This window comes from Pseudomonas sp. GV071, assembly GCF_003050835.1.
In the GTDB taxonomy this organism is placed as follows: domain Bacteria; phylum Pseudomonadota; class Gammaproteobacteria; order Pseudomonadales; family Pseudomonadaceae; genus Aquipseudomonas.
The window spans coordinates 1-57544 of sequence record NZ_QAOJ01000014.1 but is presented as its reverse complement, the minus strand read 5'-3'; the positions used below and the strand labels follow the sequence as shown (position 1 = coordinate 57544).

Genomic DNA, 57544 nt, shown 5'->3' with positions numbered 1-57544 from the left:
CTGTGCACCAGGTCGCGCAGCTCGTGCTGCAGTTCGCCACGCAGCAGCGGTGCACCCTGTATGATTTCCAGGCAGAACAGCCGCGAGGCCGCCGGCTCGTCCCGCGACAGTTCCAGCTTCAGGCGCAGGTATTCGCTGATCGCTGCCAATGGCTCCATCTCGACACTCAGCGCCCGCAGCGGCGCCAGCCACACGCTCATCAACTGATGCAGCACCGCCAGGTACAGGTCTTCCTTGCTGCCGAAGTAGTACAGCAGGTTGGTTTTGGACACATCGGCGCGGGCCGCCACCTGATCCAGGCTGGTGCCATGCAGACCAAACTGGGAAAACAACTCGATGGCGGCCGCACTGATGGCGGCTCGCTTGCTTTCCATTTGCCGCTCACGCCGCGCCAGCGTCGCCGCGCTGGGGGTACGCACAGCCTTGGCAGCGCTCGGTGGATGTTGCTCGGCCATACAGCCTCCTCAATAAGCCCGCGCCACGATAGCCAAAACAGCTGAGGCTGTCAGTGCACACGCCTCTTTTGCGGGCAGCGTGCACAAACCAGGCGCTCTAAAGCAGACCACTTGGTCTGTGCTAAGCCCCTGAGAAATTCCAAGCGGCTGTTTTCCCTACGGTTTTCATTTTTGGCACAGTCCGTGCTCAATCCCCTGCGACCTGTCGCCGCACGAACGTGCGGCGATCATGCTGGCATTGACCAGAAAAAAGCATAATCAGGGGGTTATATCCATGAAAGTTGGTGTATTCATTCCCATCGGCAACAACGGCTGGCTGATCTCCGAGACCGCTCCGCAATACATGCCGACCTTCGAATTGAACAAACAGATCGTGCAGCGCGCAGAGCACTATGGTTTCGACTTTGCCCTGTCGATGATCAAGCTGCGCGGCTTCGGCGGCAAAACCGAATTCTGGGAACACAACCTGGAATCCTTCACCTTGATGGCCGGCCTGGCGGCGGTCACCAGCAAGATCCAGCTGTTCGCCACCGCCGCCACCCTGACCCTGCCGCCGGCGATCGTCGCGCGCATGGCCTCGACCATCGACTCGATCTCCAATGGCCGTTTCGGCATCAACCTGGTCACCGGCTGGCAGCGCCCCGAGTACTCGCAAATGGGCCTGTGGCCGGGCGACGATTTTTTCGCCACCCGCTATGCCTACCTCGCCGAGTACGCCCAGGTGCTGCGCGACCTGTGGAGCACCGGCCACAGCGATCTGAAAGGTGAGTACTTCACCATGGACGATTGCCGCGTCAGCCCCAAACCACAGGCTGACATGAAGATTATCTGCGCCGGTTCCAGTGACGCCGGCATGGCCTTTTCGGCGCAATACGCCGACTACAACTTCTGCTTCGGCAAGGGTGTGAACACCCCGGCCGCCTTCGCTCCAACCACCGAGCGCCTGCGCCTGGCTACGGAAAAAACCGGCCGCGACGTGAATTCCTGCGTGCTGTTTATGGTGATTGCCGAAGAAACCGAAGCCGCCGCCCGCGCCAAGTGGGAGCTCTACAAAGACGGCGCCGACCAGGCCGCCCTGCAATGGCTCGGCGACCAGGCGGCGGTAGACACCCGCTCGGGCAGCGATACCAACGTGCGGCAGATGTCCGACCCGACCTCGGCGGTGAATATCAACATGGGCACCCTGGTGGGCTCGTTCGAGCAGGTGGCCGCCATGCTCGATGAAGTGGCCCAGGTGCCGGGCACGGAGGGCGTGATGCTGACCTTCGACGACTTTGTCGAAGGCATCGAAAAATTCGGCCAGCGCATCCAGCCGCTGATGAACAGCCGCGCCGCCGCCCTGCAGGAGATCGCGTAATGACCGTTCAACAGGTGTCCAGCTACGCGCTGGCCGTCGACAGCAGCACACCGCTGACCCTGCCGGCACGCCCCGAACCTCTGCAACTGCGCGCCAGCCAGACCGCCCTGATTGTGGTGGATATGCAGAACGCTTATTCCACCCTCGGCGGTTACCTGGACCTGGCCGGTTTCGATGTGTCGTCCACGGGCCCGGTGATCGAAAAGATTCAGGTGGCCATCGCCGCCGCCCGCAAAGCCGGCGTGCAGGTGATCTTTTTCCAGAATGGCTGGGACGCGGACTACGTGGAAGCCGGTGGCCCGGGCTCGCCGAACTGGCACAAGTCCAACGCCCTGAAAACCATGCGCAAGCGCCCCGAGCTGCAAGGCACGTTGTTATCCAAAGGCGGCTGGGATTACGCGCTGGTGGATGAACTGCAACCGTTGCCCGGCGACATCGTGATGCCCAAACCGCGCTACAGCGGCTTCTTCAACACCCCACTGGACAGCATCCTGCGCGCCCGTGGCATCAAGAACCTGGTGTTCACCGGTATCGCCACCAACGTGTGCGTGGAGTCGACCCTGCGCGATGGCTTTTTTCTCGAATATTTCGGCGTAGTGCTGGCCGACGCCACCCACCAGGCCGGTCCGCCCGCCGCCCAGGAGGCGGCGCTGTTCAATATCGAAACCTTCTTCGGCTGGGTGTCCTCGGTCGATGCCTTCTGCACCACCTTTCGCCCCACACAGGAAGCTTGAACATGCCAAAACAATCGATCATTCCGCCGGGCACCGGCAAACCGCTGGCCCCTTACGTACCCGGCTCGCTGGCCGATGGCGTGCTCTACGTCGCCGGCACCCTGCCATTGGATAAAGACGCCAACGTGGTGCATGTCGGCAACGCCACCGAGCAGACCCGCCATGTACTGGAAACCATCAAGGGCGTGGTCGAGGCCGCGGGCGGCACGATGGATGACGTCACCTTCAACATGATCATGCTCAAGGACTGGGCCGATTACGCCGCCATCAACACGGTGTACGCCGAGTACTTTGCCGGGGAAAAACCGGCGCGTTACTGCATCCAGTGCGGCCTGGTGAAGCCCGAAGCGCTGATCGAAATCGCCTCCATCGCCCACGTCGGCAAATGACCGGAGGCGTTGGCATGCACTACGAAATCCACGGCAACCCCGAGGCGACCCAGACCGTGGTGCTGTGTTCCGGCCTCGGGGGTGCGGCGGGCTATTGGGCGCCGCACCTGACGGCACTGAGCAAAACGCACCGAGTGATCAGCTATGACCAGCGCGGCACCGGGCGCAGTCCGGCGGCGCTGGCCGAGGGCTATTCGATTGCCGATATGGCCGATGAACTGCTGACCTTGCTCGACAGCCTGGCCGTTACCCACTGCGCCTTTGTCGGCCATGCCCTCGGTGGCCTGGTCGGGCTGCAGATCGCCCTGCACCGCCCCGCGCTGCTGGAGCGTCTGGTGCTGATCAACGCCTGGGCCGCGCCCAATGCCCACAGCGCGCGTTGTTTCGACACGCGCATTCAATTGCTCACCCACTGCGGTGCGGCAGCCTATGTCGCCGCGCAGCCGCTGTTCCTGTATCCGCCAACCTGGATCGTGGCCAACGGCGAACGCCTGGAAGCCGACCTCGCCCACGCCCTGGCGCACTTTCCTGGCGAGACCAACACCTTGCTGCGCATTGCCGCGCTGCGGGCCTTCGACATCAGCGCGCAGTTGGGCGCGATCAAGGTGCCGACGCTGGTGATGGCCAGCCGCGACGACAGCCTGGTGCCGTGGACGCAATCGGTGCAGTTGGCCGAAGGCCTGGCCAATGCCGAGCTGGACGTGCGCGACTTCGGTGGCCATGCCTGCAACCTGACCGAGCAAACCGACTTCGAAACCCGCCTGCTGGCTTTCCTCCAACCCCCTGTATGAACCACCCGGAGAACCCCATGCACCCGGCCCTGGAAACCCGCGAACCACCCTGCGTGCTCAAACACGATTACCGTGACGCCATGGCCCGCCTGGGTGCGGCCGTGAGCATCATTACCACCGACGGCCCCGGCGGGCGTGCCGGTTTCACCGCCTCAGCGGTGTGCAGCGTCACCGACGAACCGCCCACCCTGCTGGTGTGCCTGAACCGCAGCGCCTCGGTGTACGACAGCTTTCGCGCCAACGGCGTGGTGGCGGTCAATGTGCTTGGCCACGGCCAGCAAACGCTGTCCAACTTGTTCGGCGGCAAAACCCCGCTGGATGAACGCTTCGCCGCAGGCCACTGGCACCAGCAGGTGACCGGTGCGCCATTGCTGGATGGCGCGCTGGTGGCGTTCGACTGCCGGGTGGTGGCCACCAACCAGGTCGGCACCCACGCCATTCTGGTCTGTGAAGTGCTCGCTATCCGCTGCGGCGAGCACGGCCAAGGCTTGATGTATTTCGAGCGCGCCTATCACCCGCTGGGAGCCTGACGCTCAGGAGGAACCCAGCTTCTCTATCAGCTGTCTGGATAAAGGAGGCAGCCACCAACGCCTACTGCCACGAGCAAACGCGCACTCGTCGGCATAGCTGGCACTTTGCCACGTAACTAGGCATTCTTAGCCGCTTTTACCCGTAGCTCGTGCGCCTCTGCTAGCGTCGTAGTAGCTGCCCCTTTCTCTATATAAGCCGTCAGAGCAGGACTCTTGCCCGTGCCCCGATTGTTCACTCACCAGCGCGCTCCCGGCGATTCCCTCGCCACGACCCTGCCGAACTCGGTAAAGGGTGCCTTGGTGGTGCTTGTGGTGGTGATGCTCGGCCTGTTGTTCTGGCAGCTGTACCAGGAGCTCGAACACGGCGAAGAAACCCGCCAGAAGCGCGAACAGGAATATGGCCAGCAACTGGCTGAGCACATGAGCCTGAGCGTGCAGATGCGCGCCCAAGCGGCCCTCGCCCTGCTCAAGCAGACCGCTCAGCAGCCGTCCACCGCGGACAAGAACAACGAGGTGCTGACCAGCCTGCGCGGAATTTTCCCTGCATCCAGCAGCCTGGCCTGGCTCGATCACGACGGCCGGGTGATTGCCGACACGCAAACCGACGCCCACGACCAGGCGTATATCGCCGCGCTGTTCCAGCGCTACCAGGGCCAACCGTACCTGTATGTCTCCAACCCCGACGACGGCGGGCAGATCTATGCCCTTCTGCCTCAGGGCGAGGCAAAGGGTTTCTGGATGGTACGAATGAGCCTGGCCCACCTGCGCCAGAACATCCGCCAGTTCTACAGCAGCGACCATCGCTGGCAGCTGGAAGACCCTGACAGCCGTCATGTGTTTGCCACCCAACCCGCGCCAGCCAATGAACAGATGCGCGCGGCCACCACCTTCGAGCTGGACAACACCGCGCAAGTGGTAGCCGTGCCCGGCACCGACCTGATGGTGCGCAGCGTGTTGGACAAACAGCGCGCCTGGACTGAACAACTGTCGGCCGTCACCGGCAAGTTCCTGCTGTTCATGGCCTGCGCCCTGCTGACCCTGCTGGCCTTGCTGCGTCTACTGCGTGAACAGACTCGCCTGCGCGCCATGACCACAGCCTCGCGCCGCGAATTGCGCGACGCCGCCACGGCCCTCAGCGCCATCGAAGAACGGGTGGTGGTCACCGATGTCGGCGGCCATGTGCGGTACCTCAACCCCCAGGCGGCGCAGCTTTTCGGCCTGTCCAGCAGCGAAGCGCGTGGCCGTCACTTGCTCGACCTGCTGCCCAGCCTCGACCCGAGCCTGCTGCAGGACAGCGAACCCCACGACGACTTCAGCCCGGTGTGGATCGAACTCGATCAGCACCAGCAAACCCGCGTATTCAGTGTCACCCGCAGCCTGTTCAAGGACGGCAAGGAACACAGCCAGCCCGGCCACGTCTGGGTGCTGCGCGATGCCACCGAACAGCAACTGGCGCTGCATGTGCTCGAAGACACTCGGCGCCGTTATCAGGACATTTTCGAAGGCAGTGGCGTGGCCCACTGCGTGCTCGACCTGGCCGACCTGCGCACCTACCTGCATGTGCACAACATCGACACCCTCGGCCAGTTCGACCATTGGTTGCGCACCCACCCGCAGTTGCACGATGAACTGGTGCAGCACCTGCACATCACCGAAATCAATCAGGTGGCGCAGCAACTGCTGGGCGTCGAGTCCACCCAGGAGCTGTGGAGTCACCTGGTGGATGTCGGCCCGATCACCCCGGAGAACGTCCGCTATCAGTTGATCGGCGCGGTGCTGAGCAAGCAGCGGCAGATCGAGATGGAGAGCCAGATCGTTACCCCGCAGGGCAACGAGCGCCACCTGTGGCTGGTACTGCGTCTGCCGGAGCAGAACGACGATTTCCACGCCGTCACCGTGAGCATGAACGACATCACCAGCCGCAAGCGCATCGAGCTGTCGCTGATCGAGCGCGAACGCTTCTGGTCCGATGTCGCCCGCGCTGTGCCCGACACCCTGTACGTGCACGACATGACCGACCGCCGGGTGCTGTTCAGCAACAACCGCCTGGGCCAGCAACTGGGCTACAGCGGCAAAGAACTGCGGCAAATGGCCGGGCACTTCTGGGAAGTGGTTTTGCACCCGGACGACGCCGAGCAATACGCACGCATGCGCACCCTGCAGCAGGTGGTCAGCGACGGCCAATTGCTGCAATGCCACCTGCGCTGGCGCCACCGCGACGGCACCTGGCACTGGTTCGATATCCGCGAACAGGCCCTCAGCCGCACGCCGGAAGGCCGTGTGCACCGCCTGATCGGCGTGGCCAAAGATGTAACCGAACAGATCGAAGCCAGCGAGCTGATGCGCAAGAACGAGCGCCGCTACCGCCTGCTGGCCGAGAACATCAGCGACGTGATTTTCACCACCGACAGCAGCCTGCAACTGGACTACGTCAGCCCCTCGGCGCTGGCCATGTTCGGCTACGAGCCCGAGTGGATCATCGCCAACGGTTTCCATCCACTGGCGGCCAATCCCCGCCAACTGGCGGATGTCGACCAACTGCTGCTGCGGGTGCGCGCCGCCCTCAACGACCCGTCACGCCTGCGCGAGCTGCGCCAGCAGTTGGCGACGCGGCTGTTTATCGTCGATTGTGTGCGTGCCGACGGCCACAAGTTGCCCACCGAGATGCGCATGACGCTGATGTGGGACCAGGACGGCCGCTTCGAAGGCTTGCTCGGCGTTGGCCGCAATATCAGTCAGCAGCGCCGCGCAGAAAAAGACCTGCGCATGGCGGCCACGGTATTCGAGCACTCGACAGCGGCGATTCTGGTCACCGACCCGGCCGGCTATATCGTCCAGGTCAACGAGGCGTTCAGCCGGGTCAGCGGCTACTCCAGTGCCCAAGTGCTCGACCAGCAGCCGGGCATGCTGATGGCCGACCGGCAGCAGACCAGCCACCAGGCGTACATCCTTTCCCAGCTCGGGCAGAACGGCAGCTGGGAAGGCGAGGTGTGGCTCAAACGCCGCAATCAGGAGAACTTCCCGGCCTGGGTCGGTATTACCGCGGTGCAGGACGATGAAGGCGACCTGGTCAGCTATGTCAGTTTCTTCAGTGACATCAGCGAGCGCAAAGCCAGCGAACAGCGCATCCATCGCCTGGCCTATTACGACGCCCTGACCAACCTGCCCAACCGCACGCTGTTCCAGGACCGCCTGCACACCGCCTTGCAGCATGCCGAGCGGCATCTGGAATGGGTGGTGCTGATGTTCCTCGACCTCGACCGCTTCAAGCCGATCAACGACTCCCTCGGCCACGCCGCCGGCGACCGCATGCTCAAGGATGTGGCCCAGCGCCTGGCCGCCTGCGTGGAGGTGGAAGACACCGTGGCACGCATGGGCGGCGACGAATTCACCTTGCTGCTGCAAGCGCGCGACACCCGCGACGGCGCCCTGACCCGCGCCATTCATGTGGCCGAGCAGATTCTCGCCAGCCTCTCGCAGCCGTTCATTCTTGAAGGCCGCGAGTTCTTCGTCACCGCCAGTATCGGTATCGCCCTCAGCCCGCAGGACGGCGAAGAGCTGAGCCAGTTGATGAAGAACGCCGACACCGCCATGTACCACGCCAAAGAGCGCGGCAAGAACAACTTCCAGTTCTACCAGGCGGCAATGAACGCAACCGCTCTGGAGCGTCTGGAGCTGGAAAGCGACCTGCGCCACGCCCTCGATCAGCAGCAGTTCGTGCTCTATTACCAGCCGCAGTTCAGCGCCAACGGCCAGCGTCTGATCGGCGCCGAAGCGCTGCTGCGCTGGCAGCACCCGCGCCGCGGTTTAATCGCGCCGAACGAGTTCATTCCGGTACTGGAAGAGTTGGGCCTGGTGGTGGATGTCGGCGACTGGGTGCTGGTGGAAGCGTGCCGGCAGATGAACGCCTGGCAGGCTGCCGGTGTGCGGGTGCCCAAAGTCTCGGTCAACCTCTCCGCCCGACAATTCGCCGAAGGCCAGTTGGGCCAGCGCATTGCCAACATTCTGCACAGCAGCGGCCTGAGCCCGAGCAGCCTGGAGCTGGAGCTGACCGAAAGCATCCTGATGCACGACGTGGAAGAAACCATGCAAGTGCTGGCCGGTTTCAAACAACTGGGCCTGAGCATCGCGGTCGACGACTTCGGCACCGGCTACTCGTCGCTCAACTACCTCAAGCAATTCCCCATCGACGTGCTGAAGATCGACCGCAGCTTCGTCGACGGCCTGCCCAGCGGCGAACAGGACGCGCAGATTGCCCGCGCCATCATCGCCATGGCCCACAGCCTGAACCTGGCGGTGATCGCCGAGGGCGTGGAAACCCAGGAACAGCTCGACTTCCTGCGTGAACACGGCTGCGACGAAGTGCAGGGCTACCTGCTCGGCAAGCCGATGACCGCCCACCAACTGGCGGCGCAGTTCAGCGGCACCGCGTTGTTTATGCTGAGCTGAAGCGTCTACGCCGGTATTTTTCAACACAATGAGCGGCACTTGTCCGACACATGACCGACTGTCATGTGCCAGAAAACGACCTTTGGGGTAGAATCCGCGCCTTCTTCGGGTTCGCCTTTGTTGTTCTGGGCACGCCCACAAAGCGTTTGATCAAATCTTGCCCAGCTCACTCTTAGGAGACAGCCATGTTTAGTCGCTCGACCACTATCGCTAACTACGATGCCGAACTCTTTGCCGCCATGGAGCAAGAAGCTCAGCGCCAGGAAGAGCACATCGAGCTGATCGCCTCGGAGAACTACACCAGCCCAGCGGTGATGGAAGCCCAGGGTTCGGTACTGACCAACAAGTACGCCGAAGGCTACCCAGGCAAGCGTTACTACGGCGGCTGCGAATACGTCGACATCGTTGAGCAACTGGCCATCGACCGCGCCAAAGAGCTGTTCGGCGCCGACTACGCCAACGTCCAGCCGCACGCAGGCTCGCAAGCCAACAGCGCGGTGTACCTGGCCCTGCTGAACGCCGGCGACACCATCCTGGGCATGAGCCTGGCCCACGGTGGTCACCTGACCCACGGCGCCAGCGTTTCCTCCTCGGGCAAGCTGTACAACGCCGTGCAGTACGGCATCGACGGCAATGGCCTGATCGACTACGACGAAGTCGAGCGCCTGGCCGTGGAGCACAAGCCAAAAATGATCGTGGCCGGTTTCTCGGCTTACTCGCAGATTCTCGACTTCGCCCGTTTCCGCGCCATCGCCGACAAAGTCGGTGCTTACCTGTTCGTCGACATGGCCCACGTGGCCGGCCTGGTTGCCGCTGGCGTATACCCGAACCCGGTGCCATTCGCTGACGTCGTCACCACCACCACCCACAAGACCCTGCGCGGTCCACGTGGTGGCCTGATCCTGGCCAAGGCCAACGCCGAGATCGAGAAGAAGCTGAACTCCGCGGTATTCCCGGGCGGCCAGGGCGGCCCGCTGGAGCACGTGATCGCCGCCAAGGCGATCTGCTTCAAAGAAGCGCTGCAGCCTGAGTTCAAGACCTACCAGCAACAAGTGGTGAAAAACGCCAAGGCCATGGCCGGCGTATTCATCGAGCGCGGTTTTGACGTGGTCTCCGGCGGTACCGAGAACCACCTGTTCCTGCTCTCCCTGATCAAGCAGGACATCTCCGGTAAAGACGCCGACGCCGCTCTGGGCAAAGCCTTTATCACCGTCAACAAGAACTCGGTGCCGAACGACCCACGCTCCCCGTTCGTGACCTCCGGCCTGCGTTTCGGCACCCCGGCTGTCACCACTCGCGGCTTCAAGGAAGCAGAGTGCAAAGAGCTGGCCGGCTGGATCTGCGACATCCTGGCTGACCTGAACAACGACGCGGTGATCGACGCCGTGCGTGAGAAAGTCAAAGCCATCTGCGCCAAGCTGCCGGTCTACGGTAAGTAAGCGTTACGCAGAAACAAAAAGCCCGGCCAAGTGCCGGGCTTTTTTGTGGGTTGGTTTTTTGTAGGAGCGGCTTCAGCCGCGATTGGCCGGACCTGAAAAAGACGCCCAGGGCATATAACGCGAGATCAAAAACTCGCGGCTGAAGCCTCTCCTACAGGTGTACGGGGTTCCTTGTGAGATGACGTCAGCCGGCCACCACCTCGGCAAACCCCGCGCGAATCTGCTCTTCAGGTAGCTGATCGCCGATAAACACGATCACGCTTTCGCGCACATCGCCTGCCGCCCACTCGCGGTCCCAATCAAAGCCGTACAAGCGCAGCACGCCCTGAAACACCATGCGCCGCTCTTCGCCGGCAATATCCAGCACGCCCTTGTAGCGCAGCAACGAATTGCCGTGTTCTTCCAGCAGGGTTTCCATAAAGGCACTGAGCTTATCGATATCCAGCGGCTTCTCGCTTTTCAGCACCAGGGTGCCGATGCGGTCCGGGTTGGCCGCCAGGGTCAGCGGACGCAGGCTGATGGTCGCCGGCAAGTCGGCATTCAGGTTGAAACCACGCACATCCAGCAGCTCGGCCAGGTCGATACGACCATGCTCGACAATACGGATCGGCGCCCGCCGGTTGATCCGCCCCAAGCGCTGCACCAGCGCCTCGTAGTGCACGTCATCCACCAGGTCGCGTTTACTCACCAGAATCCGGTCGGCAAAACCCACTTGCGCCTGGGCGATCGGCTCGGCCAGGTGGCGCTCGGCGTTGGCTGCGTCCACCACGGTGATGATGCCGTCCAGCACATAGCGCTCGCACAGCTCCTCTTCGGCGAAAAAAGTCTGCGCCACCGGTGCCGGATCGGCCAGGCCGGTGCACTCGATCACCAGGCGGTCGAAGGCCAGTTCGCCGCTGTCCAGGCGGTCCAGCAACAGGTACAGGGCCTTTTCCAGCTCGACGTGAATGGAGCAGCACACGCAGCCGTTGGCCAGGGTCATCACCTGCACCGGCTCACTGCCAAGCAACTGGCCGTCGATGGGTGTTTCGCTGAACTCGTTTTCGATCACCGCGATCTTCAGGCCGTGTTCGGCCTTGAGGATATGGCGCAGCAAGGTGGTCTTGCCGGCACCAAGAAAACCGCTGAGCACGGTGACGGGAATGGGTTGGGGAGTGGCCATAAAAAAACCTTGAAGTCTGGATACCGAAAATAAATACGCCACGACGAGCGTGGCGCGAGGGTCTTGCGTCGGTGAACTCAGCAGCAGCGAATTGGCCGCCCTTTTCCACCACCGTAACGGGCTTCCTGACGCTCGCGGAAAAACTCCTCGTAGGTCATTGGCACCGTGTCCGGGTGTTTGTTGGCCATGTGCTCGACGTAGTTGTCGTAGTCGGGCATGCCCACCAGCATGCGCGCGGCCTGCCCCAGGTATTTGCCCATGCGACTCAGGTCATTGAACATGGTCTGTCCTCAATAAGGCGGGCCGGCTCAACGCTGGCCCGCGTCCACATTTAAATGTGGGGAATTGGTTCGAACGGGGTTTCCTTGTCGCTGCGCTCCGGGCGAACCCAGGCCTCGCGCCCGACCTTGATGGCATAGAACAGCACGCTGAATACCACGAACAGGAACAACACCGTGAGGGTGGCGTTGGTGTACGCGTTGAAGATCACGTGCTGCATCTGCTCGGCGTCCTTGGCCGGGGCAATCACTTGGCCGGCGGCCAGGGCATCGCTGTACTTGCGACCCAGGGCGACGAAGCCCACCGCCGGGTTGCTGTCGAACAGCTTGATCAGGCCGGCCGTGGTGGTGCAGATCAGCAGCCAGGTTGCGGGCAGCATGGTGACCCACACGTACTGCTGACGTTTCATCTTGATCAGCACCACCGTGCCGAGCATCAGCGCGATACCGGCGAGCATCTGGTTGGAGATACCGAACAGCGGCCACAAGGTATTGATGCCGCCCAACGGATCGACCACACCCTGGTACAGCAACCAGCCCCACATCGCCACGCAACCACCGGTGGCGATGATGTTGGCGACCCAGGAATCGGTCTTGCGCATCGCCGGCACGAAATTGCCCAGCAGGTCCTGGAGCATGAAACGTCCCGCTCGCGTACCGGCGTCAACCGCCGTGAGGATGAATAGCGCTTCGAACAGAATCGCGAAGTGGTACCAGAAGGCCATGGTGTTCTCACCCGGCAATACCTGGTGGAGGATTTGCGCGATACCGACCGCCAACGTCGGCGCACCGCCGGCACGGGCCAGAATGGTGGTTTCACCGATATCACGGGCGGTGGCTTCGAGTGCCTCCGGGGTGATCATGAAACCCCAACTGCTGACGGTCGCGGCAACCGACGCCACATCGGCACCGACCACAGCGGGTGGGCTGTTCATCGCGAAGTACACACCTGGCTCGATCACCGACGCGGCGACCATGGCCATGATGGCGACGAAGGACTCCATCAGCATGCCGCCGTAACCGATGTAACGGGCGTGCGACTCACTGGCCAACAGCTTGGGCGTGGTGCCCGAGGAGATCAGGGCGTGGAAGCCCGATACCGCACCGCAGGCAATGGTGATGAACAGGAACGGGAACAGCCCGCCCTTCCACACCGGCCCGGTGCCGTCGACGAACTGGGTCAGCGCCGGCATTTTCAGGTCCGGCATGACGAACAGAATGCCCAACGCCAAGGCGATGATGGTGCCGATTTTCAGGAAGGTGGAGAGGTAATCACGCGGCGCCAACAGCAGCCACACCGGCAGTACCGAGGCCACCGCACCATAGCCGATCAACATCCAGGTGATCTGAATGCCGGTGAAGGTGAACATCGGTGCCCACTCAGGGCTGGCGGCCACCTGGCCACCCATCCAGATGGAACCGAGCAGCAGCACCAGGCCGACCACCGAAATCTCGCCGATCCGACCCGGGCGTACATAGCGCATGTACAGCCCCATCAGCATCGCAATCGGGATGGTCGCCATCACCGTGAACATGCCCCATGGGCTGGACGCCAGGGCCTTGACCACGATCAGCGCCAGCACCGCGAGGATGATGATCATGATCAGGAAGGCGCCGAACAGGGCGATGGTGCCAGGCACCTGGCCCATTTCCTCGCGCACCAGCTCGCCCAGGGAGCGGCCGTTACGGCGGGTGGAAATGAACAGCACCATGAAGTCCTGCACCGCACCGGCGAGGATCACCCCGGCAATCAGCCAGAGGGTGCCGGGCAGGTAGCCCATCTGCGCGGCGAGTACCGGACCGACCAGCGGGCCGGCGCCAGCGATGGCAGCGAAGTGGTGACCGAAGAGAATGTGTTTGTTGGTCGGCACGTAGTCCAAACCGTCATTGTTCAATACAGCGGGGGTCGCGCGATTGGGGTCCAGCTGCATCACCTTGTTGGCGATAAACAGGCTGTAGTAGCGGTACGCGACCAGATAGAGGGCCACAGCGGCCACCACTATCCACAAGGCGTTGATGGCTTCACCGCGGCGCAAGGCCACGACACCCAAGGCACCGGCGCCTACTACGGCCAACACTGCCCAGGGCAAGTGGCGCAGGACGCTATTGTTATTGTTCATGAAAAGCTCCGAATGGATGGACGTACAAGCGGCCTCCAAAGCTTAGCCGTTTATCCCCAATAAGGTATCCGACGATCGTCTATCGCCCCACTGAACCGGTCCTTCAGGCAGGCAAAAAAAACCGGGCGAATCGCCCGGCTCATACATTAAGTTGCCCTGTTCACGCCGGCTGTTTGGCATACCTCGCCAGCTGCGCATCTTTGCTCATCACATCCAGGGTATTGGCCAGCACTTGCTCGCTGGTGACATCAGCCTTGGAGAAGATGCTGTCGAAGTTGGCGTGGGTGACCTGGGCGAAATGCTCGCGGTCAGCTTTCTCTACACCCAGCAGCGTGGCGTAGGCGTCCAGCGCTTCGCCTTGGCCTTGGGCCATGTCTTCGGCGATCGAGTCGAGCATGCCGTTCATGGCCAGCATCGAGCGGCCGCCGTAGCCGAGTTTGACGTGGGAATCGCAGCCATTGGTGCCGGAGGTGAGGCCGAAGGTCGCGTTACCCGAGGTGCCGTTGGTAGTGGTCGCTAGCAGGTGAGGGGCCAGACCGCGCTGACCTTCGAACAACATGTTGCCCCAGCCGCAACCACCACCCCCGGCCTGATCTGCCTGGGCCGCAAAACTGGCCGCACTGAGAACCACGAGAATCAAACCTTTGCCAAGCAATCGCTTATCCATGTCTGCGCTCCGCAGTAATTGTTGTAAACAACGCTCTTGCAGCTTTGGTGACACATACCCCCCTGTCAAACCAACGCCGGACGACCGGTAGGCTTGGCACGTCTTTACCGCCAGTGGCACCATACCTCGCTGCCATTGCGCCCTTGAGCCATTCCCTTTGCCCGCCCTACTACCGCCTCGGCGTTTCCTCCTGTGTTTGCTGACACTGCTGGCCCTGTCCGGGTGCGAGCAGCCGGCCAACGTTGCCCTCGACCAGCAGGTGTATATCTGGCAACGGCAATGGCGACCGGCCCATGCCCAGGCACTGGCTGATAGCCGCGCCGACTTTTCGACCCTCAGGGTACTGGCCGCCCAACTGCATCCGCGCGAAGGCTGGGTGACGGCGCGCCTCGACCCCGCCCTGCTGCGCCAGGACGGCCGCCCGCTGATCGCGGTGATTCGTCTCGACGGCCAATTGCCCCAACTTGATACCGCCAGCATCGGCGTGCAGATCAAAACCATTGTCAGCGCCTGGCAGGCCAGCGGCCTCAACCTGCGCGGCGTGGAAATCGACCATGACTGCGCCAGTAGCCGCCTGCCCGCCTATGCCGAACTGCTGCACACCCTGCGCCGCGAGTTGCCCAGGGAGCTGCCCCTGAGCATCACCGCCCTGCCCGCCTGGCTGACCAGCCCCACGCTGGTGGATGTGCTTCGGGAAGTCGACAGCTCGGTGCTACAAGTGCATGCGATCAACCGCCCCGAGGCCGGGCTGTTTGATGCCCCACAGGCCCTGCGCTGGGCCAACGCCTATGGCGCCGTCAACAGCAAACCCTTCCACCTGGCCCTGCCCGCCTATGGCGTGGCGCTCACCGAGAACGGCGATGTGGAAAGCGAAGCGCCGTTACCCCAAGGCGGCGCCCGCCGGGAATTACAGGCCAAGCCTGAAGACGTGGCCACACTGCTACGCGATATGCAGGCGGCCCCCATCCCGCACCTGGCCGGCCTGATCTGGTTTCGTTTGCCTCTGGCCGGTGACAGGCGTGCCTGGCCGCTGGCTACCCTGCAGGCGGTGCTGCACCAGCAACCGCTGCGCGGCGATATACAGGTGACAGTGCAGCAACAAGGCGAGTTGTATGAGCTACGCCTGGTCAACTCAGGCAATCTCAATGCCCCGCTGCCCGCCCGTATTTACAACGACGCCGCCCGTTGCGAAAGCGGCGATGGCGTTCAGGGCTATCGCCTGCACCGCGCCTCCAACACGCTTGAATTTGTTCGCCAACCGCCAGGTCAATTAGCGGCGGGCCAAAGCCGCGTGCTGGGCTGGTTGCGTTGTTCACAGCTGGATCATGGAGGATTTCGTGTCTCGTCTTAACTTGCCTCGCTGTTTGCTCGCCGTTGCCGTGGCCACGGTATTGACCGCGCCTGTCGCCTTGGCCTGCGGCCCGGACTACCCGCTGCGCTTGCTCGGCGACCGGGCGCGCAGCCTGCAGGAGTTGCCCGAAGGTAACTTCAGCTTCGAGGTCGGGCGCCTCGCCGTCGCCACTCCGGCGCTGAAACAAGCGGCCAGCTACGACAGCGAAACGCGCTGGTCTGCCGATGAAGGACGCTACCTTGGTGACCTGGAAGTCGCCGAACCGCAAGGACTGACACCTGAGCAGGCGGCCAAGGTCAAAGCCCTGCGCCCCCTCACCGACCCCGCCCAAGCCGAACAAGCCGGTGCCGAGTTGCCCGCCGAACTGCGCTTGTACACCGCCGGCGCCGTGGCCTTCACCCAAGGCGACGACGCCACCGCTCAAGCCTACTTCCAGAAAGTCCTGGCCCTGCCCGCCAGCGAACGCCCGCTGCGCAGCACCTGGGCCGCCTACTCGCTAGGCCGCAGTCTGGCCCGGGGCGCCGATGCCGCACGCGACGGCGAACTGAGCGACGAGCAGCTTGAACAGGCGCGGCAAGCGGACATCGCGGCGGCGAAGCAAGCCTTTCGCCTGACCCGGCAACTGGCCCTGGACGGCGCCAGCGACCCGCTAGAGCTGGGCATCGCCAGCCTTGGCGAAGAAGCCCGACTGGCCCTGAATGCCGACGACTGGTCCACCGCCATCGGCCTGTACGCCAGCCAGCTGAAACTCGGCTCCACCACCGGCTACAGCTCGTTGAAACAGCTGGCGGTGGAGCTCACGCAGATGCCCGAAGCGCAACTGACGCCGCTGTTACGGCAGCTGCCGGTGCAACAATTGCTCACCGCTTACCTGATCACCCATTCCGGCTGGTCTTACGGCGAGCAACCCAGTGGTGAAAAAGCACTGGTGCAATTGCTGCAACGCAACGACATCGCCAACCTGGCCAACGCCGATCGCCTGGCGGCGCTGAGCTATCAATTTGGCGACTATGCCGCCACCGCCACCCTGCTCGAACACGCCGCCGACAACGGCATGACCTGGTGGCTGCGGGCCAAGATGGCCCTGCGCAGCGGCGACAAAGCCAGCGCCCAGGCTGCGTATGCCAAGGCCGCGCAAGCCTTCCCCGAAGACGAAAGCTGGGGCTGGCGACGTGACCTCGACTGGAATGGCGAAACGCTGAAACCGCGCTGCCGGGTTGAGGGCGAAGGCGCCATTCTGGCGCTGGAACGTGGTGACTACCTGGAAGCCTTCGAAGCGCTGTACCGCAGCGGCTACATCTACTGGGCAGATGCCGCCGAAGTGGCCGAGCGGGTGCTGACCACCGAGGAGCTGAAATCCTTCGTCGACGCTCAGGTGCCGGCACCGCCTTCGATCGCCACCCCGCCCGATCCGTTTGCTTACCAACCGCGCCCAATCGCCGCCGAGTTACGCCAATTGCTCGGCCGCCGTCTGCTGCGCGAAGGCCGCTATGACGAAGCCCCGGCGTACTTCTACGAAGTCAGCCTGCAAACCGCCGCGCGCGATTATGGCCAGGCACGACAAGCGGCCAAGTCGCGTTGGACCGCCACCGGCCAAGCCGAAGCGCTGTACCAGGCCGGTACGCTGGCGCGACGCCAAGGTATGGAGCTGCTGGGTTTCGAGATGTCGCCCGACTTTGCCTGGTTCGACGGTTTGTATTCCCTCGACCGGGTGCAAACCCAGGAGCCTGGCGGCCTGCTGAGTCCCGCTGAAGCCGAGCGGCAGAACGCCCGCCTGGCGCAACCGAACAACCGCTACCACTACCGCTGGATCGCCGCCGAGCTCGGCAGCCAGGCCGCCGACCTGCTACCCCACACCAGCCAGGCCTTTGCCGCCACCCTGTGCCACGCCACCGGCTGGATTCAGTGGAGCGACCAGGAACTGGCGCAAAGCCTGTACCAGCGCTATGTCGAAAAGGGTCCGGCGGTGCCCTGGGCGGCGAACTTTGGCAACAACTGCCCGCAGCCCAACTTCGCCAGCGTCGACCGCGACCTGTGGCAACTGCGTCTGGATAACAGCCGCCGCGCACTGCGCCCGTACAAAGGCTGGCTGTTCGGCCTGGCGTTGGTGGGCGGGGTACTGGCGGCTGGATATTGGCGCAAGAAGCGCCGTGTCACAGTTCAGCCACCTCAGCCGTAGCCGCCTGCGCAGCCTTGACTATAGTGATGGAACCGAACTGCCCTGATGAAATCGGATAGTCACTGCCTACTGGAGCCAACCCCATGAGTGAGTCAACCAACGAGCGTCGGCGCTTTCAGCGCATTGCCTTCGACGCCAGCACCGAAATCGCCCAGGGCGATCAGCGCTGGACGGTTGAACTGCACGACCTGTCCCTTAAAGGCCTGCTGGTGCAGCGCCCGGAAAACTGGAACGGCGACGCCAGCCAGCCGTTCGACGCCAGCGTGCGTTTAAGCCCGGATGTGTATGTACGGATGGAAGTGACGCTGGCACGCGACAAAGACGACCTGCTCGGCTTTGAGTGCCGGCATATCGACCTGGATTCGGTCAGCCATTTGCGCCGCCTGGTGGAGTTGAATCTGGGAGATGAGGATTTGCTCGAGCGCGAGTTGGCGTCGCTGGGCGAGGCCTAACGCCGATTTCGCTCCTCACGCAGAAGCAGGTTGGGTTGAGCACCGCGAAGCCCAACTGGACTTGGCGCAGATCGCAATGTTGGGCTTCGCTGTGCTTAGCCCAACCTACGCCGCGATAGCCGTTACTCGAACAACGCATCCAACGCCTGTTCCAGGCGTGTCACCGCAATAATCTGCAACCCGGCCGGCGCTTCTTTCGGGGCGTTGCCCTTGGGCACGATGGCGCGTTTGAAGCCGTGTTTGCCCGCCTCTTTCAAGCGCTCCTGGCCGCTCGGCACCGGACGTACTTCACCCGACAAGCCCACCTCGCCAAACACCAGCAAGTCATGGGGCAACGGCCGATTGCGCAGGCTGGACATCACCGCCGCCATCAGCGCCAGGTCGGAAGCGGTCTCCATCACCTTGACCCCGCCCACCACGTTCAAAAACACGTCCTGATCATGGGTCGGAATACCACCGTGACGGTGCAGCACCGCCAACAACATGGCCAGGCGGTTCTGGTCCAGGCCCACCGTCACCCGGCGCGGGTTGGCCAGGTGGCTGGTGTCCACCAGCGCCTGCACTTCAATCAACATCGGCCGCGTGCCTTCCCAGGTAGCCATCACCACGCTGCCGGGCACTTCTTCCTGAGCGCGGGTGAGAAAGATTGCCGAGGGGTTGGACACTTCCTTCAAGCCGCGGTCGGTCATGGCAAACACGCCCAGCTCATTCACCGCGCCAAAGCGATTTTTCACCGCCCGCAGCAAGCGGTAACGGCCATCGGATTCGCCCTCGAAATACAGCACGGTATCGACCATGTGTTCGAGTACGCGCGGGCCGGCGAGCGCGCCTTCCTTGGTGACGTGGCCGACCAGGAAAATCGCCGTGCCGCTCTGCTTGGCATAGCGCACCAACAAGGCCGCGCTCTCGCGCACCTGGGCGACGCCGCCGGGGGCGGATTGCAGTTGTTCGGTGAAGATCGTCTGGATCGAGTCGATCACCATCACCTTGGGTTTTTCGATCTTGGCGGTGGCGATGATTTGTTCGATACAGGTTTCGGTCATCACCTTGAGCTTGTCTTCCGGCAGCCCCAGACGACGGGCGCGCATGGCCACCTGCTGCTGCGATTCTTCGCCGGTGACGTACAGGGCAGGCATGCGGATGGCGATGTTGCACAGGGTCTGCAGCAGGATGGTCGACTTGCCGATGCCGGGGTCACCGCCAATCAGCACCACCGAGCCATCCACCAGACCGCCGCCGAGTACGCGGTCGAGCTCGGCCGAGGCGGTGGAGAAGCGCGGCATTTCTTCCACGCTGACTTCGGCCAGGGTTTTCAGCTGTGCTTGCTGCCCAGCCCAGCCGGCACGACCACTGGCGGCGGTTTCGCTGCCGACCTCGATCATGCTTTCCACCAGGGTGTTCCAGGCGCCACATTCGCCGCACTGGCCGGCCCATTTGGGGAAGGTCGCACCGCATTCGGTGCAGCCATACATACGCTTGGCCTTGGCCATCTCAACCCCCTCGCCGAAAAGCGCCGATGATAGCGCAGCTCTCCCGGATCAACGCGGCGCGGGTGTGCGAATTTCTCCGTTGGCCAGCCGAGCGGCGCTGTTGCCCATGGCATCTTCGGCGTGCAGATCAGCGCCTTTGGCGGCCAGGGCCTCAAGTAACTGCGGGCTATTGAACAGGCCGGCGTACATGGCCGCCGTCTGCCCGGCGCCGTTGCGCTGGTCGGGGTTGCAGTCGGACGCCAGCAAGCGCCGTGCAATCCGCACCTCGCCCTTGAAGATGGCGCCCATCAGCGCCGTATTGCCCCTCTGGTCCTGCTGACAGGCATCGGCGCCTGCCTGCAACAGCAGTTCCACCGCCGGCTGCTCACCGTGGTACGCCGCCAGAATCAGCGCGGTATGGCCCCTCTCGTCCTGGCGGTTCAACGGGTAATGGGCGTCGATAAATGTCTGCAACATCGGCACGTCACCGCGCCGTGCGGCGTCGAAAAAATAGCTGCGCAGTTGCGCCTCTACAGCAACCGGTTGATCGGCGAGGGCCACACGGCTGCCAGCCAACGCCAACGCGGCCAAAACAACACGAATGATCATGCAGCGTGCTCCTGAACAAACAGCGGCGGCCCGATCGGCCGCCGCTACCAGACGTCAGTCCACCAACGTTTCTGCCAGCGCCTTGACCCGACTCAGATCACCCTTCGCCACCTTGGCCACGCCAGTACCGTACTCAGGGTCGGCCTTGTACAAGAACGACAGAATGATGTGCTTGCTGTCGTCATCGGTGGTCGCCAGCGAGCCGCCGAAGCTGTCGATCAGGTCCGCGCGTTCTTTTTTGCTGAACGAGCGATACAGGTCACCGGCCTGTTTGAAGTTCTGCTCGCGCTGAATCTTCTTCTGCTCAGTGCTGCCAGTCACTGGCGAGCTGCTGTAGCGCGCGCTGGCCATTTCTTCACGCGGTTGCAACCGGCTCGGCTGGTAATTGACCCCTGAGGTGGTGTTGCCGCTGTTCATCGCGCCGTCCTGGTTGCCGTTGCTGACCTTTACCCGAGGCCGGTTGATCGGCAGCTGCATGGCGTTGACGCCCAATCGATAGAGCTGGGTATCGGCATACGAAAACACCCGACCCTGCAGTAGGCGGTCTTCAGAGGGCTCTATACCCGGCACCAGATTGGCCGGTGCCAGCGCCGCCTGCTCGGTTTCCTGGAACACGTTCGCCGGGTTGCGGTTCAACACCATCTGCCCCACTTTGCGCTCCGGCACGTCCGGCCAGATTTTGGTCGCATCCAGCGGGTCGAACGCGAACGTGCTCAATTGCTCAGGTTTGAGCACTTGCACATAGAGGTCCCATTTGGGGAAATCGCCCTTGTTGATATGGGCCACCAGGTCATTGCTCAGGTGGCTGTAATCCTTGCCCTGCACTTTCTCGACCTGTTTGGGGTCGAGGTTGTTAATACCTTGCAGGGTTTTCCAATGAAACTTTACATAGTGAATATCACCGTCGGCATCCACCAACTTATAGGCGTGCACACCATTACCATCCATTTGCCGATAACTGGCCGGCGTACCCGAGTTGGAGTACAGCTCCGTCAATGTACGAGTGGCTTCGGGCACATGTGAGAAGAAGTCAAAACGGCGAGCGTCGTCGTCCAAGTTAGTGCGCGGGTCGGGTTTGAAGGCGTGCACCATATCCGGAAACTTGATGGCATCACGAATAAAAAACGTCGGGAAGTTATTCCCTACCAAATCCCAATTACCGTCAGCGGTATAGAACTTCGTGGCAAAGCCGTGGGGGTCACGCAGGGTTTCCGGCGAGTGGTTGCCATGCACCACCGAGGAAAACCGCACAAACACCGGCGTCACTTCGCCTGCGGCAAATACCTTGGCCTTGCTCAGGTCGCTGAGGGTGTCGGTGACCGTGAACTGACCATGCGCCCCAGTGCCGCGGGCATGCACCACGCGCTCAGGGATGCGCTCGCGGTCAAACCGCTGAAGCTTTTGCAGCAGCTGGACGTCTTGCAACAACACCGGACCGGTGGCGCCGGCTGTTTGCGAGTTCTGGTTGTCGCCGACGGCCGCGCCGTTATCGCGGGTGAGAGTGTCCGCTTGGGCAGAGAAAGACAGCAGCCCAGCACAGAACAAAGAACTGGCGGGAAATAGAGTAAGTCGAGTCATGTTCATCTCCATATTTGTTCTAAGTGCGCTAAATGCGCGTTTGGAGACTAGAGCCAGCAACCCGATGTTCTAAATAGAAACTTCCAACGACAGCCATACATAAATACAGATAGGCTCAAGGCAAAACCCGCAGTATTCGCGCGAATAGTTTATTTCGTCAGCTCATAAAATGACGCAAGACATTGCTTTAATCGAAATTAACGCGCCTCTCTAATTAAAAAGAAAGCACCTAGTGACAGTTACATCTTTTCTTCACTTACTTAACTAACATTCGGCAACTTCACGGGTGATTAGCGGGCCTGCCTGGGAACGCAGGCCTTGGAGTGGGGAGGGAAAATCAGCCGGCAGCCGCCGCTTGTTGTAATTTCCGCGCGATTTCCAGATTGAGCCTAACCCGTTCCGTCTTCAGTGCTTTAAGCGCCATGTCATCCATAGCCTGGCGGCCGTCCTCGACCTGGAAGATCTGCTTGTCCAGCGCCGCGTACTCGGCAGCCAGCTTGCTGAAGTGCGCGTCCTGGCCCAGCAGCCGTTGCAGTTGCTCCTGAAACTCAGGGAATTCCTGGTGCAGCGGGTGGTGTTCGAGGGTCATGGGCCGTCTCCTGTCGCGGTGGGTGGGTTGACCCTGTACAGCCTAGACCAGCGGCAAAAACGGGGAACACTCAGCGGCCGGGCCGGTCATTTGAAGCTGGGAGTGGCAAATGCACTGCTCTACACTGCCCTCCAACCATCATCAGTAACAGGGAGTCCATCTATGAGCATACTCAGCGAATTCAAAGCCTTTGCGGTGAAAGGCAATGTCGTCGATATGGCGGTCGGGATCATTATTGGCGCGGCGTTCGGCAAGATCGTTTCGTCGTTCGTGGGCGACGTGGTGATGCCGCCGATTGGCCTGTTGATTGGCGGGGTGGATTTCTCTGACCTGGCGATCACGCTGAAAGAGGCTGTGGGTGACAAGCCGGCGGTGTTGTTGGCGTATGGCAAGTTTCTGCAGACGTGTCTGGATTTTGTGATTGTGGCGTTTGCGATTTTTATGGGTGTGAAGGTGATTAACAAGTTGCATAAGGAACAGGCTAAGGCGCCGGCTGCTCCGACCGCCGAGGTGGTTTTGTTGACGGAGATTCGGGATTTGTTGAAGACCGAGCAGGTGGATAAACAGCCGCCGGTTTGATGGTTTTTTTAGGTGGCGCTTCGGCGCCATTGTTGGTTTGGGGATTGGTTTTCTGCTTCGTTACCGCGTGGTCTGGGCGTTTTTGTTTCGCGCCTTACGCGCGAGTTTCTTTTTCCAGTCGCCGAAAAAGAAACCAAAAAGGCTTGCCCCCACCTGGGGTTTTCACTGCGTGAAAACTTCCCTCGCTACGTCGTCGCTCCAGGGGCCGGGCTGAGGGCCATCCTTGGCCCCATCCCTCTCCGCGGCTCCCGGCCGCTACGACCCCTTACGCAACGACTACGCTCGGCCTGGCGCTAAAGGGGCGGGTAGATCAAAAGCCAGATCAAAGGCCCCTCTCCCCCGGCCCCTCTCCCGCACGCGGGCGAGGGGTGACGTAGGGCGACCGCCTCACTCCGATTCGCCCCCTCTCCCGCTAGGCCGGCCGGGCAGGCGAGAGGGTTGGGGTGAGGAGCTGTTGATCTGTTTTTGATCTGGCTTTTGATCTTGATCTGGCTTGTGATCTTGCTTTGCCCGCCCCTTCAGGAGGCCGAGTGGAGGTGCTGCGTAGGGGGTTGAGCGGCAAGGATGCCGCGAAAGGAACGATGGGCCAGGGACGGCCCGTCGTGACGTGCCCCCGGAGGAGTGCCGAAGCGAGGGAACCCGCAGCGCAGCGAAGGGCCGTATGCTGGGGCAAGCGTTTTTGGTTTCTTTTTTGGCGACTGAAAAAAGAAACTCGCGCGTAAGGCGCGAAACAAAACGCCCAGCGCACGCGCAAATGAAGAACAACACCGTACAAAAGCAAACTCAGAAGACCCCGCCCTACATCCGCCCCAACACCTCAGCCAACACCCTAATCCCAGGCCTGATGCGCTCAGCATCAATCGCATGAAACCCCAACCGCATAAAATTCACCGGCACATGCTGGCCAAAGAAAAACTGCGCTCCGGATTCAATCAGCACACTCTGCTGCGCCGCCGCCCACGCCAATTTCTGCGTATCCATCCCCTCCGGTGCCGCCAACCAGAACGCACTCGCCCCGGGGCTGCCCACATGCTCACACCCCGGCAAGTCTTCACGCAGCGCGGTACTCAAGGTCTCCCGTCGCCGCGCATGTTCTTCACGGAAGCGGCGCAGGTGCGCGTCGTAATGCCCCTGGGCGAGGAACTCGGCGAGCATCCGCTGGTTGTTCAGCGGTGGATGCCGGTACATCAAACGCCGCAATGCACGCAGCTCATCGATCAGTTCGGCATCGGCCACCATGTAGCCAATCCGCAACCCCGGCGAGAAGGCTTTCGACAGGCTGCTCAGGTAGATCACCCGGCCATGGCTGTCGCTGGCTTTGAGGGCCGGTTGCGGGTGGTTGTCGAGGTTCAGTTCGGCGTCGTAGTCGTCTTCGATCAATACCTGATCGTGCTCGCGGATCTGCCGCAGCAGCTGGCCGCGGCGTTCCGGGCTCATGGCGATGCCGGTGGGCACCTGGTGGCCGGGAGTGACGTAGAGGTACTCGCAGTCGTTCAGGCGCGAGTCGACCACCAGCCCTTCGCGGTCGATGTCTTGCAGCTGCACCTGGGCGCCTTGCAGGTCGAAGATGCTCAGGGCGTCGCGAAAGCCTGGGTTCTCGACGGCCACTTTCACCCCTTTACCCATCAGCAGGGTGGCGAGCAGGTACAGCGCATTCTGCGAGCCAAGGGTCACCAGGATTTCATCGGCGCGTGCCCAGATGCCGCGCTTGGGCAGCACGCGGGTGCGCAGTTGTTCGATCAGCATTTCGTCGTCGCGGTCGAAGCGGTCGCGCAGCCAGCCCTGGTCGCGTTCGCTGCGCAGGGTGTTGCGCGACACCTCGCGCCAGCGCTCCAGAGGAAACAGGTCGCGAATCGGCTGGCCATAAACGAAGGGGTAGGTGAAGCCCGGCCAGTTGCTCGGGCGCAGTACGCCATGCTTCAGGCTGGGCTGCATCTTGAAGCGTGCAGCCCAATTCGGTGCACGTTCGCTGCTGCTGTCGTCGCTGTGTTCGGGTTGCCGTTGCGGCGTCATGCGCAGCACGCTGTCGTCGAACTCGGCGCCGCAGTAGTCGGGGTGCAGGTAGTAACCGCTGCGCGGGCGGGAGACAAGGTAACCGTTGTCGAGCAGGCTTTCGTACACCAGGGCCACGGTGTTGCGGGAAATCGACAGCTGTTGGGACAGTTTGCGGCAGGAGGGCAACGGCTCGTCGGCCGGGAAACCACCACCCAGAATGGTCGATACCAGCGACTCGCGCAGTTGCTCCTGAAGGCCCCGCTGCTGGTCGAAATCCAGGTGGAATAAGTGATCGATCATGGTGGTTGCACTCGCTTGCCGACCGATGAACTTTGCAAGTAACGCGCCATGGTTTTGGCCCCACAGACTGGCCAGTCGAATGGCCAAATCTGTCCCTACACCCTCGCTTACACGGCTCTCTATGGTGATGCCAGCCAACTCGAAAAGCCGCCGACGGCGCACTTCTTATGACAACTGGAGCAGCAAAGATGAAGCACACGAACAACGGTTCGCTGGCCCTCAAATCGCTTGGCCTGTTGCGCAAGCTGACCCTCGCCACCCTGGTACTCAGTGCCCCCTTCGCCCACGCCGACCTCGACGAGGTGAAGAGCAAAGGTGTGCTCACCGTGGCCACCGAAGATGACTACGCGCCGTTCAACTTCATCGTCGACGGCAAACCCGACGGCTTCCACAAGGAGCTGCTGGAAGACCTGGTGGCCTACGCCAAAGAACAGAAGATCGAGGTGAAGCAGGACATCCTGCCGTGGACCGGCCTGCTCGCCTCGGTGTCCTCCGGCCAATACGACGTGGCCTTCACCGGCGCGCTGGTCACCGACGAGCGCCTGCGGGTGTTCAACTTCACCCCACCGTTTGCCAGCGCCCAGCACTATTACGTGAAGCGCGCTGACGACAAGAGCCTCAGCGATATCGCCAGCCTGTGCGGCAAGACCGTCGGCGTACAAGCCGGTAGCGCCCTGCTGGCACGCCTGCCGGAGCTGAAGGCGATGATGAAAGAAAAAGGCTGCGAGATGGGCAAGGTGGTCGAGTACCAATCCTACCCGGAGGTGTACGCGGACCTGGCCAACGGCCGTCTGGATTACGCGGTCAACGCGCTGATCTCGGTGAATGACCTGATCAAAACCCGTGGCGACACGTTCGCCAAGGGCATCGCGGTGTCCGGTCCTGGCTTCGCGGCCTGGCCGATGCCGAAGAGCAGCCCTGAGCTGCTGAAGTTCCTCACCGGTTTTATGGACAAAGTGCGCGCCAACGGCCGCCTGGCAGCGCTGCAAACCAAGTGGTTCGGTGAAGCTTTCGCGGATATGCCGAAAGAGCCGATCACCAATGTTGAGCAGTTTCATAAATTGGCGGGGATGTAAGCCCTTACACCGTCGTCCCAGCGCAGGCTGGGACCCAGAGTTGCCCGGCGAGCGCCGTTCTCCGGACAGATTCTGGATCCCAGCCTGCGCTGGGATGACGGTGGGTTGGTTGGGTCTCGTATCTAAAGCCTCCCCCTCTCACACCTGGCCCTCGCTTTGCTTCTGTTTCCCCCAAGCCTTACAAACCCCTCACGGTCTGGCTCGCATCAACCCTGTTTTTAACTAAGGAGCCGAGGCATGAACGGTCAAGCCTGGTTGTTGCTGTTGGAAGGCGCCTGGACCACCTTGTGGCTCTGCGGCATCGCCATCTCCATCGGCGTGGTATTGGGCCTTGGCGTGGCGCTGTTGCGCATGGCCAAGATCCCCTTCGTTGATCAATTGCTGGTGCTGTACATCAGCCTGGCCCGCGCCACGCCACTGGTGACCTTTGTGCTGTTTCTGTTTCTGTCGGCGCCGATGTTTGGCATCAACATGAACCGCAACACCGCCGCCATCGTCGCCATGACCCTCAACACTGCGGCCTTCAACGCGGAAATCTGGCGCGCGGCGTTTATCAGTTTTTCCCGCGACCAGCGTGAAGCGGCCCTGGCTTGCGGCATGACTGGCGGAGTGTTTTTCCGCCGCATCATGCTGCCGCAGATGATCACCAGCAGCCTGCCCGGCCTGGTCAACGAGATGTCGTTTCTGATCAAGGGCAGCCCGGCCATCGCGGTGATCGGCATTGTCGACCTGACCCGCGTAACCAACCGGATTTCCGCCGTGACCTACGAGCCTTTGCCGCCGATTCTGTGCGCCGCCTTTTTGTACATGCTGATTATCAGCGTGCTGCTCAAGCTGCAGGCGATGGCGGAAAAGAAAGCCAACCGACTGGCCATGTAAGGGAGGCTGCCATGACTGAATGGACGATTTTATGGGAGGCCCGCGAGACCTTCGTCAACGGCCTGATCGGCACCCTGGTGCTGTTTGTGCTGTCGACGCTCTGCGCCTTTGTGCTCGGTTGCCTGGCGGTATACCGGCTGGAGGAAGGCGACCGCTTTTCCACTGCCATCCGCATCGTGATGAACCTGATGCGCACCCTGCCGTTTCTGATCCTCGCCTACCTGCTGTACTACGGCCTGCCGCAACTGGGCCTGCGCATGGATGCCTGGACCGCCGGGTTTATCAGCCTGATCATTTACCACGCCGCCTACTTCGCCGAGATTCTGCGCGGCAGCCGCCTGGTAATGCCCGCGGGATATGTCGAGGCGGCCAAGGCCCATGGCTTTACGCCCGGCTGGCTGTTCTGGCGGATCATTCTGCCGCAGCTGGTGATCAAGACCCGGCCGCTGCTGGGCAACCAGCTGATCATCGCCCTCAAGGACACCGCATTCCTGACCATCATCACCGTGCAGGAACTGACCGCCGCCGCCAACTCGGCACAGTCCACCTACTTCATTCCCACCCAGGCCTTCGTGCTGGTGATCGTCCTCTACTGGCTGATCAGCATCTGCCTGGAACTGGCACTCAAATGGGCCGGCCGCTTCGGCGCCAAACGAGGTTTTGACTATGTCTGATTCAACCGCTGCGTCTAATACCGATGCCGCACCTGCCGTCAGCATCAAGCGCATGTCCAAGAGTTTTGGCGATATCGAGGTGCTGCGCGATATCGACCTGGAGGTTAAAAAGGGCGAAGTGGTCAGCGTGCTGGGTTCGTCCGGTTCGGGCAAATCGACCATGCTGCGCTGCATCAACTGGCTGGAAGTGCCTGATCGCGGCAGCATTCATATCGCCGGCCAGCGTATCGGCGTGAACGAACAAGCCGGGCGCAAGATGAACAACAAGGAGCTGGCCACCCTGCGCGCGAAGACCGGCATGGTGTTCCAGGGCTTCAATCTGTGGCCGCACCTGAGCGTGATTCAGAACGTGATGGAAGCGCCTATCTATGTGAAGGGCATGGCCAAGGACCAGGCTCGTGCCATCGCCGAACAGCTGTTGGAAAAAGTCGGTATGAGCGAGCGTAAAGACGCCTATCCCTTTACCCTGTCGGGCGGGCAGAAGCAGCGCGTGGCCATTGCCCGCGCCCTGGCCATGAGCCCGGAAGTGATATTGTTCGACGAACCCACCTCAGCCCTGGACCCCGAGCGGGTCGGTGAAGTGCTGCAGGTGATGAAAAATTTGTCCAGCGAGGGCTACACCATGATCGTGGTGACCCACGAAATGGAATTCGCCCGCGCCGTGTCCGACCAGGTGGTGTTTCTGGAAAAGGGCCTGATCATCGAGAAGTCAGCCCCGGACAAATTCTTCAGCAACCCGGACACCGAACGGGTGCGCAAATTTCTCGAGCTGTCGCACTGACAGCTCCATCAAGTCGCCGTGAAGACGAGGTAAACATGAGCAAGGTGGTATTTATCACAGGGGCAACATCGGGTTTTGGCCGCGCCACCGCACGGCGTTTCGCCGAGGCTGGCTGGTCGCTGGTACTCAGCGGCCGCCGCGAAGAACGCCTGATCGAGCTGCAGCAAGAACTGTCCGCCAAGGTGCCGGTGCACATCGCGGTGCTGGACGTTCGTGATGCGGCCGCTGTGCAGAAAATGGTCGATGACTTGCCCGAGGGCTTTCGCAACATCCGCAGCCTGATCAACAACGCAGGCTTGGCCCTGGCACCGGAGCCAGCGCAGAAGGTGGCCCTGGAAGACTGGCACACCATGATCGACACCAACATCACCGGCCTGGTCAACGTCACCCACGCCGTACTGCCCAAACTGCTGGAAACCGGCAAGGGCGCGAGCATCGTCAACATCGGTTCGGTGGCCGGCGAGTGGCCCTACCCGGGCGGCCATGTGTATGGCGCGAGCAAGGCCTTCGTTAAGCAGTTCAGCTACAACTTGCGCTGCGACTTGATTGCGACCGGTGTGCGGGTTACCGACATTGCGCCGGGGATGGCCGAAACTGAATTTACGTTGGTGCGTACCAAGGGTAACCAGGCGGCGTCCGATGCCATGTATGGCACCACTACACCATTGAGCGCTGAGGATATTGCTGAGCAGATTTTCTATGTGGCGAACCTGCCGGACCATATCAACATCAACCGGCTGGAAATTATGCCGAGTCGGCAGGCGTGGTCCTCATTCGCGGTCGACCGCGATAAGTGATCGGTGTGGCTGCCCGTCGGGTGCCATCTTTTAAAGAGCATCGCGGCTGAAGCCGCTCCTACGGATTGTGCGATCCCGTAGGAGCGGCCGGTCCGGCGCTCCGGTCAGCAGCGAGCTTTTGACCTAGCGGTTAATGCGCTTGCTCGGTGCGTTTCTTGTGCACGGCACCCGGCTCATGGTGCTCATCCGCTTCCACAATCGGCACTTCCTTCCCCTCACAATCGAACAGTTTGCCGTCGCGAACAAAGTCGCCGTCGTTGAGGCAGGCGATGTCGCGGTAGCGCACGGTACGGTCGCTGGCAGCGACGAATACCGACTGCTGGTCAGAGTTGCCGGCACGCAAGTGGTTGAACAGCAGGTTGAGCAGGATGGCCATGATCGCCGCCGAGCTGATGCCGGAGTGGAAGATGGTTTCGAACCAGCTCGGGAAGTGGTGATAGAAGGTCGGCGCAGCGATGGGGATCATGCCGAAACCGATCGAGGTGGCGACGATGATCAGGTTCATGTTGTTGCGGTAGTCCACCTGCGCCAGGGTGCGAATACCACTGGCGGCGACGGTGCCGAACAGCACCAGGCCCGCACCACCGAGCACGGCGGTGGGTACGGCGGCGACCAGGCGGCCCATCACCGGCAGCAGGCCGAGGGTCACCAGAATCAAACCACCGGTGGCCACCACGTAACGGCTCTTCACGCCGGTTACGGCGACCAGCCCCACGTTCTGAGCAAAGGCGCTCTGGGTGAACGAGCCGAACAGCGGCGCCAGGGCGCTGGAGATCATGTCGGCACGCAGACCATTGCCCAGGCGTTTGGAGTCGACCTTGGTGTCGATGATTTCGCCAACGGCGAGGATGTCGGCCGAGGTTTCCACCATGGTCACCACGATCACGATCAGCATCGACAGAATGGCGGCGAGCTGAAATTGCGGCATGCCGAAATGCAGCAGACCCGGCAGTGCGACGATCGACCCCTCCAGCACGTGGGAGAAATCGGCCATGCCAGTGGCGGTGGCGATCAGGGTGCCGATGACGATCGACAGCAGAATCGACAGCCGCGAAATGCTCGCGCTACCCAATTTGCTCAGCAGCAGCACCAAGGCCAGGGTGAGCGCCGCCAGGCCGATATTGGCCACGCTGCCAAAGTCCGGGGCCTGGCTGTTGCCGCCCATGGCCCAGCGTGCCGCGACCGGCATCAGGGTCAGGCCGATGGTGGTGATGACGATGCCGTTCACCAGCGGTGGGAAGTATTTGATGATGCGCGAGAACACCGGGGTGATCAGCAGGCCGATGATGGACGCCGCAATCACCGCGCCGAATACCACCGGCAGGCCGTTCGAGCCGTCACTGCCAAGGATCGCGATCATGGTGGCGACGCCAGAGAACGACACCCCCTGAACCAGCGGCAAGCGACAACCGAAGAACGGCAAACCTAATGTCTGTAGCAAGGTGGCCAGGCCGCCTGCGAACAGCGAAGCGGCGATCAACAGGCCGATTTCGGCTGGTGAAAGACCGGCCGCCTGACCGACGATCAGGGGCACGGCAATGATGCCGCCGTACATGGTCAACACGTGTTGCAGGCCGTAGGCCAGGTTGGCGCCAATACCGAGGTTCTCGTCTTCGGGACGAGTAGAAGCAGAAGAAGTCATTTTGGGTAGCTCGCTTTTGTCGTTTTTATGCGTCTAACAGCAATCGATGAGTTCTGTGTTGCCTGGGGTTTCCAGCGGCTGCGCGTAAGGCTGAGCGCAGCCGCTGGCGGTGTTACTCGCCGGTCACCAGTTGGCGGGCCAATTGGTTGTGACGCTCCAGCACCCGCGGTAGATCGACGGTGGTAATGCGCCCGTCCTGGACGATTACGCGGCCGTTGATCACGCTGGTATGAACTTGCGTCGGGGTGCAGAACACCAGCGCCGCCAGTGGGTCGTGGTGGGCGCCGGCATAGCTGACGTGGCTCATGTCGAACGCCACGAAGTCGGCAATCATGCCGGGCGCCAGGGCACCGATATCGTTACGGTTGAGCACCTTGGCGCCGCCCAGGGTGGCGATCTCCAGGGCCTCGCGCGCGGTCATCGCATCGGGGCCGAAACCGACCCGCTGCAACAGCAGGGCCTGGCGGACTTCGCCGATCATGCTGGCGCCGTCGTTGGAGGCCGAACCGTCGACACCCAGGCCGACCGGCACGCCGTGGTCGCGCATCTTGCGGATCGGCGCGATGCCGGACGCCAGGCGCATGTTCGAGCATGGGCAGTGGGCAACGCCGGTGCCGGTACGGGCGAACAGTTCGATGCCGTGCTGGTCGAGTTGCACACAGTGGGCGTGCCAAACGTCATGACCGACCCAGCCGAGGTCTTCGGCGTATTCGGCCGGCGTCATGCCGAATTTTTCGCGGCTGTAGGCGATGTCGTTGACGTTCTCGGCCAGGTGGGTGTGCATCGATACGCCGTATTGGCGGGCCAGCACGGCGGCTTCGCGCATCAGGTCGCGGCTCACTGAAAACGGCGAGCACGGTGCCACCACCACACGCAACATCGAGCCGTGGCTGGCGTCGTGGTAGTCCTCGATCAGGCGTTGGGATTCTTTGAGAATGTCGCTCTCTTTTTCCACCACCGAATCCGGCGGCAGGCCGCCCTGGCTGCGGCCGACGCTCATGCTGCCGCGCGCGGCGTGGAAGCGCATGCCGATCTCGCCGGCAGCGTGAATGCTGTCGTCGAGTTTGCAGCCGTTGGGGTAGATATACAGGTGGTCGCTGGAGGTGGTGCAGCCGGAGAGAATCAGCTCGGCCATTGCCGTTTGGGTCGACACCGAGATCATTTCCGGGGTCAGCCGCGCCCAGATCGGGTAGAGGTTTTCCAGCCAGTTGAACAGCTCACCGTCCTGGGCCGCCGGCACCACGCGGGTGAGGCTCTGGTACATGTGGTGGTGGGTGTTGACCAGGCCGGGAATGACCACCTTGCCGGTCATGTCCAGCACCACGTCGGCGGTTTGCGGCAGGGTGTCGCTGGGACCGACCTGCTTGATCACGTTGTCTTCGATGTACAGACCACCGCGACGAATCTCGCGGCGCTCGCCATCCATCGTTACTAACAGTTCTGCGTTTTTGACCAATAAAGTCTTGGGCATGGGTGGTGCTCCCCCTAGGAGTCTGGTTTCAGCGAATGGTGGAAATTACGAAGGGTGGGTCGCTTGGACGCGGGCTCTGGTGAGCCTGTTTGACGTGGAGCGACGTTCGCAGAAGACGCTCAGGGGTTCGAGCAGCAAGGCATGTTGCATGGCTTGAGACCAACGCAATACACACCGGCGATTACCGGTGTCGTAGGCGCGGAAATAATGTAACCAGGAACACTAACTTTTGTATACAAAAAATATGTAGCGCAGGCGACACCTACATCAGCGTCTTGGCCAACGTGGCGGCCGAGAGCAGCACCAGCACACCGCCAATCAGCAGGTGCAACGACATCGGTTTGCGGCGGAACAACACCTGCCCCGCCACATTGCCCAGCAGCGCCGGCACCAGCAGGCTGGCGGCCAGGTGCAGGTGTTCCAGGCTCAGCACCTGCAACCAGCACAAACTGGCCAGGGCCAGCACATCGCTGACGGCAAAAAACACGATCGCGGTGCCGCGCACGCTGACGGCAGACAGCCCACTGCGCAGCAGATAAACGACGACGGGCGGTCCTCCGGCGGAGGCCATGGCGGTCACCAAACCGGAGACAAAACCCGCCGGTATTGCCCACCCCGTCGCCACCGGCCGGCCCGCTACCGGCTGACGGAACAGCACCAGCAGCCCACCCAACAGGCACAACAGCGCTATCACCGGCGCCATCCACTGTTCCGGCAAACGCGCCAGGGCCAGCGCGCCGACCGGCACCGCCAGCAGCATGCCGGCGAGCAGACGCAGGCCAATACCGGCATCGAAGGTTTTCCGCGCCCCTGGCCAAAGGCTGACGCTACAGACCAGATCCAGCAGCAATACCACCGGAATGGCCACGGCCGGCGGGCTGACAGTGAGCAAACCCAAGGCCAGCACCATGGAAAAACCAAAGCCGCTGTAACCGCGCAGCAGGCCGGCGGCAAAGGCCAGAATCAACAGCATGTCAGGAGCCCCTGGTGGTGGAGGGCTGACTCTAGGGTGGGGACAGAGCGCGGCGAGAGAGCCAGTTAAGCGGGGCGGTTGAGCCAGGCTTCAGCCTCGATTGCAGCGCGCACCATTTAGGATCAACAGACAATATGCGCACCAATAAGGAGCAGGTAAAAAGCTCCAGCGCCGAGCCAAAATCCTGATCAATACGCCAACAAATTCCCCACACCAGCCACCTTCAGCCTTTCATCGCACTACTTCGGCGCAAAAGGCACGGCTATTGCTCTAGCCTGCGACAACCCGAATTCACTAAGAACTTGATGAACGCACCTGTCCCCCCTGCCCTGTTCACTCCCAGCTGGTACGCCGAGCTGGAGCTGGCCTATGCCCGCCAGGGCGACAGCACGCGACCGGTGATGCGCCGCCATCAGGGCCCGCTGCGGGTGCAAAAGCACCTGTACGCCGAAGGCCCCGAGGTGTGTCAGCACATCATCGTTCACCCGCCGGGCGGCATTGCCGGTGGCGACCGTTTGAACATCAGCGTGCAGGTGCAACAACAGGCCTGGGCGCAGCTCACCAGCCCCGGCGCCGCCAAATGGTACCGCGCGGCCGGGCCGGCGTATCAGCAGCTGGATATCCAGGTCGCCCCTGGCGCCACCCTCGAATGGCTGCCGCAGGAAACCATCGTCTACTCCGCCGCCCAGGCCGAACTCACCACCTGCATCGAGCTGCAGGGCGACGCCCGTTTGCTGTACTGGGACATGGTCGCCCTCGGCCGTCCGGCGGCCGGTGAACGTTTCGACAAAGGCCACTTTCAGGCCCACCTGAATATCCGCCGCGACGGCCAGTTGCTCTGGCATGAACGCCAACGGGTGGTCGGTGGCGATGGCCTGCTCGACTCGCCCATCGGCCTGGACGGCAACCCGGTGTTCGCCACCCTGTTGATCACCGGCGATCTCGACCCCGACTTACTCGAACACTGCCGCGAACTCTGTGCCGGGCCCCATGCCCGGGTGCGCGGCGACCTCAGCCAATTGCCGGGCCTGGTGGTGGCACGCTGCCTCGCCGTCGAAGCACTGCACGCGCGGGCCTGGCTGATCGACCTCTGGCGCTTGCTGCGTCCGGCCCTGTTGGGCCGCGCCGCCGTACCGCCGCGAATCTGGAGTACCTGACCGATGGACCTGAGCCCACGCGAGAAAGACAAGCTGCTGATCTTCACCGCCGGCCTGGTGGCCGAGCGCCGTCTGGCGCGCGGGGTGAAGCTCAATTATCCGGAGGCCATGGCCTATATTTCTGCGGCCTTGCTCGAAGGCGCGCGCGACGGTCGCACCGTGGCCGAGCTGATGCATTTCGGCACCACCCTGCTCACCCGTGACCAGGTGATGGACGGCATCCCGGAGATGATTCCGGACATTCAGATTGAAGCGACGTTCCCCGACGGCACCAAACTGGTCACCGTGCACCAGCCCATCGCCTGAGAAAAAAGAAGAGAGCCCATGATTATTCGCGACGCCGTCTCGGCCGACCTGCCCGCCATCCGCGACATCTTCAATGACGCGGTCCTCAACACCACCGCCATCTGGATGGACGGCGTGGTCGACCTGGCCAACCGTGAGGCCTGGTTTGCTGCCCGCGCGCAGCAGGGTTACCCGATTCTGGTGGCCGTGGATGAAGCCGATGCAGTGGTGGGTTACGCCTCCTATGGCGACTGGCGCCCGTTCGATGGCTTCTGCAACACCGTCGAACACTCGGTGTATGTGCGCAGCGATCAACGCGGCAAGGGCGTCGGCCCGCTGCTGATGCAGGCGCTGATGGCGCGCTGCAAAGCGGGCGGCAAACACGTGATGGTGGCGGCTATCGAAAGCGGCAACGCCGCCTCGATTCGCCTGCACGAGCGCCTGGGTTTTATCACCACCGGGCAGATGCCCCAAGTGGGCCGCAAGTTCGGCCGTTGGCTGGACCTGACTTTTATGCAACTGATCCTGACCCCTGAAAGGAGCGCGCCATGATTCCCGGTGAATACCAGATTCAGCCTGGCGAGATCGAACTCAACGTCGGCCGGCGCACCGCCACGGTGAACGTTGCCAACAGCGGCGACCGGCCGATTCAGGTGGGCTCGCATTTCCACTTTTTCGAAACCAATGACGCCCTCACCTTCGACCGTGCAGTGGCCCGTGGCATGCGCCTGAATATTCCGGCCGGCACGGCGGTGCGCTTCGAGCCCGGGCAGTCGCGGGATGTAGAGCTGGTGGAGTTGGCGGGCGGGCGCCGGGTGTTCGGCTTTGCCGGGCGGGTGATGGGCGATCTTTAAAACCCTCTCCCCAGCCCTCTCCCGCAAGCGGGCAGAGGGAGCAGACTCCCCTCTCCCGCGCGCGGGAGAGGGGCTGGGGGAGAGGGCTGACGTTTACACAGAAGCACTTCTGGGAAACCGATTATGAAAATCAGCAGACAAGCCTACGCCGACATGTTCGGCCCCACCGTTGGCGACAAGGTGCGCCTGGCCGATACCGAACTGTGGATCGAGGTGGAGAAAGACTTCACCGTCTACGGCGATGAAGTGAAATTCGGCGGCGGCAAGGTGATTCGCGATGGCATGGGCCAGAGCCAACTGTGCGCGGCCGATGTGGTCGACACGGTGATCACCAACGCGCTGATCATCGACCACTGGGGCATCGTAAAAGCCGACGTCGGCCTCAAGGGCGGACGCATCGCGGCCATCGGCAAAGCCGGTAACCCGGACATCCAACCGGAGGTGACCATTGCTATCGGCGGTGCCACCGAAGTGATCGCCGGTGAAGGCATGATCCTCACCGCAGGCGGCATTGACACCCACATCCATTTCATCTGCCCACAGCAGATCGAAGAAGCCTTGATGAGCGGCACCACCACCATGATTGGTGGCGGCACCGGACCGGCCACCGGCACCTACGCCACCACCGTGACGCCAGGGCCCTGGCATATGGCGCGCATGCTCCAGGCCGCCGACGCCTTCCCGATGAACATCGGTTTTACCGGCAAGGGCAACGTCAGCCTGCCGGAGCCTTTGATCGAACAAGTGAAAGCCGGCGCCATCGGCTTGAAGTTGCATGAAGACTGGGGCACCACCCCGGCTGCCATCGACAACTGCCTGAGCGTGGCCGACCAGTACGACGTGCAGGTGGCGATTCACACCGACACCCTTAACGAGTCGGGTTTCGTCGAAACCACCCTCGGCGCGTTCAAGGGCCGCACCATTCACACCTACCACACCGAAGGTGCCGGTGGCGGTCACGCGCCGGACATCATCAAGGCCTGCAGCCTGCCCAACGTGCTGCCCAGCTCAACCAACCCGACCCGGCCGTTCACCCGCAACACCATCGATGAACACCTGGACATGTTGATGGTCTGCCACCACCTGGACCCGAGCATTGCCGAAGACGTGGCCTTCGCCGAAAGCCGCATCCGCCGCGAGACCATTGCAGCCGAAGACATCCTGCATGATCTGGGCGCGTTCTCGATGATCAGTTCCGACAGCCAGGCCATGGGCCGCGTTGGCGAAGTGATCACCCGCTGCTGGCAGACTGCCGACAAGATGAAAAAACAACGCGGTGCGCTGCCCGGCGATGGTGCTGGCAACGACAACTTCCGGGTTAAACGCTACATCGCCAAGTACACCATCAACCCGGCGATCACCCACGGTATCAGCCATGAAGTGGGCTCGATCGAAGTAGGCAAGTTCGCCGACCTGGTGCTCTGGCGCCCGGCGTTTTTCGGAGTCAAACCGACCCTGATCCTCAAGGGCGGGGCGATTGCCGCCAGCCTGATGGGCGATGCCAACGCCTCGATCCCGACGCCACAGCCGGTGCACTACCGCCCGATGTTCGGCAGCTACGGCGGCATGCTGCACGCCACCAGCCTGACCTTCATCAGCCAGGCGGCGATGGACCTCGGCGTGCCCGAGCAGTTGGGCTTGAAGAAGCTGATTGGTGTGGTGAAGGGTTGCCGCACCGTGCAGAAAAGCGACCTGATCCACAACGACTACACCCCGCAGATTGATGTAGACCCGCAGACCTATCAGGTGAAAGCCGATGGGCAATTGCTGTGGTGTGAACCGGCGGAAGTGTTGCCGATGGCGCAGCGGTATTTTTTGTTCTGAACCAGGCCGCTAGCCCTCCCACCGTCATCCCAGCGCAGGCTGGGATCCAGACTCTTGAAGTGGAACGCGAGACCGAGTCCCATCCAACATTCTGGGTCCCAGCCTTCGCTGGGATGACGAGGTATGGTGGGATGGCAGTGTTAGGCCGGTTACCCCGTTACTCTCGGCTCAACCGCAACAACGCCTCGCAATCCTCGGCATACCAATCGGCCAACTCCGGCCACAGATTCTCCGGCACATTCACCAGCACCGTATGGGTGCCCGCCGCGCGCCCGCTGTCGAGGTCGAAGCGGTAGTCGCCGACCATCACCATCTCGCTCGGCGCCACCTGCCATTGCTCAGCCAGATGCAGCAAACCACCCGGATGGGGTTTGGGCGGTGCTTCGTCGCGGCCGAGAATATCCACCGTGGCAAAACAATCACCCAGGCCGATGGCCTCCAGAGTCAGGAGCGCCAGCGAGTGGGCGTTGCGGGTGAGGATGCCGAGCTGATGCCCACGTTCGTGCAGCTCACGCACCAGCTCGATAGCGCCTGGCGCCGGCTGCGCATTCAGGGCCAATTCGCGCTCGTGCTCCATCAGCCAGGCATGTTTGGCGGCGGCCACGTCGGCCGGCAGTGCGGCGAGGTGGTGGAGGATGTCGTCTTCGGCAGGAATTTCCAGGTGCCGGCGAATGGCGGCAAAGTCATGCACGGCGATGGTCAGGGTGCCGTCCATGTCGAACACCCAGTGACGGATCGGGGCCAGGCTCATCGGTTAACTCCAGCGACATAGAAAGCCCTGGAGTATACGGGCGAGACGTCAAAAACATCGCGGCTGAAGCCCCTCCCACAAGGGACTGCATTTCCATGTGGTAGAGGGGGCCCTCGATTCACACACAGGGGCAAGCGCTCTTGTGGGAGGGGCTTTAGCCGCGATTCCTGCAAACGCAGAACCTTAATAGGTCAACGTCATGATCACGTTGTCCTGATAGGCCCCCGACGGCACGTTGTTCTGCGTCGGGTCGATCGTTGCATCAAAGGTGAAGTTCTGCCCCAGCCCTGTGCCGAGGAACGCCATCGGCTGCGTGGTGCTCCACACCACCGTGGTGTTGGGTTGGTAGATGTTGTAGCGCATGCGATTGACACCGCTGGCCATCTGGCGCCAGGGCGCTGAGTAGTTGCCGCCGCTGTCGAAACTGACGCTGAAGCCTTCGTTGTTGGTGCAGGTGACGTTAACGGTCTGGGTGAATTTGCTGAACTGGTTGACCAGCGCTTTGCTGCCGAAGTCGACATCCAGGCTGGCGGTGTTGATCAGGCAGGACTTGGTCACCACCAGGGTCAGGGTGGCGCTGGTCAGTACCCCCGTGCCCCAGTTGGTCGGGTCACCGCAGAGCTCCAACACCACCGTTACGCACCCTTGCACCAACCCTGGCGAGCGGCTCCAGGCGCAGGCCCCGAGCACGCCGGCATCGCAGATGGCGTAATACCAGCGAAAGCTGACGGTTCCGGTATAGGTGCCGGCTTGCACATTCGGGCCTAGCGGCACGGTGAAATACAGGGCGATACCATTGCTGCCGCCGCCCAGCGACAACACGGTGAGTCCGGTGGCGGTGCCGGTCACACCGTTTTGCAGGGGCGCGCCGCCCTGGGTGGTACTGACGGTGTAGGGAATCGAGTAGCCGCCATTGGTCAGGTTCAGGCTGGCCGTGTCGAGCATCAGGCGGACATAGGAGCCCGACAGCAAGGCCAGCCCGCCGGTGCAACTGATGCCGGCGGCACCGTAGTTACCCACCGTGGAGGTTTGCAGCGCCAGCGAGCTGATGGTGCCCAGGCTGACGTTGGTACCTGAGGTCACGCAGGCGGCCTGGGCCAGGCTGCTGCCGCCCACCAGCAGCACACATAGTAAGCACTGCCGCGCTCGCCTCCATAGCCTGCCCATTCCTTGCTGTGTTGCGTGCATGCAGCACTCCTTGCTCAGGGTTCAGCGGCAGGTCAACGGACCCACCAGGCTTACTTCGTCATCGGTTTTAGGCAAGGCAAACGCCGCCCCGCATTGCTGGCCATCGGGCGTTGTCACGTGCAGTTGGTTCTGTGCCTGCAAGCCTTCGAAATACACCAGCCCGTCCCAGCCAACGAAGGCGCGCAGGCCGGTGCCGACCACAGTCACTTCACTGCCACGGGGAATCACTTCGCCGCGCGAATCGATCAGCACGATGCTGGCGGCCACCACCTGTTTCAGGTCGAAATTGAGCAAGGCGCCGCTGCCCTGGTGCACGGCGATTTTGTTTTCCACTTGCGGTACACGCATGTTGGCCGGCAGGCCGAGCGGATCGATCTCGTACTGGCCGCCGTAATACGACGGCACCGAAGGCACCAGCAGGTGGCCATTCTTGTTGGTGTTACCCATCAGTTGATGCTCGAAACTCACCGGTACATCGCTGACGCCGTTGGTGCTGATCAGCACAAAGGCATCGTCGACGCGGTTGCCGGGGAAGATGTCGCCGTCCATGGCGATCAGCGAACCGGTGACATCGCCCCACTGGGTCAGGCGGCCATCGTCGCGGTATACCCCGCCTTGCATCTGGGCATAGGGCGTGCGCCAGGTCAGGTCGGCCTGTTCGTAGGTGCTGTCGCCGGTGGCGTAACCGAGGTTGTAGCCCACCCCGCCACTGGTGGGCGGTGTGCGGCCGAAGTTGACCCGCTCGCGAAATTTGCCCTGGGTGTCGCGCTCGACGCTGGCGCTGAAGGTGGAGCGCACGTCGAAGGGAATGATCAATTGCATCACCGCCGAATAACCTTCGCCATCCAGGTCGCGGTTCATGGCCACGTACATGCTGCTGTTGCCCCACAGGCTGCGCGACCACGACAGGTTGACCAAGCGGGTGCGCTGGCCGTCCATGGTTTCACTGGAGAAATAACCGATGCCGACGTTGCCGACATTGCCCGGAGGGCTGAAGGAGAAGGTCACCTGATCGCTGGTCTTCGCCAGGCTCAGCTCATCCCGGCCAGCATCCAGCGCACTGAGCATGCTGATGTCGACAAACTCTTCGTTGCGCTGCACATGCTGGGCGCCAAAACCGAAGGCGGTGGAGTAGTAGCTGTAACCGATATTGGTCTGCTGCCCCTGTTTGCCGTCGTACTGGCTTTGCGCGACCGAGGTGCTGAGGGTGCCGACATTGCCCAGGCCAATGGTCGCACCGACGCCACCCAGGCGCAGTTCCTCGCCGACTTCGGCGTGGGTTTCCGCGGTGAAATAATCGCTCAGGCCATAACGGAAGGTGCCGCTGGAAACCTCGGTGCCGTAGGAGAAGTTCTCCTGCCCGTAGTCTTCACGGATCTTGCCCACCGACAGCGAATAGTCGTAGAGGTCTTTTTGCAGCAGGGAGTTGGTCACGTAGAACGGCACATCGGTGGCCACCTGGCGGCCGAGGGCATCGGTGGTGACCACTGTGGCATTCCCGGCGCCACTGATATAGGGCACGTTGCTGACGGTATAAGGGCCGGGGTTGAGCTGGTCGCTGCTGACCTTGGCGTTGTTGATAAACAGGTCCACCGACGTCGGCACCGCCGCTTCGCCGGTAAAACGCGGCAGCGGGTAGGTGATCAGGTCCGGGCGCAGGGCGAAGTTGCGCGACACCTGCACACCGCCCAGGCGCACGGCGCTGTTCCAAGTCAGCGCACCGGTGATCAGGTCACCGGCCATGTAGCGGGTCATGGTTTCCTGGTTGTTGTAGCGCCAGTAGGTGTCGTAACGCATGTAGCCATCCTGGTCGGCGCCCAGGTCGTTGAAGCTGTGGCGGTACACGCCGGTGTTGCCCAGCACCCCGGCACTGCCGAATACCCGCTGTTCGAGGAAGCTGCTGAGGTAGTGGCTGCTGTCTTCGGTGTCGTTGTAATAGGCGTCGTAATTGAACAGTAAGCCGAACGAACTTTGCGCTGGCACTTCGGCGTACACCGAGCGGGTGCCGACTTCCTGATTGGGTAGCCAATCACTGGGCAGTACCAGCTTCAGGCGCTGCAACTCCTGGTCGTAGCTGAACTGCAAGCCGGTGATGGTATCCAGCGCCAGCTCGCCGCTGGCGCCTTCGGGCAGGTGCACACCGACGGCGAGCAGGTCTTCGCTACTGACGAAGTAGCGCTCGCCGCGCACGGTCACCTGGGCTACGCGATCACTGGGCAATTCATTCACCACCAACTCCAGAAACAGGGTGTATTCGGCCGCCGTCGCACTTGCCTGCACGCCTTCTGACGGGGTAGCGATGGGCTCAGCCGGCGCTGTAGCGGCAGGTCGCATCCGCGCCCCCGGCAGCGAATCCGGCGGCACCGCGACGCCCGGCAATGTCGGCGCCGAGGCCGGCAGTGGCGCCGCCGCCATGGCATCGCGCAGTGGCCAGGGCATCGCACTCGCTGGCTGCGAATCGGCCGGCGCAGCGACGGCAGGTATTTCGCCAGTCGGCGCCGCCGTATCGGTCGACGCGGCGGCCAACAGCGCATCACGCAACGGACCGGACATAGGCTTCACCTGGTCGGCAGCCAGCAGGGGCGGCCCGGCCCCCAGCAGAAGTAACGCCAGCAGCACGAACGCCGGGTGCACGAGGCCGGCGCATCGCCTGCATCGCGATGGCGCTTGCTCTTCCCTGACGCAGCGCACTCGACTCTCCGGCTGTCAGTGCGAAGAAATGGGCTGAATATCAGCCAGCTCATTTATTCGCGCCTCCAGGGCAAATGAGTCACCCGCCACCGAGCCGGGCAACTCCCAGCGCATTCGCGCTCCGGGTAACACGTAACCGAGCAAACCTTCGGCAATCACGGTTTTCTGCGCGCCCTGCTTCACCGCCACACTGGCCAGGCGGGCATGCGCCGGCCCTTGGTTGTTGAGCAACAGGTAGCGCTTGCCGCCCTCGTTTTGTACCTGGAAGCGCAGGTCCGGTTGCAGCAGTTGGATGCCCGGGGTGGGCTTGGCGGCCGCGCTGGCCAAGCCGGCGCCATCGCCAAAAACAAACAGCGGCACGGAGTAACGCATCTGGAATTTCACCCCCAGGGCCGCGTCCGTTTTAGCGTCGGGGGGCAACAGTTCATCCACCAGCACGCGGAAGGTCTGCTCGGTAGCAGCCGGCACCGGCTGCATTTTCATCAGGCGAATCATCTGCCGCTTGCCCGGCTCGATGGTCACCGCCGGCGGGCTGGCCACCACCGTGCGCTGGGCATTGAGCTGATCGCCATAATTGGCCTGCCCCCAAGCCAGCACCCGAATCTGCAAACTGATGGACGCCTGCCCGCGGTTCTCCAACCACAACGCCGCTGCTTTCTGGCCACTCTCGATCTGCGGGTTGATCGGCCAGATCAGCACCGAGCTGGCGGCCTGAGCGAGCCCGCACTGGAGCATCAGCAGCAGGGCCAGGGTGGGCAGAATCCGGCAACGATTCCATTCAGGCATGGGTGGCTCCTTGTCTTTTTCTCGCCTTAGTAGGTGATGGTCACCGTCACCGTATCGCTGTAAATCCCCGCCGATGGCATCGGCGTAACCGCAAACAACCGCGCAAATACCGGGTAGGCGACGGTGGCGGTGCCCGCGGGAAAGGTCAGACTTTTCACCGTGCCGCCATTCGTGCCGTTACCCCAAATGGTAGTACCTGCGTCCTGATAGAGCTGATAACGCAGGGTTTCCGCGCCTTTGATCAGTAAACGTCCGCTGGCGATGCTGCTGGTATTGAGGCCGGAATTGAGGCCGATGGTCAGCGATGTACCCGGCGTGCACTGGAGCAAAATGGAGCCGGCGCCGGTGGTGCTGGTGACGTCGACATTGCTTGGTAGCAGGCTGACCTGGCCAAAGTTGATGCTGCCGAAGGTGGTCACATCGGCGCCGCCGGAACCGAGAATGCAGCCATTGACGATGGCAGCCTTGACCAGGAATGGCTTGTTGATCGGCGTGTCGTTGACGCCGGTATCCGCCCAGCTGCTTGTCGTAGCCAGGCACAGCCATAGCGCCGCAATCCGTCTCTTGCAGGGGGGCCGGCGCATTACCAACTCACCGTTACGGTGATGGTGTCGGTGTAGGTGCCGGGGGTGGGCGCGGCCTGTTTCGGCACGCGGCCAAACACTTGCAGGTATTGGTCGGCGCCGGTGCCGGTGCCGGTGACGCCAGTGGTGTTGTCCCAGACCGTGGTGTAGGCCGCCGAGGTGTAGAGGTTGTAATTGATCTGCGCGGCGGCCGGGCCGGTCATGCGCCGTGCAGCCACGTTGCCGCTACCACCGGCACTGAGCAGCACCCGATAAGGGGTGTTGAGCAAACAGTTGATCCGTAGTGAACCGTTGCCGACCGAACTGGTGGCCGATACCAGCGTGTTGAGGGAAAAGTACGTACCGAAATTCAGGGTGCCGAACTGTCCGAGGGTAGCCGGCGCCGTACTGCCCGCACTGCACGCCGGCAGGACTTCGGCACTCAAGCCGATGGTGGCGGACTTGGTGACGCTGAGGGCGACCGGGCTGCAACCGAGCAGACTCAACAGCAGCAGCCACGTCCTTGGAGTAGTGCGAAGGCAACGCATGGCAATACCTGGCAGTGGAGAGGTACATCCGTGTCGCGTTGGTGACAAAACCCTCGTGGTGACCCGGTTAACCGCTGGGTATCAGCGTTACCAGGTAATGGTGACTTGCACCGTGTCGGTGTAGGTACCGGTGGCCGGTGTGGTCTGGTTGGGAACCCGGCCGTACACCACCATGTCCTGGTTGGCGCCGTTGCCGACACCAGCCAGCGCCGTGCCACCGTTGGTGCCGTTACCCCACGGGGTGATCCGGGCCGCATCCTGGTACAGGTTGTAGAGCACATAGTTGCCGCCGCTGGCCATCCGCCGCTGCGTACCGGTGCTGTTCAGCCCGGAGTTGAGGGCCACGCTGTAGTTGGTGGCGTTGGCACATTCGATACCGAAGGAGCTACCGGCGCTGGCGCCCACCGACTGCGCGTCGATGTTGTTGGCCAGGCTTGGGTAGGAGCCGAAGGTGATGCTACCGAAGTTGTTGGTGGTGGCGTTGCTGGTGCCGTTGTTCACGGTGCAGCCGGCGCCAATGATGATCTGGATGCCCAGTTGACCCTGCACGGTCCCCGCCGCTTCGACGTTCAGAGCAACGGGGACAAGCAGCACGGCAGGGAACAGCAGAAAGCGGCGTTTCATCTCAGATAACTCCTACGAAATTAGTCGCGTATTCACGCTTGATTGCAACTTAGTAGAAATTCGACCGCTTTCAAAACAACTTTATGGCGTCAACTATCAATCATTGATTCTGTGTAATAGCGCGGGTTTCACGTAAGTGATTGTTCTATGTACCGAGCAGTTAATTTTGTAGGAAATATTAGTAAGACTATGTAGCCAATGTCTTACATAACATTCCGCTGGAAAGATCCGCTGAAAAACCAGCGAGGCGGCGAATTCAGAGGCCTTAGAGGCCGACTAACGGCAAAATGCCATGCCAGATAAACGATTGTGCTAGCGGGTTTTTTAGAGATTAAGTCGGTGAACCAAGCGGAGACGGTAGTTCAATTACTTATAGCCAATCGCACTATCTTCAATTTCAAATCTGTTTTTAAACGAGCAAGTTGGCGTAGGGGTGATTGTTCGAAATGGGTTGGGGCTGGAATGTATGGCCAACTTCTGATGCTGCGGCGAACACCGCTATTGAACGCTTCCTGACGCCAACCTACCGCCAGTCTTCGCGCACGCGGGTTAGCCCTTCCTGCGCCACCGAGGCCACCAACTGCCCGGCGCGATTGAAGATGCTGCCACGGGCAAACCCGCGACCATTGCCTGACCATGGGCTGTCCATGGCATACAGCAGCCAGTCGTCCATGCGCAGGTCGGCGTGGAACCACAGGGAATGGTCGAGGCTGGCCACCTGCATAAACTTCTGGAACACCGAGACGCCGTGCGGCTGCATGGAGGTGGTCAGCAAGTTGAAGTCCGAGGCGTAGCCGAGCAGGTATTTGTGCAACTGGCGCTCATCCGGCAGGGTGCCGTCGGCGCGGAACCACACGTACTTCACCGGCTCACGCACCACCGGCTCGTAGGGATTGCCGCTGGTGACCGGGCGAATCTCGATGGGTTTCGGGCTGGTGGCGCGCTCCAACATGCGGGCAGGAATAAACGCGGCGGCTTCGCCTGCCAGCTCGGTTTCCGAGCGGAAGTTTTCCGGGCCGGGGACATCAGGCATCTGGATCTGGTGACTAAGGCCTTCCTCGTCATTCTGAAACGAGGCGCTGCAGGTAAAGATCGGCGCGCCCTTCTGGATAGCGGTCACCCGCCGGGTACTGAAACTGCCGCCGTCGCGCACGCGGTCCACTAGGTACACCACCGGCAGGCTGGCATCACCCGGGCGCAGGAAATAACCGTGCAGCGAGTGCACATGGCGCTCGGCTTCCACGGTCTGGCTGGCCGCCGATACGCATTGGCCCAGTACCTGGCCACCGTAGAGCTGGCGAAAACCAAGGTCCTGGCTGACGCCACGGAACATGTTTTCCTCGATCTGTTCCAGGCTCAGCAAGGCCACCAGATCATCGAGTAATTGGCTCATCGGTTATTCCTCATCACGCATTTATTCAGGCTGGCGAAATGGTAAAGGCTTTGCCCGCTGCTGTCGGCCTTCACGGCAAAAAAGGCCGGTGACCATCAGTCCAAGCTTGGCGGCTTTTGCGCCAACCACTGCGCTCGGTTGATGCGATACAGCACATGCTCGCGCAGGGGATGGCCACCGGGCAGGTTCGGGTGCTGGAAGTCATCGGCGGGGTCACGCTGCATACCAATCTTCGTCATTACCCCACGCGAAGCCTGGTTGGCCGGTACGGTGAAGGCCACCACTTCGGCCAACTGCAAATGGTCGAAAGCGAAGGCCAGGGAGGCCCGCGCCGCTTCACTGGCAAAACCCTGGCGCCACTGCGAACGGGCCAGCCGCCAACCGATCTCGATGGTCGGCGCCGAACCTTTGCAAAACGGCGCCTCAAAGCCCACCACACCCAGACCGGTAAAACCGATAAAGGCGCCGTTGTCCTTGCGCTCCAGGGCCCACAGACCAAAGCCATGTTCAGCCAAATGGGCGTGCACCCGCTCGATCAAGGCAGCGGCTTCGGCAGTGCTTTGGGTACCTGGGAAATAGCGCATCACCTCGGGGTCAGCGACCATCGCGGCGAACGGCGTCAGGTCGTCGTCACGCCAGCGGCGCAGCAGCAGGCGTTCGGTTTGCAGTTCCAGCGGTGCATTCATGGCAACTCCTGTCTGGTGCTTGGCTTGAGGTCGCCCAGCCTGGCGAGGATACTGGCGACCTCTTTTACCTGGTTGAGTGTATGCGTCTGCCCCTGGTCTATCACGACGACTACAGCCCGCCCTTTCCGGCCGACCATCGTTTTCCGATGGAAAAATTCCGCCTGCTGCGCGAGCACCTGGTGGCCAGCGGCCTGACCACCGATGCCGAGCTGCTGCGCCCGGAGATCTGTCCGGCGGAGATTCTCGCCCTCGCCCATGAGCCTAGCTATATCGAGCGTTTTCTCAGCGGCGAGCTCAGCCGCGACGAGCAGCGCCGCCTCGGCCTGCCCTGGAGCGAAGCCCTGGCGCGGCGCACCGTGCGTGCAGTCGGCGGCTCACTGCTGACCGCCGAACTGGCGCTGCAACACGGCCTGGCCTGCCACTTGGCCGGCGGCACGCACCACGCCCATTACGACCATGCCGCTGGCTTTTGTATCTTCAATGACCTGGCGATCATCAGCCGTTATCTGTTGGCAGCCGGCCGTGTGCAGCGCGTGCTGATCTTCGATTGTGACGTGCACCAGGGCGACGGCACCGCGCGGATATTGGCCGACACACCCGAAGCCATCACCGTGTCGCTGCACTGCGAAAAAAACTTCCCGGCGCGCAAGGCACAAAGCGATTGGGATATTCCGTTGCCCATGGGCATGGGCGATGCCGACTATTTGAAAGTGGTCGACGACACCCTCAATTATTTATTGCCGCTGTATCAGCCGGACCTGGTGCTGTATGACGCCGGGGTGGATGTGCACAAGGACGATGCCCTCGGTTACCTCACCCTCACCGACCAGGGTCTGGCCGAACGCGATGAGCGCGTGATCCGCCACTGCCTGGGCCGCGATATTCCAGTGATGGGCGTGATCGGCGGCGGCTACGACAAAGACCGTTTGGCGTTGGCCAAGCGTCACGGAATTCTTCATCACAGCGCGAACCGTGTCTGGTCAAGCCAGCACTAAACGCACTTTTCAAGGCACAAGACACCCATGTACCACGGAGAAAAATTCAACGCCTGGACCCACCTCATCGGCGCCGTCCTGGCCACCATCGGCGCCGTCTGGCTGCTGGTGCTGGCCAGTTTCACCGGCGATGCCTGGAAGATCGTCGGGGTCGCCGTGTATGGCGTCACTCTGGTGCTGCTCTACAGCATCTCCACGGTCTACCACAGCGTCAGCGGGCCAAAAAAACGCCTGCTGCAAAAGCTCGATCACCTGTCGATCTACCTGTTGATTGCCGGCAGCTACACCCCGTTCTGCCTGATCACCCTGCGCGGCCCCTGGGGCTGGACGCTGTTCGGGATTGTCTGGGGCCTGGCGCTGATCGGCATGTTGCAGGAGATAAAACCACGCTCGGAGGCGCGGGTGCTGTCGCTGATCATCTATGCAGTGATGGGCTGGATTGTGCTGATTGCGGTCAAACCACTGATCGCCGCGCTGGGCATGACCGGCTTCAAATGGTTGGCCGCGGGCGGCGTGCTGTATACCGTGGGCATCATCTTCTTCGCCAACGACAGCCGCTTTCGCCACTGGCACGGCATCTGGCATTTGTTTGTGATGGCCGGCAGCTTGCTGCACTTTGTCGCCATCCTGTTTTACGTGTTGCCTGGCCAGCACTAACCCACCGACAGGAGTCTGCCCCATGTCCACCGTGCATATCGGTCTGATCGGCGACTACCACGCCGACGTCATCGCCCACCAAGCCATCCCCAAAGCCCTGGCCCTGGCCGGTGCAGCAGTGGGCGTGCACGTCGAACCGCAGTGGCTGGCCACCGAGAGTTTGCCGGGGCACAAACACCTGGCCGAATACCACGGTCTGTGGGCAGTGCCAGCGACGCCGTACCGAAGCATGGACGGCGCGCTGTTCGCCATCCGCTATGCGCGGGAAAAGCAGGTGCCGTTCTTTGGCAGCTGCGGTGGTTTTCAGCACGCGCTGATCGAGTACGCCCGCTCGGTACTGGGCTGGGCCGATGCCGAACACGCCGAAACCCACCCCGAGGGCGAACGCCTGGTGATTTCCCCGCTGAGCTGCGCGCTGGTGGAAGTCAGCGGCGCTATCGAACTGGCGCCCGGCTCGCGACTGGCCGAAGCCTATGGCCAACTGCACATCACCGAAGGCTACCACTGCCGCTACGGCCTCAACCCGGAGTTCGCCCAGGCCCTGGCCAGCGGCCCGTTGCGCATCACCGCCCGGGACGACCAGGGCGATGCCCGTGGCATCGAACTGGCGGAGCATCCGTTCTTCGTCGGCACCCTGTTCCAGCCGGAGCGAGCTGCGCTGCAAGGCGAGCTGCCACCGATCATCCGCGCCTTTATCGAAGCGGTGGCCGAGCAACCGCTGTGATCACGCGCCTGGCTGCTCGGGTAGAATGCCGCGACTTTTTTCTGTAGCTGCCTCCATGACTGCCTCCTCACCGTCCTCCCCTCCCGTCGTCATCATCGGCGGCGGCCCCGCCGGCCTGATGGCCGCCGAGGTCTTGGCCCTGGCCGGGGTAAAGGTCGAGCTGTTCGACGCCATGCCTTCGGTGGGGCGCAAGTTCCTGCTGGCCGGGGTTGGCGGCATGAACATTACCCACGCCGAAGCCAAGTCCGCGTTTGTCGGCCGTTATGGTCCACGGGCCGGCGAGCTCGGCGAGCTGCTGCGCGACTTCGATGCCGAACAGTTGCGCGCCTGGATTCATGGCCTGGGCATCGACACCTTCGTCGGCACCTCCGGCCGGGTGTTCCCCACCGACATGAAAGCCGCGCCGCTGCTGCGTGCCTGGCTCAAGCGTCTGCGTGAACACGGCGTCGTTATCCACACCCGCCAGCGCTGGCTGGGCTGGCATGCCGATGGCCGCTTGCGCATTGCTGGCGCCGATGGCGAACAACTGATCGACGCGCGTGCCACGGTATTGGCCCTCGGCGGTGGCAGTTGGGCGCGGCTCGGTTCCGATGGTGCCTGGCAGCCACTGCTGGCCGAACGTGGGGTGCCGCTGGTACCACTGCAGCCGAGCAATTGCGGCTTCGAAGTGGCGGCGTGGAGCGCGGTGTTCCAGGACAAATTTGCCGGCGCGCCAGTGAAGTCCTGCGCCATTGCCCTGCCCGGCCAGCCGCCGCGGCTAGGGGAATTTGTGGTCACCGCGCACGGGGTGGAAGGCAGCCTGGTGTACGCCCTCTCGGCACCGATCCGCGAGGCCATCAATGCACACGGCAACGCCACCGTGCACCTCGATCTGCTGCCGCAGAAAACCCCGGAACAGGTGCTGGCCCTGCTGCATAAACCGCGCGGCAGCAAATCCCTCAGCAACCACCTGCGCAGCGCCCTCGGCCTGGACGGTGTACGTGCCGGCCTGCTGCGCGAACTCACCGATGCCGCCACCTTCACCAACGAGGCGAAACTGGCCCAGGCGATCAAAGCCCTGCCCCTGACCCTGGTGCGCACCCGGCCGCTGGACGAAGCCATCAGCAGCGCCGGTGGCGTGCCGTTCGAGGCGGTGGATAAGCGGTTGATGCTCACGCAACTGCCCGGTGTGTTCTGCGCCGGCGAGATGCTCGACTGGGAAGCGCCCACCGGCGGCTACCTGCTTACTGCCTGCTTTGCCAGTGGCCGTGCAGCGGGCTTGGGTGTGTTGGCCTGGCTCAACCGAGCAGAAATGGAACTATCGTGCTAGATTCGCTTTTCCCCTCTTCCGCACGAGGTTGCCATGTCCCTGACCTTCCGCCCTGCCCGCCCCGATGACGCCGACGCCGCCATTCCGCTGATCTATAGCTCAGGTCCGGCCGCCTTCGATTACGTGTTCGGGCATAGCCAGGTGCAGGATTTTCTCCGCCAGGTATTTATCGGCAACAGCGGGCAGTTCAGCCATCGCCAGCATTGGGTCGGTGAGCTGGAAGGCCAGGTGGTGGTCACCGGCACCTTGGCCAGCGCCGACGCCAACCTCAGTAACATGCTCGCCGCCACCTGGCAGATTCTGCGTTTCTACGGAGTGCGCCTGGCTGTCGGGGTTATCCACAGGGGCCTGCAGATGGAACACCTGATCAAGCCGCCGCAAAAGGGTATGAGCTACCTCGCCCACCTCGGCGTACAACCGGGCCTGACCGGCCAGGGCATTGGCAGCCAGTTGATCGACTATTTCCTCAAGCTGGGCTGCGCGCGTGGCTTACCGAAGGCGGCGCTGGACGTCTCCGCAGAAAACCCATTGGCGCAGGCGCTGTATGAGCGCCTGGGTTTTCAGGTGATCGCCCAACGCATCTCCACCCTCCCCGGCGTGCCCGATCACCACTACATGGAACGAGCGGGTGGGTCGAACTTTTAAAGCATCGCGGCTGAAGCCGCTCCTACCCGGCCTCGATTCCTGGAAACACAGCCCAGGCGGCGATCACTTCAGGTACCACCCCCACGGCTCAGTGCCGATGTACTCGGTAACCTGCTTCACTTCCAGATAGTTATCCAACCCCCAGCGCCCCAACTCGCGGCCGATGCCGCTCTGTTTCATTCCGCCCCAGGGCGCCTGGTTGAAGGTGGGTTGTGAGCAGTTGACCCAGACGATGCCGGCGCGCAGCCCATTGGCCACCCGCGTGGCACGCTGCGGGTCAGCGCTCATCACCGCGCCGGCCAGGCCGAAGCGGCTGGCGTTGGCCATGCGGATGGCGTCTTCCTCGGTGCTGAAACGTTTCACGCAGAGCAGCGGGCCGAACACTTCTTCGCGCCAGATGATGCTGTTCTCCGCCGGCTCGTCGAAGATCGTCGGCTCAATAAAATAACCACGTTCCAGGTGCGCCGGGCGCTTGCCGCCGGTGAGCAATTTGGCACCGCTTAGTTTGGCCTGTTCGACGAAGCCGATGACTTTTTCCAGTTGCCCTTTGCTCACCAACGGCCCAAGCAATACCCCCTGCTCCAGGCCGCTGCCGATGGTAATGGCGCGCGCCGCTTCCACCAGGCGCTCGAGCAATTTGCTGGCGATCCCCTGCTGCACCAGCAGACGCGAGGTGGCGCTGCACACCTGGCCCTGGTTCCAGAAAATACCGAACAGAATCCACTCCACGGCGGCGTCGATATCGGCATCGTCAAACACGATAAAGGCCGACTTGCCGCCCAGCTCCAGGCTGATGTTTTTGATATCGGCAGCGGCCGCCGACATGATTTTCGCCCCGGTCGGCACGCTGCCGGTGAAGGCCAGTTTATCCACCTGTGGGTGCTGACTCAGCGGGCTGCCGGCATCGCCGCCAAGGCCGGTGACGATGTTCAAAACGCCCGCCGGCAAGCCGATCTTGTCGGCGGCAGCGGCCAGTTCCAGCGCGGTCAGCGGGGTCAGTTCGGAGGGTTTGAGCACCACTGTCGCGCCTGCCGCCAAGGCCGGGGCGACCTTCCACGAAGCCATCAGTAACGGGTAATTCCAGGGAATGATCTGCCCCGCCACACCAATCGGCTCGCGGCGGATATGGCAACGGAAACGCTCGTCCGGCAGGGCTAGCGGCTCATTCTGTTGCTGGTCGAGTTCACGGGCCAGTTCGGCGTAGTAACGAAAGCAACCGATGGCATCGCCGATGTCCCATTGCGCTTCGGGTAGCGGCTTGCCGTTGTCGCGTACCTCAAGCAACGCCAGGGCGTCCTGGCTGCCTTCCAGTTCACTGGCCAGCGCCTCCAGCCAGTCGGCGCGTTCGGCGCCGGTGGTCTGCCCCCAGCCATTGTCGAAGGCGCGGCGGGCGGCGCGCACGGCGTGGTCGATGTCTTCTTCGGTGCCGGCCGGCACCCGCTGGATGACTTCCTCAGTGGCCGGGTCGAGGCTGTCGAAGTAGCCGCCCAGGTCCGGATTTACCCATTGGCCGTTGATATACAGCTGATCGCGCATGGCTCTCTCCTTCAGGCGGCTCGGCGGCCCTGCAGATAACGGGAGGTGAACAGCAGCGCCAGCGAGGCGAGGATGATCACAGTGGAGATGGCATTGATCTCCGGGGTGATGCCCCGACGGATCGACGAGAAGATGTAGATCGGCAAGGTGGTTTCCGAGCCGGCGACAAAAAACGCGATGATGAAATCGTCGAAGCTGAACGTGAACGCCAGCAGAAAGCCGGCCAGAATCGCTGGCGCTATCTGCGGCAAGATCACCCGCCAGAAGGTCTCCAGCGGCGGCGCATACAGATCGGCCGAGGCTTCCAGCAGGGCTTTGTCGAGGGCATCGACGCGGGTGCGGACAATCACCATCACCAGCGCCATGGTGAACAGCGAGTGCGCCGCCACCACGGTGAAAAAGCCCATGCGCAGTTTCGGCAGGCCCAGGTTCAGCGCCGCCAGCAGCGGGTTGAACAGGTCGAACAAGGTGATAAAGGCGATCAACGTGGCAATGCCGATGACGATGCCGGGCACGATGATCGCGCAGTAGGTCAGGGCATCAAACACCATCCGCACCCGCCCGCTGACGCGCTGCAAACCGAACACCGCCAGGGTGCCTAACAGGGTCGCCAGCAACGCCGAACACAGCGCAATCAACGCACTGTTGCCCAGCGCTTCCATGATGAACGGGTTAGCAAACGCACGGCCGAACCACTGCGTCGAGCAGCATTCGAACGACAGCCCACTGCGCCCGGCGTTGAAGCTGAACAGCATGATCAGCGCGATGGGCGCGTAGAGAAACAGGTACACCGAGGTGGAATAACCCCGTAGCCACAGAGCCTTGTCATTCATCTCAGAGCATCCCGTCTTGCTGGCGGCCGCCGTAGCGCGCCACCAGTTTCAGATACACCGCGATGATCGCCAGCATCATCGCCACCAGGGTCATCGCCACCGCGCTGCCGAACGGCCAGTTGCGCGATTGCAGGAACAGGTCGACCAGCGCGTTGCCGACAAAAAACACCTTGCCGCCGCCGAGAATCGCCGGAATCAGGAACTCGCCCATCAGCAGAATGAACACCAGCATCACCCCGGTGATCACCCCCGGCGCCGACAGCGGCAGGGTCACCCGGCGGAAGGTTTCGAAGGCGCCGGCGCCCAGATCGTGCGACGCCTCCAACAAGCGTTTATCGAGCTTCTCCAGGCTGACAAAAATCGGGAACACCATCAGCGGCAGATAGCCGTAGACGATGCCGATCAGCACCGCCGTTGGCGTGTTGATCAGGCGCACGTCATCGAGACCTAGGCTGGCCAGCAGCGCCGGAATGCCTTTGCCGCTCAAGATGAAAATCCACGCATAGGTGCGGATCAGAAAGCTGGTCCAGAACGGCACGATCACCAGGGTCAGCAACAACGAGCGGTTGCGCTGCACCTTCACCGCGAGGAAATACGCCAGCGGGTAAGCCGCCAGCAGACACACCAAGGTGCCCAATGGCGCCAGCACCAGGGTGTTGCTGAACGCCGCCGCACGGGAGGCCAGGTTGAGGTAATTGGCGAAGGTGAACGCCGGGGTGTAACCGCCCACTGCGCTGCGCTCACCGAGGCTGAACAGCAGGATCACCACCAGCGGCATCAACAGCAGCAGCACGAACCACAAGGTTGAGGGCAACAGCAGCAGCCAGGTGATACGCCGGCCGAGGCTGGGCGCAGGTTTGGGCGCAGCGGCAGCCACTGCAGGCAGCGGCGTGCTAACGGCAATGTTCATCGGGGAATCCTTGGGCATAAACGGATCTTTTTTTGCCAGCACATTCGGTGTGGGAGGGGCTTTAGCCGCGATGCTTTCCAAAGATCAAGAGCATCGCGGCTAAAGCCCCTCCCACAGGGACCGAGGTTTGCGTTAGGCGGCTTTAAACCGCGCCATCAATTCCGCCCGCACCGGGCTGGTAAGGGTGGCTGCCGCGCCGAACTCCAGGGTGCTGAGCAGTTCAGCCGCCGGGTACATGATCGGGTCGCTGAGCATTTCCTTGGGCAGCAAGGCGTCCACACGTTTGTCGCCGCTCGGATAGCCGTGGGCCTCGACTTCCAGCTTGTTCACCTGTGGGTTGAGCAGGAAGTTGATAAAGGCGTAGGCCGCGTCACGATGCTCGGCGTCTTTGGGAATGGCGAAGAAGTCGCTCCACAATTCGCCACCTTCCTTGCCCAGCGTGAACTGCAGGTTGGGCAAGTCGCGGTGCAACTGCGAGCCGTCGCCGGTCCAGCACATGGACATCCAGGCATCGCCGCTGCGCATGCTCGGCTGGTAGTCGGAGTTGATGGCGAACAGGTGCGGCTTCACGTCGATCAACAGCTTCTCGGCGTCGGCCAGCTCTTTTTCATCCAGCGAGTTGAAGCTGTAGCCGAAGGATTTCAGCGCGTTGCCGATGGCAGTGAGTTGGTAGTCGTGCACCATCACCCGACCGGTTGCCGGGCCTTTGGCCAGCTCCCAGAACTCTTTCCAGGATGCCGGTTTGCCTTTGATTTTTTCGCTGTCGTAAACGAAGCCGGTGGTGCCCCAGTTCTTCGGCACGGCATACACCTTGCCGTTGACGATGCCCTGTTCCATGAAGCGTTTTTCGTAGGACTTGGGATCGAAGTTGCTCAGTCGGGTGAGGTCCAGCGGCTCGATCAGGCCCAGCTCCACGTAGGTGCTGATGGTGTAGTTGGTGGGTACGAACACATCCCAGCCGCTGCCACCGGCCTGCAACTTGGCGAGCATTTCTTCGTTGGAACCGAACACGCTCATCTGCACCTTGGCACCGGTCTGGCTGGCGAAGGCTTCGAGGTTGGCCGGGTTGTGGTAATTGGGCCAGGTGGCCAGGGCCACGCGGTCGCCAATCGAACCTTTTTCGGCGGCGAAGGCGTTGTTGGTCAGGATGCCGGGCATGTTGCTAGCGACAACGGCGGCGGCTACACCCAGGCCGGTACGGCCCAGAAAGTCGCGGCGAGTGATCGAACCGTTCTGCCAGCTACGCATTGTTTTAATAAAGTCTTTTTTATCCACAGTGCTTCCCCTTAAACGTGTCGGTTAGTTATTGGTGGACCTGCCGAACTGCGCCTATCAAAGTCCCATCGCCAGGCCATTGGCCTGGTCCCAGCCGATCTGCACGGCGGCGCCGTGTTCGAAACTCGCCTGGTGGTGTTCCCGCACCCGCGGCACTCGCACACAGACGATGCCAAAGGGTTCGGTACGAACGCGGTACTCGGTGAGGTTGCCGAGGTAGATACGGTCTTCCACCTGACCGTTGAGGGTCACCTCGCGGCCCAGCGGCGAGTTGGCCGCGCCGATGCTGATCAGCTCCGGGCGCACCGCAATGCAGCCTTCGACCTGGGCGCTGAGGGCCTTGCCGCTCGGGCTGCGCGGGCTGGTCAACTGCAGGCCCTGGGCGGTTTCCAGCACCACCGAGTTGCCATCGACGCGGCGTACCGTGCCGTTGAACAGGTTGGACTCGCCAATGAAGTCGGCCACGTAGCGGCTGGCAGGGGTTTCGTAGAGTTGTTCGGGGGTCGCGGTCTGCACGATCAGGCCGTCCTGCATCACGCTGATGCTGTCGCTCATCGACAGCGCCTCTTCCTGATCGTGGGTGACCAGCACAAAGGTGATGCCCACTTCACGCTGCAAGCGCAGCAGCTCGGACTGCATTTCCTTGCGTAGCTTGCGGTCCAGCGCCGCCAGCGGTTCGTCGAGCAGCAGCACCGTGGGCTTGTTCACCAGGGCGCGGGCCAGGGCTACACGTTGTTGCTGACCGCCGGAGAGCTCGCTGGGTTTGCGTTGGCCGTAGCCGCTGAGGCGGACCATCTCCAGGGCTTCATCGGCCAGGCGACGTTGTTCTTTTTTATCCGGGCGCGGGTTCTGGTAGCGCAGGCCGTAGGCGATGTTGTCGGCCACGCTCAGGTGCGGGAACAGCGCGTAGCTCTGGAACACCATGTTCACCGGCCGCTGGAACGCCGGCACCCCGGCCACCGAACGGCCGGCCAGCAACACCTCTCCTTCGCAGGGTTGCTCGAAGCCGGCGATCATCCGCAGGGTGGTGGTTTTGCCGCAGCCCGAACTGCCAAGAAACGAATGGAAAGCGCCACGGCGCACCTGAAAGCTCACACCGTTGACCGCCGGCGTGGCGCCGTAGCGCTTCACCACCTGACGGAACTCGATATCGAATGCTTGGCTGGAATCGCTCACCGCTCGCCCCTTGTACTGGTTCTTGTGCGTGTGAGGGGAAACTAGCAATGGGGGTTTGGGGGCGTATATATCCCTTGGGGGATAGAGGTCGGTTTTGCGACCTGGGCGCGGGGTTGGCGTTTCCTTGGGATGTGGCGGTGTTCTGCTTTACCGCGGGTGCTGAGCGTTTTGTTTCGCACCTTACGCGCGAGTTTCTTTTTTCAGTCGTCGGTGAGCCGAACCATAAAAAAAAATCCAAAAAATCTTGCCCCAACCTCGGCCCTACGCTGCGCTTCGGGTCCCCTTGTAAGCTAAATTCAACCTGCTTCAGACCGTGGTTCCCTTTGGTTACGAGACCGTGAGGGAGCATGGGTCGAAGCAGGTTTCTCT

Annotated in this window: 53 protein-coding genes (1 of these 53 cut by a window edge); 26 read left to right on the top strand and 27 right to left on the bottom strand. The window is 62.3% G+C overall.

What is annotated here, in order from left to right; all coding sequences use genetic code 11:
• Positions 1–455, bottom strand: the 5' portion of a protein-coding gene (gene rutR, locus C8K61_RS22830) for an HTH-type transcriptional regulator RutR (RefSeq protein ID WP_108098604.1). 220 nt of this gene lie to the left of the window's left edge; only the first 455 of its 675 coding nucleotides appear in the window; it begins with the start codon at positions 453–455; its stop codon lies off the left edge, out of view.
• Positions 456–729: 274 nt separating this feature from the next.
• Here rutR and rutA point away from each other — a divergent pair, with 274 nt between their 5' ends.
• From rutA to glyA, 7 genes are all read left to right on the top strand, one after another.
• Positions 730–1812 carry a pyrimidine utilization protein A gene (rutA, locus tag C8K61_RS22825; protein WP_108098603.1) on the top strand — a complete coding sequence of 361 codons (1083 nt, stop codon included), beginning with the start codon at positions 730–732 and terminating at the stop codon, positions 1810–1812.
• Positions 1812–2546 carry a pyrimidine utilization protein B gene (rutB, locus tag C8K61_RS22820; RefSeq protein ID WP_108098602.1) on the top strand — a complete coding sequence of 245 codons (735 nt, stop codon included), beginning with the start codon at positions 1812–1814 and terminating at the stop codon, positions 2544–2546. Before rutA ends, rutB begins: the two co-directional genes overlap by 1 nt.
• A gap of 2 nt (positions 2547–2548) precedes the next feature.
• Positions 2549–2935, top strand: a complete 387-nt coding sequence (rutC, locus tag C8K61_RS22815; protein WP_108098601.1) for a pyrimidine utilization protein C — start codon at positions 2549–2551, stop codon at positions 2933–2935.
• 14 nt (positions 2936–2949) lie between these two features.
• On the top strand, positions 2950–3726 hold the full coding sequence (rutD, locus tag C8K61_RS22810; RefSeq protein WP_108098600.1) for a pyrimidine utilization protein D: 777 nt from the start codon (positions 2950–2952) through the stop codon (positions 3724–3726).
• Positions 3727–3743: 17 nt separating this feature from the next.
• Positions 3744–4256 carry a flavin reductase gene (locus C8K61_RS22805; protein ID WP_108098599.1) on the top strand — a complete coding sequence of 171 codons (513 nt, stop codon included), beginning with the start codon at positions 3744–3746 and terminating at the stop codon, positions 4254–4256.
• Positions 4257–4469: 213 nt separating this feature from the next.
• Positions 4470–8705: an EAL domain-containing protein gene (locus C8K61_RS22800; RefSeq protein WP_371920020.1), complete on the top strand. Its 4236-nt coding sequence runs from the start codon at positions 4470–4472 to the stop codon at positions 8703–8705.
• A 185-nt stretch (positions 8706–8890) separates the two neighbouring features.
• Positions 8891–10144, top strand: coding sequence for a serine hydroxymethyltransferase (glyA, locus tag C8K61_RS22795; RefSeq protein ID WP_108098598.1), 1254 nt, complete (start codon positions 8891–8893; stop codon positions 10142–10144).
• Between the two features lie 184 nt (positions 10145–10328).
• Here the strand turns inward: glyA and yjiA are convergent, their stop codons facing one another.
• From yjiA to C8K61_RS22775, 4 genes are all read right to left on the bottom strand, one after another.
• Positions 10329–11306, bottom strand: a complete 978-nt coding sequence (gene yjiA / locus C8K61_RS22790; RefSeq protein ID WP_108098597.1) for a GTPase — start codon at positions 11304–11306, stop codon at positions 10329–10331.
• A gap of 77 nt (positions 11307–11383) precedes the next feature.
• Positions 11384–11587: a YbdD/YjiX family protein gene (locus C8K61_RS22785; RefSeq protein WP_108098596.1), complete on the bottom strand. Its 204-nt coding sequence runs from the start codon at positions 11585–11587 to the stop codon at positions 11384–11386.
• 50 nt (positions 11588–11637) lie between these two features.
• On the bottom strand, positions 11638–13704 hold the full coding sequence (locus tag C8K61_RS22780) for a carbon starvation CstA family protein (protein WP_108098595.1): 2067 nt from the start codon (positions 13702–13704) through the stop codon (positions 11638–11640).
• 160 nt (positions 13705–13864) lie between these two features.
• The gene (locus C8K61_RS22775; protein WP_108098594.1) at positions 13865–14371 is read right to left on the bottom strand and encodes a DUF3015 domain-containing protein; all 507 of its coding nucleotides are present in this window, start codon (positions 14369–14371) and stop codon (positions 13865–13867) included.
• Between the two features lie 157 nt (positions 14372–14528).
• Here C8K61_RS22775 and C8K61_RS22770 point away from each other — a divergent pair, with 157 nt between their 5' ends.
• The 3 genes from C8K61_RS22770 to C8K61_RS22760 all read left to right on the top strand — a co-directional run bounded on the left by C8K61_RS22770 (position 14529) and on the right by C8K61_RS22760 (position 18353).
• Positions 14529–15722, top strand: a complete 1194-nt coding sequence (locus C8K61_RS22770; protein ID WP_218277836.1) for a DUF3142 domain-containing protein — start codon at positions 14529–14531, stop codon at positions 15720–15722.
• Positions 15709–17901, top strand: coding sequence for a hypothetical protein (locus C8K61_RS22765; RefSeq protein WP_108098593.1), 2193 nt, complete (start codon positions 15709–15711; stop codon positions 17899–17901). Before C8K61_RS22770 ends, C8K61_RS22765 begins: the two co-directional genes overlap by 14 nt.
• A gap of 83 nt (positions 17902–17984) precedes the next feature.
• Positions 17985–18353 carry a PilZ domain-containing protein gene (locus C8K61_RS22760; protein ID WP_108098592.1) on the top strand — a complete coding sequence of 123 codons (369 nt, stop codon included), beginning with the start codon at positions 17985–17987 and terminating at the stop codon, positions 18351–18353.
• 122 nt (positions 18354–18475) lie between these two features.
• Here C8K61_RS22760 and radA read toward each other — a convergent pair whose 3' ends face one another.
• From radA to C8K61_RS22740, 4 genes are all read right to left on the bottom strand, one after another.
• Positions 18476–19843 (bottom strand): DNA repair protein RadA, encoded by a 1368-nt coding sequence (gene radA, locus C8K61_RS22755; RefSeq protein ID WP_108098591.1) that lies wholly within the window; start codon positions 19841–19843, stop codon positions 18476–18478.
• Positions 19844–19891: 48 nt separating this feature from the next.
• Entirely contained in the window at positions 19892–20431 is a 540-nt protein-coding gene (locus C8K61_RS22750) for an ankyrin repeat domain-containing protein (RefSeq protein ID WP_108098590.1), read from the bottom strand.
• Between the two features lie 54 nt (positions 20432–20485).
• Entirely contained in the window at positions 20486–22009 is a 1524-nt protein-coding gene (locus C8K61_RS22745; RefSeq protein ID WP_371920019.1) for a catalase, read from the bottom strand.
• A gap of 337 nt (positions 22010–22346) precedes the next feature.
• Complete coding sequence (locus C8K61_RS22740; RefSeq protein ID WP_108098588.1) at positions 22347–22598, bottom strand: YdcH family protein; 252 nt, start codon at positions 22596–22598, stop codon at positions 22347–22349.
• A gap of 162 nt (positions 22599–22760) precedes the next feature.
• Between C8K61_RS22740 and mscL the strand changes: the two genes are divergently transcribed.
• Positions 22761–23177: a large-conductance mechanosensitive channel protein MscL gene (gene mscL / locus C8K61_RS22735; protein ID WP_108098587.1), complete on the top strand. Its 417-nt coding sequence runs from the start codon at positions 22761–22763 to the stop codon at positions 23175–23177.
• A 798-nt stretch (positions 23178–23975) separates the two neighbouring features.
• Here the strand turns inward: mscL and C8K61_RS22730 are convergent.
• The gene (locus tag C8K61_RS22730) at positions 23976–25472 is read right to left on the bottom strand and encodes a PLP-dependent aminotransferase family protein (RefSeq protein WP_108098586.1); all 1497 of its coding nucleotides are present in this window, start codon (positions 25470–25472) and stop codon (positions 23976–23978) included.
• 188 nt (positions 25473–25660) lie between these two features.
• Here C8K61_RS22730 and C8K61_RS22725 point away from each other — a divergent pair, with 188 nt between their 5' ends.
• From C8K61_RS22725 to C8K61_RS22705, 5 genes are all read left to right on the top strand, one after another.
• Positions 25661–26548 carry a transporter substrate-binding domain-containing protein gene (locus C8K61_RS22725; protein ID WP_108098585.1) on the top strand — a complete coding sequence of 296 codons (888 nt, stop codon included), beginning with the start codon at positions 25661–25663 and terminating at the stop codon, positions 26546–26548.
• Positions 26549–26785: 237 nt separating this feature from the next.
• Positions 26786–27427: an amino acid ABC transporter permease gene (locus tag C8K61_RS22720; RefSeq protein ID WP_108098584.1), complete on the top strand. Its 642-nt coding sequence runs from the start codon at positions 26786–26788 to the stop codon at positions 27425–27427.
• An 11-nt stretch (positions 27428–27438) separates the two neighbouring features.
• Entirely contained in the window at positions 27439–28101 is a 663-nt protein-coding gene (locus tag C8K61_RS22715) for an amino acid ABC transporter permease (RefSeq protein WP_108098583.1), read from the top strand.
• Positions 28094–28882: an amino acid ABC transporter ATP-binding protein gene (locus tag C8K61_RS22710; RefSeq protein WP_108098582.1), complete on the top strand. Its 789-nt coding sequence runs from the start codon at positions 28094–28096 to the stop codon at positions 28880–28882. The genes C8K61_RS22715 and C8K61_RS22710 overlap by 8 nt, the downstream gene beginning before the upstream one ends.
• Positions 28883–28917: 35 nt before the next feature.
• Positions 28918–29679: an SDR family NAD(P)-dependent oxidoreductase gene (locus C8K61_RS22705; protein ID WP_108098581.1), complete on the top strand. Its 762-nt coding sequence runs from the start codon at positions 28918–28920 to the stop codon at positions 29677–29679.
• A 130-nt stretch (positions 29680–29809) separates the two neighbouring features.
• Here C8K61_RS22705 and C8K61_RS22700 read toward each other — a convergent pair whose 3' ends face one another.
• The 3 genes from C8K61_RS22700 to C8K61_RS22690 form a co-directional block, all read right to left on the bottom strand.
• Positions 29810–31321, bottom strand: coding sequence for a nucleobase:cation symporter-2 family protein (locus tag C8K61_RS22700; RefSeq protein WP_108098580.1), 1512 nt, complete (start codon positions 31319–31321; stop codon positions 29810–29812).
• 112 nt (positions 31322–31433) lie between these two features.
• Positions 31434–32792, bottom strand: coding sequence for an 8-oxoguanine deaminase (locus C8K61_RS22695; protein WP_108098579.1), 1359 nt, complete (start codon positions 32790–32792; stop codon positions 31434–31436).
• A 262-nt stretch (positions 32793–33054) separates the two neighbouring features.
• Positions 33055–33765: a sulfite exporter TauE/SafE family protein gene (locus C8K61_RS22690; protein WP_108098578.1), complete on the bottom strand. Its 711-nt coding sequence runs from the start codon at positions 33763–33765 to the stop codon at positions 33055–33057.
• A 305-nt stretch (positions 33766–34070) separates the two neighbouring features.
• On the opposite strand from C8K61_RS22690, the gene C8K61_RS22685 reads away from it, so the two are divergent.
• The 5 genes from C8K61_RS22685 to ureC all read left to right on the top strand — a co-directional run bounded on the left by C8K61_RS22685 (position 34071) and on the right by ureC (position 37885).
• Complete coding sequence (locus C8K61_RS22685) at positions 34071–34922, top strand: urease accessory protein UreD (RefSeq protein WP_108098577.1); 852 nt, start codon at positions 34071–34073, stop codon at positions 34920–34922.
• Between the two features lie 3 nt (positions 34923–34925).
• Positions 34926–35228: an urease subunit gamma gene (gene ureA / locus C8K61_RS22680; protein ID WP_108098576.1), complete on the top strand. Its 303-nt coding sequence runs from the start codon at positions 34926–34928 to the stop codon at positions 35226–35228.
• 18 nt (positions 35229–35246) lie between these two features.
• Positions 35247–35759 (top strand): GNAT family N-acetyltransferase, encoded by a 513-nt coding sequence (locus tag C8K61_RS22675; protein WP_108098575.1) that lies wholly within the window; start codon positions 35247–35249, stop codon positions 35757–35759.
• On the top strand, positions 35756–36061 hold the full coding sequence (locus C8K61_RS22670) for an urease subunit beta (protein ID WP_108098574.1): 306 nt from the start codon (positions 35756–35758) through the stop codon (positions 36059–36061). Before C8K61_RS22675 ends, C8K61_RS22670 begins: the two co-directional genes overlap by 4 nt.
• A 123-nt stretch (positions 36062–36184) precedes the next feature.
• Complete coding sequence (ureC, locus tag C8K61_RS22665) at positions 36185–37885, top strand: urease subunit alpha (protein WP_108098573.1); 1701 nt, start codon at positions 36185–36187, stop codon at positions 37883–37885.
• A gap of 157 nt (positions 37886–38042) precedes the next feature.
• Here ureC and C8K61_RS22660 read toward each other — a convergent pair whose 3' ends face one another.
• The 9 genes from C8K61_RS22660 to C8K61_RS22620 form a co-directional block, all read right to left on the bottom strand.
• Positions 38043–38636, bottom strand: a complete 594-nt coding sequence (locus tag C8K61_RS22660; RefSeq protein ID WP_108098572.1) for an HAD family hydrolase — start codon at positions 38634–38636, stop codon at positions 38043–38045.
• Positions 38637–38819: 183 nt separating this feature from the next.
• Positions 38820–39761 carry a spore coat protein U domain-containing protein gene (locus C8K61_RS22655; RefSeq protein WP_158272534.1) on the bottom strand — a complete coding sequence of 314 codons (942 nt, stop codon included), beginning with the start codon at positions 39759–39761 and terminating at the stop codon, positions 38820–38822.
• An 84-nt stretch (positions 39762–39845) separates the two neighbouring features.
• Positions 39846–42458 (bottom strand): fimbria/pilus outer membrane usher protein, encoded by a 2613-nt coding sequence (locus C8K61_RS22650; protein WP_256589524.1) that lies wholly within the window; start codon positions 42456–42458, stop codon positions 39846–39848.
• 72 nt (positions 42459–42530) lie between these two features.
• Entirely contained in the window at positions 42531–43301 is a 771-nt protein-coding gene (locus C8K61_RS22645) for a molecular chaperone (RefSeq protein ID WP_108098570.1), read from the bottom strand.
• Positions 43302–43327: 26 nt separating this feature from the next.
• The gene (locus C8K61_RS22640; RefSeq protein ID WP_108098569.1) at positions 43328–43885 is read right to left on the bottom strand and encodes a spore coat U domain-containing protein; all 558 of its coding nucleotides are present in this window, start codon (positions 43883–43885) and stop codon (positions 43328–43330) included.
• Positions 43885–44412, bottom strand: a complete 528-nt coding sequence (locus C8K61_RS22635) for a spore coat U domain-containing protein (RefSeq protein WP_108098568.1) — start codon at positions 44410–44412, stop codon at positions 43885–43887. The genes C8K61_RS22640 and C8K61_RS22635 overlap by 1 nt, the downstream gene beginning before the upstream one ends.
• Positions 44413–44499: 87 nt before the next feature.
• Positions 44500–45036 (bottom strand): spore coat U domain-containing protein, encoded by a 537-nt coding sequence (locus tag C8K61_RS22630; protein ID WP_108098567.1) that lies wholly within the window; start codon positions 45034–45036, stop codon positions 44500–44502.
• Between the two features lie 523 nt (positions 45037–45559).
• Entirely contained in the window at positions 45560–46429 is an 870-nt protein-coding gene (gene tesB, locus C8K61_RS22625; protein ID WP_108098566.1) for an acyl-CoA thioesterase II, read from the bottom strand.
• 95 nt (positions 46430–46524) lie between these two features.
• Positions 46525–47115 carry a GNAT family N-acetyltransferase gene (locus tag C8K61_RS22620; protein WP_108098565.1) on the bottom strand — a complete coding sequence of 197 codons (591 nt, stop codon included), beginning with the start codon at positions 47113–47115 and terminating at the stop codon, positions 46525–46527.
• A gap of 80 nt (positions 47116–47195) precedes the next feature.
• Between C8K61_RS22620 and C8K61_RS22615 the strand changes: the two genes are divergently transcribed.
• From C8K61_RS22615 to C8K61_RS22595, 5 genes are read left to right on the top strand one after another with little or no spacing between them, the layout of a single operon-like run.
• On the top strand, positions 47196–48110 hold the full coding sequence (locus C8K61_RS22615; RefSeq protein ID WP_108098564.1) for a histone deacetylase: 915 nt from the start codon (positions 47196–47198) through the stop codon (positions 48108–48110).
• A gap of 27 nt (positions 48111–48137) precedes the next feature.
• The gene (locus C8K61_RS22610) at positions 48138–48767 is read left to right on the top strand and encodes a hemolysin III family protein (RefSeq protein ID WP_108098563.1); all 630 of its coding nucleotides are present in this window, start codon (positions 48138–48140) and stop codon (positions 48765–48767) included.
• Positions 48768–48789: 22 nt separating this feature from the next.
• Complete coding sequence (locus C8K61_RS22605; RefSeq protein ID WP_108098562.1) at positions 48790–49491, top strand: CTP synthase; 702 nt, start codon at positions 48790–48792, stop codon at positions 49489–49491.
• A gap of 55 nt (positions 49492–49546) precedes the next feature.
• Positions 49547–50800: a TIGR03862 family flavoprotein gene (locus tag C8K61_RS22600; RefSeq protein WP_108098561.1), complete on the top strand. Its 1254-nt coding sequence runs from the start codon at positions 49547–49549 to the stop codon at positions 50798–50800.
• A 33-nt stretch (positions 50801–50833) separates the two neighbouring features.
• Positions 50834–51445, top strand: coding sequence for an N-acetyltransferase (locus C8K61_RS22595; RefSeq protein WP_108098560.1), 612 nt, complete (start codon positions 50834–50836; stop codon positions 51443–51445).
• Between the two features lie 63 nt (positions 51446–51508).
• On the opposite strand, the gene C8K61_RS22590 is transcribed toward C8K61_RS22595, so the two are convergent.
• The 5 genes from C8K61_RS22590 to C8K61_RS22570 all read right to left on the bottom strand — a co-directional run bounded on the left by C8K61_RS22590 (position 51509) and on the right by C8K61_RS22570 (position 57175).
• The gene (locus C8K61_RS22590; protein WP_108098559.1) at positions 51509–52981 is read right to left on the bottom strand and encodes an aldehyde dehydrogenase family protein; all 1473 of its coding nucleotides are present in this window, start codon (positions 52979–52981) and stop codon (positions 51509–51511) included.
• 11 nt (positions 52982–52992) lie between these two features.
• On the bottom strand, positions 52993–53799 hold the full coding sequence (locus C8K61_RS22585; protein WP_108098692.1) for an ABC transporter permease: 807 nt from the start codon (positions 53797–53799) through the stop codon (positions 52993–52995).
• A 16-nt stretch (positions 53800–53815) separates the two neighbouring features.
• Complete coding sequence (locus C8K61_RS22580) at positions 53816–54724, bottom strand: ABC transporter permease (protein WP_108098558.1); 909 nt, start codon at positions 54722–54724, stop codon at positions 53816–53818.
• A gap of 132 nt (positions 54725–54856) precedes the next feature.
• Complete coding sequence (locus C8K61_RS22575) at positions 54857–55999, bottom strand: PotD/PotF family extracellular solute-binding protein (protein WP_108098557.1); 1143 nt, start codon at positions 55997–55999, stop codon at positions 54857–54859.
• A 57-nt stretch (positions 56000–56056) separates the two neighbouring features.
• On the bottom strand, positions 56057–57175 hold the full coding sequence (locus C8K61_RS22570; protein ID WP_108098556.1) for an ABC transporter ATP-binding protein: 1119 nt from the start codon (positions 57173–57175) through the stop codon (positions 56057–56059).
• Positions 57176–57544 lie beyond the last annotated feature (369 nt).

Coding starts and splice junctions, on each gene's coding strand:
- rutA (WP_108098603.1), top strand. CDS start 730: ATGAAAGTTGGTGTATTCATTCCCATCGGCAACAACGGCTGGCTGATC.
- glyA (WP_108098598.1), top strand. CDS start 8,891: ATGTTTAGTCGCTCGACCACTATCGCTAACTACGATGCCGAACTCTTT.
- rutB (WP_108098602.1), top strand. CDS start 1,812: ATGACCGTTCAACAGGTGTCCAGCTACGCGCTGGCCGTCGACAGCAGC.
- C8K61_RS22660 (WP_108098572.1), bottom strand. CDS start 38,636: ATGAGCCTGGCCCCGATCCGTCACTGGGTGTTCGACATGGACGGCACC.
- C8K61_RS22690 (WP_108098578.1), bottom strand. CDS start 33,765: ATGCTGTTGATTCTGGCCTTTGCCGCCGGCCTGCTGCGCGGTTACAGC.
- C8K61_RS22740 (WP_108098588.1), bottom strand. CDS start 22,598: ATGACCCTCGAACACCACCCGCTGCACCAGGAATTCCCTGAGTTTCAG.
- C8K61_RS22695 (WP_108098579.1), bottom strand. CDS start 32,792: ATGCCCAAGACTTTATTGGTCAAAAACGCAGAACTGTTAGTAACGATG.
- C8K61_RS22595 (WP_108098560.1), top strand. CDS start 50,834: ATGTCCCTGACCTTCCGCCCTGCCCGCCCCGATGACGCCGACGCCGCC.
- C8K61_RS22670 (WP_108098574.1), top strand. CDS start 35,756: ATGATTCCCGGTGAATACCAGATTCAGCCTGGCGAGATCGAACTCAAC.
- C8K61_RS22785 (WP_108098596.1), bottom strand. CDS start 11,587: ATGTTCAATGACCTGAGTCGCATGGGCAAATACCTGGGGCAGGCCGCG.
- C8K61_RS22715 (WP_108098583.1), top strand. CDS start 27,439: ATGACTGAATGGACGATTTTATGGGAGGCCCGCGAGACCTTCGTCAAC.
- C8K61_RS22590 (WP_108098559.1), bottom strand. CDS start 52,981: ATGCGCGATCAGCTGTATATCAACGGCCAATGGGTAAATCCGGACCTG.
- C8K61_RS22615 (WP_108098564.1), top strand. CDS start 47,196: ATGCGTCTGCCCCTGGTCTATCACGACGACTACAGCCCGCCCTTTCCG.
- ureA (WP_108098576.1), top strand. CDS start 34,926: ATGGACCTGAGCCCACGCGAGAAAGACAAGCTGCTGATCTTCACCGCC.
- C8K61_RS22745 (WP_371920019.1), bottom strand. CDS start 22,009: ATGACTCGACTTACTCTATTTCCCGCCAGTTCTTTGTTCTGTGCTGGG.
- C8K61_RS22750 (WP_108098590.1), bottom strand. CDS start 20,431: ATGATCATTCGTGTTGTTTTGGCCGCGTTGGCGTTGGCTGGCAGCCGT.
- C8K61_RS22685 (WP_108098577.1), top strand. CDS start 34,071: ATGAACGCACCTGTCCCCCCTGCCCTGTTCACTCCCAGCTGGTACGCC.
- C8K61_RS22580 (WP_108098558.1), bottom strand. CDS start 54,724: ATGAACATTGCCGTTAGCACGCCGCTGCCTGCAGTGGCTGCCGCTGCG.
- C8K61_RS22640 (WP_108098569.1), bottom strand. CDS start 43,885: ATGCGCCGGCCCCCCTGCAAGAGACGGATTGCGGCGCTATGGCTGTGC.
- C8K61_RS22705 (WP_108098581.1), top strand. CDS start 28,918: ATGAGCAAGGTGGTATTTATCACAGGGGCAACATCGGGTTTTGGCCGC.
- C8K61_RS22760 (WP_108098592.1), top strand. CDS start 17,985: ATGAGTGAGTCAACCAACGAGCGTCGGCGCTTTCAGCGCATTGCCTTC.
- C8K61_RS22620 (WP_108098565.1), bottom strand. CDS start 47,115: ATGAATGCACCGCTGGAACTGCAAACCGAACGCCTGCTGCTGCGCCGC.
- C8K61_RS22605 (WP_108098562.1), top strand. CDS start 48,790: ATGTCCACCGTGCATATCGGTCTGATCGGCGACTACCACGCCGACGTC.
- tesB (WP_108098566.1), bottom strand. CDS start 46,429: ATGAGCCAATTACTCGATGATCTGGTGGCCTTGCTGAGCCTGGAACAG.
- C8K61_RS22710 (WP_108098582.1), top strand. CDS start 28,094: ATGTCTGATTCAACCGCTGCGTCTAATACCGATGCCGCACCTGCCGTC.
- mscL (WP_108098587.1), top strand. CDS start 22,761: ATGAGCATACTCAGCGAATTCAAAGCCTTTGCGGTGAAAGGCAATGTC.
- C8K61_RS22700 (WP_108098580.1), bottom strand. CDS start 31,321: ATGACTTCTTCTGCTTCTACTCGTCCCGAAGACGAGAACCTCGGTATT.
- ureC (WP_108098573.1), top strand. CDS start 36,185: ATGAAAATCAGCAGACAAGCCTACGCCGACATGTTCGGCCCCACCGTT.
- C8K61_RS22645 (WP_108098570.1), bottom strand. CDS start 43,301: ATGCCTGAATGGAATCGTTGCCGGATTCTGCCCACCCTGGCCCTGCTG.
- yjiA (WP_108098597.1), bottom strand. CDS start 11,306: ATGGCCACTCCCCAACCCATTCCCGTCACCGTGCTCAGCGGTTTTCTT.
- rutD (WP_108098600.1), top strand. CDS start 2,950: ATGCACTACGAAATCCACGGCAACCCCGAGGCGACCCAGACCGTGGTG.
- C8K61_RS22725 (WP_108098585.1), top strand. CDS start 25,661: ATGAAGCACACGAACAACGGTTCGCTGGCCCTCAAATCGCTTGGCCTG.
- C8K61_RS22610 (WP_108098563.1), top strand. CDS start 48,138: ATGTACCACGGAGAAAAATTCAACGCCTGGACCCACCTCATCGGCGCC.
- C8K61_RS22635 (WP_108098568.1), bottom strand. CDS start 44,412: ATGCGTTGCCTTCGCACTACTCCAAGGACGTGGCTGCTGCTGTTGAGT.
- C8K61_RS22730 (WP_108098586.1), bottom strand. CDS start 25,472: ATGATCGATCACTTATTCCACCTGGATTTCGACCAGCAGCGGGGCCTT.
- rutC (WP_108098601.1), top strand. CDS start 2,549: ATGCCAAAACAATCGATCATTCCGCCGGGCACCGGCAAACCGCTGGCC.
- C8K61_RS22775 (WP_108098594.1), bottom strand. CDS start 14,371: ATGGATAAGCGATTGCTTGGCAAAGGTTTGATTCTCGTGGTTCTCAGT.
- radA (WP_108098591.1), bottom strand. CDS start 19,843: ATGGCCAAGGCCAAGCGTATGTATGGCTGCACCGAATGCGGTGCGACC.
- C8K61_RS22780 (WP_108098595.1), bottom strand. CDS start 13,704: ATGAACAATAACAATAGCGTCCTGCGCCACTTGCCCTGGGCAGTGTTG.
- C8K61_RS22600 (WP_108098561.1), top strand. CDS start 49,547: ATGACTGCCTCCTCACCGTCCTCCCCTCCCGTCGTCATCATCGGCGGC.
- C8K61_RS22675 (WP_108098575.1), top strand. CDS start 35,247: ATGATTATTCGCGACGCCGTCTCGGCCGACCTGCCCGCCATCCGCGAC.
- C8K61_RS22805 (WP_108098599.1), top strand. CDS start 3,744: ATGCACCCGGCCCTGGAAACCCGCGAACCACCCTGCGTGCTCAAACAC.
- C8K61_RS22720 (WP_108098584.1), top strand. CDS start 26,786: ATGAACGGTCAAGCCTGGTTGTTGCTGTTGGAAGGCGCCTGGACCACC.
- C8K61_RS22630 (WP_108098567.1), bottom strand. CDS start 45,036: ATGAAACGCCGCTTTCTGCTGTTCCCTGCCGTGCTGCTTGTCCCCGTT.